Source organism: Pseudomonas prosekii (assembly GCF_900105155.1).
In the GTDB taxonomy this organism is placed as follows: Bacteria; Pseudomonadota; Gammaproteobacteria; order Pseudomonadales; family Pseudomonadaceae; genus Aquipseudomonas; species Aquipseudomonas prosekii.
This window is the reverse complement of record NZ_LT629762.1, coordinates 3,928,870-3,984,449: the sequence shown is the minus strand read 5'-3', so window position 1 is coordinate 3,984,449 and position 55,580 is coordinate 3,928,870. Positions and strand designations below refer to the sequence as shown.

The 55,580-nt window shown below is 59.5% G+C and carries 59 protein-coding genes, 1 tRNA gene and 1 riboswitch (2 of these 61 only partly in view); of the genes, 31 read left to right on the top strand and 29 right to left on the bottom strand.

The window, feature by feature from the left end; genetic code table 11:
- Positions 1-623 carry the 5' portion of an MBL fold metallo-hydrolase gene (locus tag BLU01_RS18215; protein WP_092278149.1) on the bottom strand. Its footprint begins 34 nt before the window's first position, so only the first 623 of its 657 coding nucleotides appear in the window; it begins with the start codon at positions 621-623; its stop codon lies off the left edge, out of view.
- A gap of 141 nt (positions 624-764) precedes the next feature.
- Here BLU01_RS18215 and BLU01_RS18210 point away from each other — a divergent pair, with 141 nt between their 5' ends.
- Positions 765-1,535, top strand: coding sequence for a protein phosphatase 2C domain-containing protein (locus tag BLU01_RS18210; RefSeq protein WP_092278147.1), 771 nt, complete (start codon positions 765-767; stop codon positions 1,533-1,535).
- Between the two features lie 40 nt (positions 1,536-1,575).
- Here BLU01_RS18210 and BLU01_RS18205 read toward each other — a convergent pair whose 3' ends face one another.
- From BLU01_RS18205 to BLU01_RS18185, 5 genes are all read right to left on the bottom strand, one after another.
- A complete protein-coding gene (locus tag BLU01_RS18205; RefSeq protein WP_092278145.1) occupies positions 1,576-4,323 on the bottom strand; it encodes a LuxR C-terminal-related transcriptional regulator in 2,748 nt (915 codons plus the stop codon).
- A 357-nt stretch (positions 4,324-4,680) separates the two neighbouring features.
- Positions 4,681-6,045 carry a DUF1329 domain-containing protein gene (locus tag BLU01_RS18200; protein ID WP_092278143.1) on the bottom strand — a complete coding sequence of 455 codons (1,365 nt, stop codon included), beginning with the start codon at positions 6,043-6,045 and terminating at the stop codon, positions 4,681-4,683.
- Positions 6,046-6,073: 28 nt separating this feature from the next.
- Positions 6,074-7,963, bottom strand: a complete 1,890-nt coding sequence (locus BLU01_RS18195) for a DUF1302 domain-containing protein (RefSeq protein WP_092278141.1) — start codon at positions 7,961-7,963, stop codon at positions 6,074-6,076.
- A 346-nt stretch (positions 7,964-8,309) separates the two neighbouring features.
- Positions 8,310-9,992, bottom strand: a complete 1,683-nt coding sequence (locus BLU01_RS18190) for a fatty acid--CoA ligase (protein WP_092278139.1) — start codon at positions 9,990-9,992, stop codon at positions 8,310-8,312.
- Positions 9,993-10,149: 157 nt separating this feature from the next.
- The gene (locus tag BLU01_RS18185) at positions 10,150-10,779 is read right to left on the bottom strand and encodes a LysE family translocator (protein WP_092278137.1); all 630 of its coding nucleotides are present in this window, start codon (positions 10,777-10,779) and stop codon (positions 10,150-10,152) included.
- A gap of 297 nt (positions 10,780-11,076) precedes the next feature.
- Between BLU01_RS18185 and BLU01_RS18180 the strand changes: the two genes are divergently transcribed.
- The 3 genes from BLU01_RS18180 (at position 11,077) to BLU01_RS18170 (ending at position 13,922) form a co-directional block, all read left to right on the top strand.
- A complete protein-coding gene (locus tag BLU01_RS18180; RefSeq protein ID WP_092278135.1) occupies positions 11,077-12,042 on the top strand; it encodes a 2-hydroxyacid dehydrogenase in 966 nt (321 codons plus the stop codon).
- Positions 12,043-12,075: 33 nt separating this feature from the next.
- A complete protein-coding gene (locus tag BLU01_RS18175) occupies positions 12,076-13,074 on the top strand; it encodes a class I SAM-dependent methyltransferase (RefSeq protein WP_092278133.1) in 999 nt (332 codons plus the stop codon).
- Between the two features lie 50 nt (positions 13,075-13,124).
- Positions 13,125-13,249, top strand: a riboswitch (yybP-ykoY riboswitch).
- 88 nt (positions 13,250-13,337) lie between these two features.
- A complete protein-coding gene (locus tag BLU01_RS18170) occupies positions 13,338-13,922 on the top strand; it encodes a TMEM165/GDT1 family protein (protein WP_092278131.1) in 585 nt (194 codons plus the stop codon).
- Between the two features lie 122 nt (positions 13,923-14,044).
- Here the strand turns inward: BLU01_RS18170 and BLU01_RS18165 are convergent, their stop codons facing one another.
- The 4 genes from BLU01_RS18165 to BLU01_RS18150 form a co-directional block, all read right to left on the bottom strand.
- Positions 14,045-14,863, bottom strand: a complete 819-nt coding sequence (locus tag BLU01_RS18165) for a M48 family metallopeptidase (protein ID WP_092278129.1) — start codon at positions 14,861-14,863, stop codon at positions 14,045-14,047.
- 163 nt (positions 14,864-15,026) lie between these two features.
- The gene (locus BLU01_RS18160) at positions 15,027-15,650 is read right to left on the bottom strand and encodes an SOS response-associated peptidase (protein WP_092278127.1); all 624 of its coding nucleotides are present in this window, start codon (positions 15,648-15,650) and stop codon (positions 15,027-15,029) included.
- Positions 15,651-15,685: 35 nt separating this feature from the next.
- Positions 15,686-15,946, bottom strand: a complete 261-nt coding sequence (locus BLU01_RS18155) for a putative signal transducing protein (protein ID WP_092278125.1) — start codon at positions 15,944-15,946, stop codon at positions 15,686-15,688.
- A gap of 9 nt (positions 15,947-15,955) precedes the next feature.
- Complete coding sequence (locus BLU01_RS18150; RefSeq protein ID WP_092278123.1) at positions 15,956-16,138, bottom strand: CPXCG motif-containing cysteine-rich protein; 183 nt, start codon at positions 16,136-16,138, stop codon at positions 15,956-15,958.
- A 143-nt stretch (positions 16,139-16,281) separates the two neighbouring features.
- On the opposite strand from BLU01_RS18150, the gene BLU01_RS18145 reads away from it, so the two are divergent.
- The gene (locus BLU01_RS18145) at positions 16,282-17,445 is read left to right on the top strand and encodes a 1-acyl-sn-glycerol-3-phosphate acyltransferase (RefSeq protein ID WP_178076506.1); all 1,164 of its coding nucleotides are present in this window, start codon (positions 16,282-16,284) and stop codon (positions 17,443-17,445) included.
- Between the two features lie 345 nt (positions 17,446-17,790).
- Here BLU01_RS18145 and BLU01_RS18140 read toward each other — a convergent pair whose 3' ends face one another.
- A complete protein-coding gene (locus BLU01_RS18140; protein ID WP_092278119.1) occupies positions 17,791-18,075 on the bottom strand; it encodes a hypothetical protein in 285 nt (94 codons plus the stop codon).
- Between the two features lie 174 nt (positions 18,076-18,249).
- On the opposite strand from BLU01_RS18140, the gene BLU01_RS18135 reads away from it, so the two are divergent.
- Complete coding sequence (locus tag BLU01_RS18135) at positions 18,250-18,456, top strand: hypothetical protein (protein WP_092278117.1); 207 nt, start codon at positions 18,250-18,252, stop codon at positions 18,454-18,456.
- A gap of 194 nt (positions 18,457-18,650) precedes the next feature.
- Here the strand turns inward: BLU01_RS18135 and BLU01_RS18130 are convergent, their stop codons facing one another.
- Positions 18,651-19,235, bottom strand: coding sequence for a YajG family lipoprotein (locus tag BLU01_RS18130; protein WP_092278115.1), 585 nt, complete (start codon positions 19,233-19,235; stop codon positions 18,651-18,653).
- 205 nt (positions 19,236-19,440) lie between these two features.
- Between BLU01_RS18130 and BLU01_RS18125 the strand changes: the two genes are divergently transcribed.
- Together BLU01_RS18125 and mqo are read left to right on the top strand one after the other, a co-directional pair.
- Positions 19,441-19,674, top strand: coding sequence for a hypothetical protein (locus BLU01_RS18125; protein WP_092278113.1), 234 nt, complete (start codon positions 19,441-19,443; stop codon positions 19,672-19,674).
- Between the two features lie 737 nt (positions 19,675-20,411).
- Entirely contained in the window at positions 20,412-21,920 is a 1,509-nt protein-coding gene (mqo, locus tag BLU01_RS18120) for a malate dehydrogenase (quinone) (protein ID WP_092278111.1), read from the top strand.
- A gap of 184 nt (positions 21,921-22,104) precedes the next feature.
- On the opposite strand, the gene BLU01_RS18115 is transcribed toward mqo, so the two are convergent.
- The 4 genes from BLU01_RS18115 to BLU01_RS18100 all read right to left on the bottom strand — a co-directional run bounded on the left by BLU01_RS18115 (position 22,105) and on the right by BLU01_RS18100 (position 24,158).
- Positions 22,105-22,392 carry a PA4642 family protein gene (locus BLU01_RS18115; protein ID WP_092278109.1) on the bottom strand — a complete coding sequence of 96 codons (288 nt, stop codon included), beginning with the start codon at positions 22,390-22,392 and terminating at the stop codon, positions 22,105-22,107.
- Between the two features lie 63 nt (positions 22,393-22,455).
- Positions 22,456-22,941 carry a hypothetical protein gene (locus BLU01_RS18110; protein WP_092278107.1) on the bottom strand — a complete coding sequence of 162 codons (486 nt, stop codon included), beginning with the start codon at positions 22,939-22,941 and terminating at the stop codon, positions 22,456-22,458.
- A gap of 182 nt (positions 22,942-23,123) precedes the next feature.
- The gene (locus BLU01_RS18105) at positions 23,124-23,597 is read right to left on the bottom strand and encodes a WbuC family cupin fold metalloprotein (RefSeq protein WP_092278105.1); all 474 of its coding nucleotides are present in this window, start codon (positions 23,595-23,597) and stop codon (positions 23,124-23,126) included.
- A 3-nt stretch (positions 23,598-23,600) separates the two neighbouring features.
- A complete protein-coding gene (locus BLU01_RS18100; RefSeq protein ID WP_054045644.1) occupies positions 23,601-24,158 on the bottom strand; it encodes a hypoxanthine-guanine phosphoribosyltransferase in 558 nt (185 codons plus the stop codon).
- A 165-nt stretch (positions 24,159-24,323) separates the two neighbouring features.
- Between BLU01_RS18100 and upp the strand changes: the two genes are divergently transcribed.
- On the top strand, positions 24,324-24,962 hold the full coding sequence (gene upp, locus BLU01_RS18095) for a uracil phosphoribosyltransferase (protein ID WP_092278103.1): 639 nt from the start codon (positions 24,324-24,326) through the stop codon (positions 24,960-24,962).
- Positions 24,963-24,964: 2 nt separating this feature from the next.
- Positions 24,965-26,239: a uracil-xanthine permease family protein gene (locus BLU01_RS18090; protein ID WP_092278101.1), complete on the top strand. Its 1,275-nt coding sequence runs from the start codon at positions 24,965-24,967 to the stop codon at positions 26,237-26,239.
- 129 nt (positions 26,240-26,368) lie between these two features.
- Here BLU01_RS18090 and hemH read toward each other — a convergent pair whose 3' ends face one another.
- Entirely contained in the window at positions 26,369-27,394 is a 1,026-nt protein-coding gene (gene hemH, locus BLU01_RS18085; protein ID WP_092278099.1) for a ferrochelatase, read from the bottom strand.
- A 13-nt stretch (positions 27,395-27,407) separates the two neighbouring features.
- Entirely contained in the window at positions 27,408-28,310 is a 903-nt protein-coding gene (locus BLU01_RS18080; RefSeq protein ID WP_092278097.1) for a TIGR01777 family oxidoreductase, read from the bottom strand.
- Positions 28,311-28,572: 262 nt separating this feature from the next.
- On the opposite strand from BLU01_RS18080, the gene BLU01_RS18075 reads away from it, so the two are divergent.
- From BLU01_RS18075 to BLU01_RS18020, 12 genes are all read left to right on the top strand, one after another.
- On the top strand, positions 28,573-29,559 hold the full coding sequence (locus BLU01_RS18075; protein WP_092278095.1) for an NAD(P)/FAD-dependent oxidoreductase: 987 nt from the start codon (positions 28,573-28,575) through the stop codon (positions 29,557-29,559).
- Entirely contained in the window at positions 29,556-29,771 is a 216-nt protein-coding gene (locus tag BLU01_RS18070) for a TIGR02450 family Trp-rich protein (protein ID WP_092278093.1), read from the top strand. Before BLU01_RS18075 ends, BLU01_RS18070 begins: the two co-directional genes overlap by 4 nt.
- 149 nt (positions 29,772-29,920) lie before the next feature.
- The gene (locus BLU01_RS18065) at positions 29,921-30,880 is read left to right on the top strand and encodes a YbgA family protein (protein ID WP_092278091.1); all 960 of its coding nucleotides are present in this window, start codon (positions 29,921-29,923) and stop codon (positions 30,878-30,880) included.
- Positions 30,881-31,822: a MerR family transcriptional regulator gene (locus BLU01_RS18060; protein ID WP_092278089.1), complete on the top strand. Its 942-nt coding sequence runs from the start codon at positions 30,881-30,883 to the stop codon at positions 31,820-31,822. It abuts the gene before it with no gap.
- Between the two features lie 20 nt (positions 31,823-31,842).
- Positions 31,843-33,291, top strand: a complete 1,449-nt coding sequence (gene phrB, locus BLU01_RS18055; protein ID WP_092281646.1) for a deoxyribodipyrimidine photo-lyase — start codon at positions 31,843-31,845, stop codon at positions 33,289-33,291.
- Complete coding sequence (locus BLU01_RS18050) at positions 33,284-33,706, top strand: nuclear transport factor 2 family protein (protein WP_092278087.1); 423 nt, start codon at positions 33,284-33,286, stop codon at positions 33,704-33,706. Before phrB ends, BLU01_RS18050 begins: the two co-directional genes overlap by 8 nt.
- The gene (locus tag BLU01_RS18045; protein ID WP_092278085.1) at positions 33,703-34,485 is read left to right on the top strand and encodes an SDR family NAD(P)-dependent oxidoreductase; all 783 of its coding nucleotides are present in this window, start codon (positions 33,703-33,705) and stop codon (positions 34,483-34,485) included. Before BLU01_RS18050 ends, BLU01_RS18045 begins: the two co-directional genes overlap by 4 nt.
- Entirely contained in the window at positions 34,482-35,729 is a 1,248-nt protein-coding gene (locus BLU01_RS18040) for an NAD(P)/FAD-dependent oxidoreductase (RefSeq protein WP_092278083.1), read from the top strand. Before BLU01_RS18045 ends, BLU01_RS18040 begins: the two co-directional genes overlap by 4 nt.
- Complete coding sequence (locus BLU01_RS18035; RefSeq protein ID WP_092278081.1) at positions 35,726-36,541, top strand: DUF1365 domain-containing protein; 816 nt, start codon at positions 35,726-35,728, stop codon at positions 36,539-36,541. Before BLU01_RS18040 ends, BLU01_RS18035 begins: the two co-directional genes overlap by 4 nt.
- On the top strand, positions 36,528-37,799 hold the full coding sequence (locus BLU01_RS18030; protein ID WP_092278079.1) for an SAM-dependent methyltransferase: 1,272 nt from the start codon (positions 36,528-36,530) through the stop codon (positions 37,797-37,799). Before BLU01_RS18035 ends, BLU01_RS18030 begins: the two co-directional genes overlap by 14 nt.
- Complete coding sequence (locus tag BLU01_RS18025) at positions 37,792-38,295, top strand: DUF2878 domain-containing protein (RefSeq protein ID WP_092278077.1); 504 nt, start codon at positions 37,792-37,794, stop codon at positions 38,293-38,295. Before BLU01_RS18030 ends, BLU01_RS18025 begins: the two co-directional genes overlap by 8 nt.
- 53 nt (positions 38,296-38,348) lie before the next feature.
- The gene (locus BLU01_RS18020; RefSeq protein ID WP_092278075.1) at positions 38,349-38,654 is read left to right on the top strand and encodes a YkgJ family cysteine cluster protein; all 306 of its coding nucleotides are present in this window, start codon (positions 38,349-38,351) and stop codon (positions 38,652-38,654) included.
- A 145-nt stretch (positions 38,655-38,799) separates the two neighbouring features.
- Here BLU01_RS18020 and BLU01_RS18015 read toward each other — a convergent pair whose 3' ends face one another.
- The 6 genes from BLU01_RS18015 to hemA form a co-directional block, all read right to left on the bottom strand.
- Entirely contained in the window at positions 38,800-39,318 is a 519-nt protein-coding gene (locus BLU01_RS18015; protein WP_092278073.1) for an acyloxyacyl hydrolase, read from the bottom strand.
- 121 nt (positions 39,319-39,439) lie between these two features.
- On the bottom strand, positions 39,440-40,231 hold the full coding sequence (gene murI, locus BLU01_RS18010) for a glutamate racemase (RefSeq protein ID WP_092278071.1): 792 nt from the start codon (positions 40,229-40,231) through the stop codon (positions 39,440-39,442).
- Positions 40,224-40,979, bottom strand: coding sequence for a molybdopterin-synthase adenylyltransferase MoeB (locus tag BLU01_RS18005; RefSeq protein ID WP_092278069.1), 756 nt, complete (start codon positions 40,977-40,979; stop codon positions 40,224-40,226). The genes murI and BLU01_RS18005 overlap by 8 nt, the downstream gene beginning before the upstream one ends.
- Positions 40,973-41,803: a peptide chain release factor N(5)-glutamine methyltransferase gene (gene prmC / locus BLU01_RS18000; protein ID WP_092278067.1), complete on the bottom strand. Its 831-nt coding sequence runs from the start codon at positions 41,801-41,803 to the stop codon at positions 40,973-40,975. Before prmC ends, BLU01_RS18005 begins: the two co-directional genes overlap by 7 nt.
- The gene (gene prfA, locus BLU01_RS17995; protein ID WP_092278065.1) at positions 41,804-42,886 is read right to left on the bottom strand and encodes a peptide chain release factor 1; all 1,083 of its coding nucleotides are present in this window, start codon (positions 42,884-42,886) and stop codon (positions 41,804-41,806) included.
- Positions 42,883-44,169: a glutamyl-tRNA reductase gene (gene hemA / locus BLU01_RS17990; protein ID WP_092278063.1), complete on the bottom strand. Its 1,287-nt coding sequence runs from the start codon at positions 44,167-44,169 to the stop codon at positions 42,883-42,885. The genes prfA and hemA overlap by 4 nt, the downstream gene beginning before the upstream one ends.
- Before the next feature lie 182 nt (positions 44,170-44,351).
- Between hemA and BLU01_RS17985 the strand changes: the two genes are divergently transcribed.
- The 8 genes from BLU01_RS17985 to ychF all read left to right on the top strand — a co-directional run bounded on the left by BLU01_RS17985 (position 44,352) and on the right by ychF (position 51,281).
- Positions 44,352-46,076, top strand: a complete 1,725-nt coding sequence (locus BLU01_RS17985; protein ID WP_092278061.1) for a tetratricopeptide repeat protein — start codon at positions 44,352-44,354, stop codon at positions 46,074-46,076.
- Positions 46,077-46,080: 4 nt separating this feature from the next.
- Positions 46,081-46,698: a lipoprotein insertase outer membrane protein LolB gene (gene lolB / locus BLU01_RS17980; RefSeq protein ID WP_092278059.1), complete on the top strand. Its 618-nt coding sequence runs from the start codon at positions 46,081-46,083 to the stop codon at positions 46,696-46,698.
- 2 nt (positions 46,699-46,700) lie between these two features.
- Complete coding sequence (gene ispE / locus BLU01_RS17975; protein ID WP_092278057.1) at positions 46,701-47,552, top strand: 4-(cytidine 5'-diphospho)-2-C-methyl-D-erythritol kinase; 852 nt, start codon at positions 46,701-46,703, stop codon at positions 47,550-47,552.
- Positions 47,553-47,588: 36 nt separating this feature from the next.
- Positions 47,589-47,663, top strand: a tRNA-Gln gene (locus tag BLU01_RS17970).
- A 46-nt stretch (positions 47,664-47,709) separates the two neighbouring features.
- On the top strand, positions 47,710-48,651 hold the full coding sequence (locus BLU01_RS17965) for a ribose-phosphate pyrophosphokinase (RefSeq protein WP_003208392.1): 942 nt from the start codon (positions 47,710-47,712) through the stop codon (positions 48,649-48,651).
- Positions 48,652-48,792: 141 nt separating this feature from the next.
- Entirely contained in the window at positions 48,793-49,404 is a 612-nt protein-coding gene (locus tag BLU01_RS17960) for a 50S ribosomal protein L25/general stress protein Ctc (protein ID WP_092278055.1), read from the top strand.
- Between the two features lie 169 nt (positions 49,405-49,573).
- Positions 49,574-50,158 (top strand): aminoacyl-tRNA hydrolase, encoded by a 585-nt coding sequence (gene pth / locus BLU01_RS17955; RefSeq protein WP_092278053.1) that lies wholly within the window; start codon positions 49,574-49,576, stop codon positions 50,156-50,158.
- Between the two features lie 22 nt (positions 50,159-50,180).
- Complete coding sequence (ychF, locus tag BLU01_RS17950; RefSeq protein ID WP_092278051.1) at positions 50,181-51,281, top strand: redox-regulated ATPase YchF; 1,101 nt, start codon at positions 50,181-50,183, stop codon at positions 51,279-51,281.
- A 119-nt stretch (positions 51,282-51,400) separates the two neighbouring features.
- On the opposite strand, the gene BLU01_RS17945 is transcribed toward ychF, so the two are convergent.
- The 5 genes from BLU01_RS17945 to BLU01_RS17925 are packed head-to-tail and all read right to left on the bottom strand — an operon-like array spanning position 51,401 to position 54,957.
- The gene (locus BLU01_RS17945; protein WP_092278049.1) at positions 51,401-51,637 is read right to left on the bottom strand and encodes a Rieske (2Fe-2S) protein; all 237 of its coding nucleotides are present in this window, start codon (positions 51,635-51,637) and stop codon (positions 51,401-51,403) included.
- Positions 51,621-52,478 (bottom strand): iron-containing redox enzyme family protein, encoded by an 858-nt coding sequence (locus BLU01_RS17940; RefSeq protein WP_092278047.1) that lies wholly within the window; start codon positions 52,476-52,478, stop codon positions 51,621-51,623. Before BLU01_RS17940 ends, BLU01_RS17945 begins: the two co-directional genes overlap by 17 nt.
- Positions 52,478-53,278 carry a dihydrodipicolinate synthase family protein gene (locus BLU01_RS17935; protein ID WP_092278045.1) on the bottom strand — a complete coding sequence of 267 codons (801 nt, stop codon included), beginning with the start codon at positions 53,276-53,278 and terminating at the stop codon, positions 52,478-52,480. Before BLU01_RS17935 ends, BLU01_RS17940 begins: the two co-directional genes overlap by 1 nt.
- Positions 53,268-53,786, bottom strand: coding sequence for a DUF6190 family protein (locus tag BLU01_RS17930; protein WP_092278043.1), 519 nt, complete (start codon positions 53,784-53,786; stop codon positions 53,268-53,270). The genes BLU01_RS17935 and BLU01_RS17930 overlap by 11 nt, the downstream gene beginning before the upstream one ends.
- A complete protein-coding gene (locus tag BLU01_RS17925; RefSeq protein WP_092278041.1) occupies positions 53,779-54,957 on the bottom strand; it encodes a pyridoxal phosphate-dependent aminotransferase in 1,179 nt (392 codons plus the stop codon). The genes BLU01_RS17930 and BLU01_RS17925 overlap by 8 nt, the downstream gene beginning before the upstream one ends.
- A gap of 253 nt (positions 54,958-55,210) precedes the next feature.
- On the opposite strand from BLU01_RS17925, the gene BLU01_RS17920 reads away from it, so the two are divergent.
- Positions 55,211-55,580: the 5' portion of an acyl-homoserine-lactone synthase gene (locus BLU01_RS17920; protein WP_092278039.1), read on the top strand. The gene runs 278 nt beyond the window's last position; only the first 370 of its 648 coding nucleotides appear in the window; its start codon is at positions 55,211-55,213; its stop codon lies off the right edge, out of view.

Here is a 55,580-nt window from a genome sequence, read left to right as displayed (position 1 = left end):
TCGCCCAGACGCGTGTCCGGTCCATGCCCGGTCACCACGGTCGCGTCCTCGTCCAGCGTGTACAAACGCTGCTTGATCGAACGAACGATAGTCGCCTGATCGCCGCCCCACAAATCCGTGCGCCCTACTCCGCGGCGAAACAGCGTGTCCCCGGCAATCAACAATTTAGCCTCGGAAAACCAGAAGCTCATCGACCCAGGCGTATGCCCCGGCGTGTGAATCGCCACGCCACAACCGCACGCCAGTTCCTCATCGTCGTCCAGCCAGCGATCCGGCGACGGCACAGGCACGTAAGGCACGCGAAACATCTGGCATTGCATTTCCAGGTTGTCCCAGAGGAATTGATCTTCCTTGTGCAAGTGCAGAGTCGCGCCGGTTTTCTCCTTCAACTGCCCGGAGGCGAGAAAGTGGTCCAGGTGCGCGTGGGTGTGGATGATGCTCACCACCCGCAAACCCAGGGCATCAAGGCGTGCGAGGATCAGTTCGTGATTGCCGCCCGGATCGACCACGATGGCTTTTTTACTGATCGGGTCGCCAATGATCGTGCAGTTGCACTGCAACGGACCGACGGGGAAAGTTTCGCGGATAAGCGCGGTATTCGGGGTTTGATGGGTGGCCTGCATGGGTTTGATCCTGGTGCCTGAGCGCGGTGCTGCGGTTGTGATCCGCAAAATTGATAGGGTATCCTCGCGCCCCGCCTGTTTTGATACAAGACGGCAGCAAGCACGCGCGTTGTTTTGCCCCGCGCTGGAAACGATCCGACCATGTCCGAGCTCACGATGAACTTCAGTACCAAAACCGCCTGTGCATTTGTTGCAGGTCGCGCGCAGCTTCAGACTGACACGCCTGGCCGGGCCTATGCCGCCGCCCGCGAATCCAACGACGTGACGTGCATTGCCGCGGCCGACGGCGCGAGCTTCAGGGCTCACTCCGCCATCGGCGCGCAGGTTGCGGTCACCGCAGGGCTGGGTTTTGTCTGCAAGAACTTCGAAAGCCTCTGGCAAAACATGGACAAGCACAACGCCAAAGCCGCCCAACGTCTGATCAATCGTTGCCTCGATGCATTTCGACGCAAATCGACCAAGCTCGGCTGCGATAGCAGCGAACTGGCCTGCAGTTTGTCGTTTGTTGCTTACTCGGGCGGACGTTATCTGGCCGGCCATTTGAGCGACGGCTTGATCGCAAGCGTTGACGCTGCGGGACAACTGCAAACCCTGTGCGCCGCGGAAACCGCCGAGCCAGCCACTGCCAAGCCATTGCTGACCGAGCCGAAAGCGGCGTCACGGCTCAAGTTATTCCGTGGGCCAATCGAAACCCTGACCGGTTTCGCGCTGATCAGCGAAGGCCGCGTGCAAAGCCTTTGTGACGATGGCGTTCCGGCCGCGGCGATCCTGCAATTGCTGGAGTCGAATGCGACGTTGCCGCGCAAGAACCTCAAATCCGCGCTCGCCGACAACCTGCAGCAACACGCCCCCGACCACGACAGCGCCATCGGTCTGTTGTCGCTGCGCCCGCGCGAAGCGCTGCCTCAATAAGTGAAAGCCTCTGACTCAAGGTTTCGCCCGGTCAGAGGCTTCACTGCAACACGCCCAGTTCTTTCGCCCGCGCCACCGCTTGCGTGCGCCGTTCCACGCCGAGTTTGCTGTTGATATGGCTGGCGTGGGTTTTCACCGTGTGCAGGGAAATAAACAGTTGATCGCTGATTTCCTGATTCGAGCAGCCTCGGGCGATCAGGCGCAGAACCGCCAGTTCACGAGTGCTGAGGTGATCCGCGCCTGGGGATAACTCCACGGCCGGCCGCGCGACAACGGCAGGCAATTGCTCGATGAGGGTTTGCGTAACAGCGGTTGGCGCAGTGAGTTGAAGTTGCCCGCGCAGCCAGTCCGGGTGTTCGGCCAGCAAGCCTTCGAATGGTTGCAGCACGCCGCCCGCCGCCGCTTCCAGCGCTTGCGCCAACGCCCTGCGCGCCTCGGGCTCACGCCCACCCGTCAGCAACAGACTGATTTTCTGCGTCAGCGCCATCACGCTGAGCATCTGCCGGCCGGTTTGCTGCCCATGCTCCAGCAGCGCATTCAGCCGCCCTTCCGCCAACATCGGCTGACCTTTGATCACGTCGAGCAAGGCTTGCTGCAATTCGATGTGCAGCGGCAGCTGTGGATGAAATTCCGGTGGCGCGGCGGCACGTTCGCCGTTGTAGGTTTGGCCCAGTCGCGCGAGCCAGGCTTCAGCCAGATCGGTGCGGCCCTGCGCCAGCCACAATTCGCATTTGACCAAGGTAATCATCGCCAAGTAGTAAATCGGCGGGACGTCCCAGATGTGCATCAGCCGTTCGGCTTCGGCGAGTTCGGCGAAGGCTTTGGCGAATTCGCCGCTGTTGCCTTCGAGCCGGGCGATAACGCAATGGCCGATCAACACGCTGATGTCGCGACAGGCCCGCGCCTCGCTCAATCCGGCTTGCAGACGCAACCGCGCGGCTTGCGGTTGCAGGCGCAGCGCCAACAGAAAACCTTCGTACAGAATCAGCCGCGCGCGCACCGCATACAGGCGCTGCGGCGACAAACCGTGCAGGCGTTGCAGGCCTTGGCGGACTTCATCCAGCGACCGCAATATCTCGCCCCGCGCCTGCAACACGCGGGCGCGGTCGTAATGCGCCAGCGCTTCGAACAGCGGATTGCCGACGCGTTGCGCCAACTCCAGCGATTCGCGATTCAACCCGCGCGCGCGCCACAAATCGCCATCGGCAATCGCCAGGTTGGACAAGGTCGACAGGCACATCAGGCGTTGGCCGTAACGTTTCGCCGGCAGGCTTTCCAGCGCCTCGCTGCAATAGAGCAAGGTCAATTCGCGATGGCCGCGACCTCGGGCAATGATCCCGCTGAGCGCCAGCCATTGCGCCAGCATCGATTTTTGCGCAGTGGCCGAGGGTGCAGGGAGAAACCGGCTCAAGTGATTGGCCAATTCTTCGGCGGCGTCCAATTGGCAAGCGAGCCCCAACGCCCAGCTGTAGAGCACGATCAGGCGCGGTGTGCTGATCAGCAGGCTGTCGGGCAAATCCATTTTCCAGCGCAGCAGCATGCCGACGTTTTGCTCGGCCAGCAGTTGTTCTTCGGAAAGGTTTTGCACCAGGTTTGCCGCGACGTCCAGATGCCCGGCGCGCAAGGCTTGCTCCACCGCTTCATCGAGCAAGCCTTGCGCGTTGAACCAGCGGCACGCGCGCAAATGCAGGCTCGCGGCCGGGACCAACGCCTGCGTGGTCGGGCGGGTGCGCAGCAGATCGGAAAACAAATGGTGATAGCGATACCAGTGGCCGTGTTCGTCCAGCGGTACGAGGAAAACTTGATGAGCGAGCAGGAAGCGCAGGATTTCCGCACTGTCATGGGCCTCGCGCACGGCGTCGCACAGTTCGCTGCAAAAACGCTCTTGCGGCGCGGTGTCGTAGAGAAACGCCTGCACTTCGGCGGGCAGGCAATCGATGACTTCTTCGAGCAGATAATCGCGGATCAGCCCTTCCCCGCCGTGCAGCGACTGCGGCAGTGCGCTGTTGTTGCCATTGCTGCCGGCCTCAGACGCCGCGAGCAGCCAGAACCGCAGCCCGGCGACCCAACCCTCGCTGCGCTGGATCAGGTTCTCCAGCGCCTCGCCACGCAGTGAGCTGCTGTGGCGATCAAGCAAGGTCAGGGCTTCGTCGTGGGTCAGGCGCAGGTCTTGTTCATGCAGTTCGAGCAATTGCCGCGACAGGCGCAACCGCGCCAGGTGCCAGTCCGGGCGCTGCCGGCTGGTGACCATGACCAGCAGGCCTTCGGGCAGATGATTGAGGAAGAATTGCAGACAGCGATCGAGCACCGGCCCCTGGGCCAGGTGATAGTCGTCGAGGACCAGTAACAGCGGCGACTTCGGGGACAGGTGCACGGCCAGTTCATCGAGCAAGCCGTCGAGCCATTCTTCGAACGCAAAGGGTTGATGGCGCTGGCGCATTTTCAGCAGGCCAAGTGCCTTGCTGCCCAGTTGCGGAAAATAGTCTTGCAGGCCTTCGAGCAGACGCTCGAGGAAACGCCCCGGATCGTTGTCGCGCGGGCTCAAGCCCAGCCACAGACTCTGCCAATGTGCCGGCAGGCTCTGACAGAACTCCACCGCCAACGAACTCTTGCCGAAGCCGGCCGGGGCGCTGACCAACAGCAATCGACCGTTCAACCCCTGGCTCAGGCGCTCGCAAAGACGCGGTCGCAGCACATGGCCGTCAGGCAGCGGTGGCCGGAAGAAACGGCCATCCAGTGCCGCGACGGCAACGCTTGCAGGACCCGCGAGTGGGGACAGATCAGTCATGGCCGGCTCTTGTTTGAAAGGCTGATGGCGGCGTTGCAGATGTCCGCAGACTAGCGGTAAACGCAGAGGTATTGAAGGTTGTTGCTACAAATGGCTACAAAAAGACTACAACCCGATAACCCAGCTTGAATTCCCTGTAGCAGCTGCCGAAGGCTGCGTCCGGCTGCGAAGCAGTCGTGAAATCAGGCAGCGCGGTGTTTCAGGAAGACCGCGCGCTCCGGTTTTACGACTGCTACGCAGCCGAACGCAGCCTCGCGCTGCTCGGCAGCTGCTACGGAAGGCCTTTATGGACTTCCAAAAAAACGCCCCGAACCAGTCGGGGCGTTTGTCGAGGGTGCGGCCTCTCGGGTGGCGCGCTTAGCGAACACCATCCTGGCGCAGTGCGGCCGGGGTGAAGTCGCTGGTGGTGGCGGTGAAGCCGAAGTCATAAGCCGACTTCTCTTCGTTCTTCATGCCTAGCGCCAGGTAACGACCCGATTGCAGGTCATACAAGGTTTCCAGGGCGTACCACGGCACTTGCTTGTCGTAGTAGTTCTCGGCATGCGCTTCTGCAACACGCCACAACTGGTTACGACCGTCGTAGTGGTCGATCACCGCTGCTTGCCAGGTGTCTTCGTCGATGTAGAAGTCACGTTTGGCATAAATGTGGCGCTGGCCTTCCTTCAAGGTTGCAACCACGTGCCAGACGCGGCGCAGCTCGTAGCGTGCCAGGTCCTGGTTGATGTGGCCGGCCTTGATGATGTCGGAATACTTCAGCTTCGGATCGTCGAGCTTGTAGCTGTCGGAGGCGATGTACATCTCTTTCTTGCCTTCGAGTTTCCAGTCGTAGCGGTCCGGTGCACCGTTGTACATGTCGAGGTTGTCGGAAGTACGCAGGCCGTCAGCCGCAGTACCCGGGCCGTCATACGACACTTGCGGGGCGCGGCGCACACGACGCTGACCGGCGTTGTAAACCCACGCCGAACGCGGTTCCTTAACCTGGTCGAGGGTTTCGTGCACCAGCAGCACACCACCGGCCAGACGTGCCGGCGCGGTCACTTTCTGCTTGAAGTAAAACAGAATGTTGCCCGGGTTGGCCGGATCGTAATCCTTCATCTTGTCGCGGAACACGAACTGATCCTGGAAGTACACCAGGCTGTACGAGCCGTTCGGCTGCGGGGTCGCCTGGGTCACCAGACGGGTCACGCTGCCGCCGCGATAGCGGGTGATGTGGTTCCAGATAACTTCGACGCCGGTTTTCGGGATCGGGAACGGCACGGCCGTTTCGAAGTTTTCCAGGCCGTTGCCGCCAGACACCAGATTGGTGTTGGTGGCGTTTTTCTTGATGGCGGCAAACACGTCATCCGGCACGGTAGCGCCGCGATGCGACGGGTAAACCGGCATCTTGAAGGTTTCCGGGTAGCGCTTGAACATCGCGTACTGACCCGGCGCAAGCTTGGCTTTGTACTGGTCGACGTTCTGCGCGGTGATGGTGAACAGCGGTTTTTCACTGGCGTACGGGTCAGACAGGAAACCCTTGCTGTCGACGGTGCCGGCATTCTTCGCCAGCGGTTTCCACGCAGGGATCGAACCGTCGGCGTTGCCGGCCATCTCGGCGCCCATTGGCGTCAGGCTTTTGCCCAGCTTGTCGGCTTCGGCGGCAGGCACCGCAGCCATGACACTTGTCGCCAGCAGCGAAAGCCCCAGAACACCGGCGTGGAACAGACTCTTTGTTATTTTCATATGTGTGTTCGTCCTGAAAAAACAGTGCTTAGAAGTTCACGCCGAAGCTGAGTGCGAGGAAGTCGCGGTCATCCACGGTGGTGTACTTGCCATCAAAGAAGTTGGTGTAGGCCAGGCTCGCGGTGTAGGTGTTCTGGTATTCGGCGTCGACACCCAGGCTGACCGCTTTGCGACCTTCTTCGAAGTTGCCGCCAGGGCCAGGCGAGTAACCGCTGACGTCGTGCGACCAGGCCACGTTCGGCTTGAGGTTGACCCCGGCGAATACGTCGTTGTATTCCCAGATGGCGCGACCACGGTAGCCCCACGAAGTGGACGTGGTGAAACCTTCGTCGTTGCAATTGCGGCTGCGGTTGTTCTGTGGCGAACCGGCGCCCGCGCCGTTGATGGTGCTGGCGTTGAGGATGTTGGCGCAGGTATTGGCGGTGCCGGTGGCTGGCAATTCACCCGGACCGTAGACCGGATCGCGGCCATAACGGATATCGGAAGTGCTTTCCAGGCCGCCGACGTGGGTCACGCCCACTTCACCGACGACGGTCAGACGGCTGGCGCCCATGACCTGGTCGAAGAAGTGCGTCAGGGTGGTCTGGAACTGGGTGATTTCCTTGCGACGATAACCGTGCAGGTCCTGACCCGGTACGCCGTTGAGCAGCGAAGCGTTGGACAGCGCGCCGCCCAGCGGACGCACGCCGGCAAACAGGATGTCGGTGGAGTTGAGTTGTACCGGCGCATTCGGACGGTAGCTCAGTTCACCGCTCCACGCCGTACCGGTAGGCAGGGTGGTGGAGAAGCTCAAGCCGTACAGACGGATGTCTTCCGGGTATTCGATGAAGTATTTCGAGTTACCCGCGACCAGCAGCGGCGCGAGCGCAGCAAACGGTCCTGGCAGCGCGCCAGCGGTGTTGTAGACCGACTGTGGCGCACCGGTGGCGCTGAAGATCGGCGCGCGGCTGTGGTAGTTCATGAAGTAGGCACCGAACTCGGTGTCCAGCGGGTCGAACATGTACTTCAACGACGCGCCCCACTGGCCGCTGTCGCGCGCATCGCGATCGGCGCCACGACGTACCAGCACGCCTTCCTCGTTGACGTTGACGCCCGCGCCGGCCAATGGCCCCAAGGCAATCGCCGGGATCTGCGAACGCTTGTTCAGCACGCGCAGGTTGTCGGTGCAACCGTCGGCAACGATGTCTGGCTGCGAGAAGAAGGTGCCGCAGTTATCGACAACGGTCTGGTCCCATTCGAGCTGGTAGAACGCTTCACCGGAGAGGTTCTCGGTCAGGCTCTGCGAGACGTAGAACATGTTGACCGGGATCAGGCCTTCCTTGATCTCGGCGCCCGGACGACGGAACGCAGACACGTCAATCGGGTTGATCGAGTTGATGCCGCCGCCGATGAAGGTACTTTCACCCCAACTGACTACTTGCTTGCCCAGACGCACAGAGCCCGGCTGATCGGCAATCGAGTAGTTGTGGTAGACGAAGGCGTCGAGGATCTGCCCGCCGGAGGACTTGGCGCCTTCCTTGCGGTTGCTGTCGCTGATGTCTTTGAACTGGCGGCTTTCGTCCTTCAGTTCAAAGTCGTACCAGTATTTGCCACGGACGAACACGCCGGTGTCGCCGTACTTCAGTTCGAGGTCGTGAATACCCTTGAAGATCTTCGAGAAGGTTTCGCCGCTCTTGAAGTTGTTGTGCCCGTCATCGGAGGTCTGCGACAGGCCGCGGCCGCCGTTGTTGACGCCGATGAGGTTCTTGTTCGGACTCTCAGTAGACCAACTGGCACCGATCGACAGGGATGAGTCGAACTGACCTTCGATTTCACCGACGTTGAAACTGACGCCGAATGCAGGCCCGGCGAGCGAAGAGGCGAGACTGACCGCCAGGGGCAGTTTTGCCCGGCGCCAGAACTGGTTTACTGATGTCATCGACGCTACTCCATGTGCATTATTGTTATGGCAGTGAGTACTTTTAAAAACGTTGTGGATGACCGGAAGCCAACGCATCCCGAATTCAATCCCAATGTGCATCGCCCCGTTAGTGCGTTTGCTCCGTTCTTAAAAATCCTTGAGCGGACTATAGCCAGCAGGTAGTACTGCTTGATCCCTCTAAAGTGTGATTTGCAGCTGCCGGCCACTCTGGAACAGTCCTTTCGCCAGTCCGACAGGTGTCGGCACGGCAAGGATGGCTGAAAATTCGGATTTCACAAGCCAAGCGCTTGCTTGGTGGGGCTGACGTGCCGTTTTCGGCACGCCAGCGGGGCATAAAACGCGCTTAAAGCGTCGAGAGGAAGGTGCTGTTGTTGGCCTGCCATTCAGTGATGTCGAGGCGGATACGCTTCTTGTCGAGCTTGCCGACACTGGTCTTGGGAATTTCCGTAACAAGGGCTATCTGGCTCGGGATCGCCCACTTGCTCAGGTGGCCCAACTCGACGAACGGCTTGAGGTGTTCCTTGAGTTCTTTCGCCCCGATCTCGTGGCCCTCGCGGATCACCAGCAGCGCGAACGGGCGCTCACCCCACTGCGGATCGGCGATGCCCACCACTGCTACTTCGCGTACCGCTGCGTGACGGCTGATCAGGTCTTCGAGGTCCAGCGAGGAAATCCATTCGCCGCCGGTCTTGATCACGTCCTTGATCCGGTCGCGAATATCGATCACGCCCATGCTGTCGAGCGTCGCGACGTCGCCGGTGTGCAGCCAGCCGCCGGCCCAGAGTTCGGCGCCCTTTTGCGGTTCGTTGAAATAACCTTCGGACAGCCACGGCGCGCGCAGTACCAGCTCGCCTTGGGTTTCGCCGTCGGCGGGAAGGAAGTTGCCTTCGCTGTCGACAATCGCCGCTTCCACCAATGGCCCCGGCACGCCGGCCTTGATCCGGTAAGTGGTGCGTTCGTCTTCGGTGCCGGCCATCAATTCGTCGTTAAGGTGCGCGCAGGACACCAGCGGCCCGGTTTCCGACATGCCATACGCGGCGGTCAGTTGAATGCCTTTAGACTTCGCCGCTTCGTACAACGAGCGGTTCAGCGCACTGCCGCCGATGACGATTTTCCAGCCAGCGAAATCAGTGTTCTGCGCGGCTTTGGCGTTGAGGACCATTTGCAGAATGGTCGGCACGCAATGCGAGAAGGTGACCTTCTCTTTGCGCCACAACTCGACGAGGTATTCCGGGTCGTACCGGCCCGGATAAACCTGCTTCAACCCAAGCATCGTCGCCACGTACGGCAGGCCCCAAGCGTGAACGTGGAACATCGGCGTGATCGGCATGTACACGTCGTTGGTGCCGAGCAGGCGCACGCTGTCGATCGACCCCATGATCGTCGACACGCCCATGGTGTGCAGCACCAGTTGCCGATGGGTGAAATACACACCTTTGGGGTTGCCGGTGGTGCCGGTGGTGTAGAACGTGGTCGCGACCGAGTTTTCGTCGAAGTCCTGGAAGTCGTAATGCGGGCTCGCGGCCGCCAGCAGTTGCTCGTATTCGCCAACGAGGTTCGGCAGGTCGGCGGTTTTTTCCGGCAAGTCAGTCAGCAGCAGGGTTTTATCGACCGTGGTCAGGTGCCCGGCGATGGCTTGATAGAGGCCCACGAACTCGCTGTTGACCAGCACAAAGCGGTCCTCGGCATGGTTCATGGTGTAGAGGATCTGTTCCGGAGACAGGCGCACGTTGATGGTGTGGATGACCGCGCCGATCATCGGGATGGCGAACATGCATTCCAGATAGCGATGGCTGTCCCAGTCCATCACCGCCACGGTATCCCCGGCCTTGACGCCCGCCGCCGTCAGCACATTGGCCAGCCGCGCAACGCGCTCGATCAGCGTCGGGTAGCTGTAGCGCAACTGGTCGCGGTAGATGATCTCGCGGGTTTTCTCGTAACGAGCGCCGGACATCAGCAGTCGTTTGATCAGCAGCGGATACTGGTAAGCGCCTTCGGCTGGCGGGATAACGCGAGTCTGCAACATAAGAATCCCTTTTCTGACTGCTCGGTCTTGGCTTGGAAAGATGAGCACTCTAAAGCCGTTGGATTGCCGCCAAATCAGCCAAAGGAATGATTTGCAGAGCCGTACAAATGCTAGCTCTGCGCCAGCATTTGCAGGATTTGTCACCGCTGGTGGGCGATCAATGCATTTCGGTGAACGCGAGTTTGACGCCGATGGCGATCAGCACCGCGCCCATGGCCCGGTCGAACCAGTGGCCCATGCGCGCGAACCCGGCGCGCACCCGTTGCTGGCTGAACAGCATGGCCACCAGGCAAAACCAGATGCCCGTCGCCACTGCCAGATAAAGCCCGTAACCGGCCTGCACTGCCAACGGTGTGTGCGGGTTGATGACCACGGTGAACAGCGAGAGGAAAAACAGCGTGGCTTTCGGGTTCAGGCCGTTGGTGACGAAGCCTGAGGTGAAGGCGCCACGCGCGGTGCGTTCGCCGATTTCCTTGTGCAAATCGTCCGCCAGCGGTTTCGCCGGTTGCGCGCGCAGGGCTTTGAAGCCGATGTACAAAAGGTACGCGGCGGCGGCCCATTTCAAGGCGTTGAACAGCACGATCGATTGCGACACGATCAGGCCGATGCCGAGCAGCGAATAGCCGACGTGGAGGAAAATCGCGCTGCCGACACCCAGCGCGGTCCAGGTCCCGGCGCGCCGCCCGTGGGTCACGCTTTCGCGCACCACCACAGCAAAGTCCGGTCCGGGACTGGCCACGGCCAGTAAGTGAATCAGCGCGACGGTCAAGAATTCTGTCCAGTACATGGCGGGTCCTTTGGGGCAAGCAATCAACATTAGTTCGGAAAAACTTCGCACCTGTGGCGAGGGGGCTTGCCCCCGTTCGGCTGCGCAGCAGTCGTAAATGGGTTCACTCGGTACTTTGATGAAACCTGATGACTCATAAACGCGGGACGCTTCGCATCCCAACGGGGGCAAGCCCCCTCGCCACAAAAGACCGCCTGCTTCAAAATCGGGGTCCAGCGCAGCTATGAGTAACCATATGTTTCATCTGGTAGGCTCGGCAGATTACGCCTTCAGTTCATTGCACAAAAGGTACAGTTGATGACGAACTCTCGCCGCGCCGTTTTCCTCGACCACCCGTCCCTGGACCTCGGTGACCTTGACCTGACGCCTTTGCGCGACTGCTTCAGCGACTTGCAACTGTTCGCCCAGACCACGCCGGACCAGGTAATCGAGCGCCTCAAGGGCGCTACCGTCGCGATCAGCAACAAGATCCTCATCGACGCCGCCGCCATCGCCGCCAGCCCCGATCTGAAGCTGATCCTGATCACCGCCACCGGCACCAACAACGTCGACCTCGCCGCCGCGCGTGCCCACGGCATCACCGTTTGCAACTGCCAGGGCTACGGCACGCCATCGGTGGCGCAGCACACGATCATGCTGTTACTGAACCTCGCCACACGCTTGGCCGATTACCAGAAAGCCGTCGGCGAAGGTCGTTGGCAGCAGGCCAAACAGTTCTGTCTGCTGGATTACCCGATCGTTGAACTGCAAGGCAAAACCCTCGGTTTGCTCGGCCACGGCGAACTCGGCGGCGCCGTCGCGCGGCTGGCCGAAGCGTTTGGCATGCGCGTGTTGCTCGGGCAGATTCCCGGCCGCCCGACGCGCCCGGATCGTTTGCCGCTGGAGCAATTGCTGCCGCAAATCGACGCCCTGACCCTGCACTGCCCGCTCAACGAACACACCCGCCACTTCATCGGCGCCCGCGAACTGGCCTCGATGAAACCCGGCGCTTTCGTGGTCAATACTGCGCGCGGTGGTTTGATCGACGAGCAGGCGCTGGCCGATGCCTTGCGCAATGGTCACCTGGGCGGCGCGGCCACGGACGTCTTGAGCGTCGAGCCGCCGGTCAACGGCAATCCGCTGCTGGCGGCAGACATCCCGCGGTTGATCGTCACCCCGCACAACGCCTGGGGCAGTCGCGAAGCGCGGCAGCGGATCGTTGGCCAGTTGACCGAAAACACCCAAGCCTTCTTCAGCGGTACAGCGCTGCGGGTCGTCAGTTGATAAACTGCCGCACTTTTTTTCAAGGAGCAGAGTATGGATCCGCGCAGTGAAGTACTGCTTCGTCAGGCCGAGTTGTTTCAAGGTTCGCTGTTGCTCGCCGGTTTGCCCGCCGACGATTTGCTCGGCCGCCTGCCCGATGCTCACGGCTGGTGCTGGCATGCCGGCGATCAAGCGGCACTGGACGCACGTTTCGCCGAGCGCAGCCACTTTGGCGTGAACGCGCCGGAGCGCGAGTTCGACGCGGCGGTGGTGTTTCTGCCCAAGTCCAAAGAACTGACCGATTACATTCTCAACGCCCTCGCCTCGCGGCTGGCCGGACGCGAGCTGTACCTGGTCGGGGAAAAACGCAGCGGCATCGAAGGCGCCGCCAAGCAACTCAACCCGTTCGGCAAACCGCGCAAACTCGACAGCGCACGCCATTGCCAACTGTGGCTGGTCACCGTGGCCAACGCTCCGGTAGCCAAATCGCTGGAAAGTCTGGCGCAGGAATACGAATTGCCACTGGCCGAAGGTCCGCTGAAAGTCGTCAGCCTGCCGGGCGTATTCAGTCACGGTCGCCTCGATCGCGGCAGCGCATTGTTGCTGGAACACTTGGATAAATTGCCCAGCGGCCACTTGCTCGACTTCGGTTGCGGCGCCGGGGTTTTGGGCGCAGTGGTCAAACGGCGTTATCCACACAATCAGGTGACGTTGCTCGATGTCGACGCGTTTGCCACCGCCAGCAGTCGCCTGACGTTGGCCGCCAACGGCCTGGAAGCCGAGGTGATTACCGGTGACGGAATTGATGCGGCGCCGATGGATTTGAGCGCGATTCTGAGCAATCCGCCGTTCCATGTCGGGGTGCACACCGATTATTTCGCCACCGAGAACTTGTTGCGAAAAGCAGCCAAACATCTGAAAAAAGGTGGCGAACTGCGGTTAGTCGCCAACAGCTTTTTGAAGTATCAACCGCTGATCGAGGAGCACCTCGGGGTCTGCGCGATCAAGGCTGAAGGTCAGGGTTTCCGAATCTACCGGGCCAAACGCAGCTAAAAACTCTTTTAAAAAAGAGGCTTGCCCAAACGGATTTGCCTAGGCAGAATCCGCTCCGTCCTAGGGGAGTAGTCTCCCACGAGCGCCATGCTCGTCCGGCATACGTCAACATACTTGGTCAACAGACCATGGCGTATGCGACCCAAGCGTCCGCACAGACGGATCGCCAGGGTTTGACAAGACCTATGACACGAACACCTTACCCGGGGCGGGGAGGTCGTACGTGTCATAGCCGTGTCGACCCGCCCCTTAGGAAAACCCTGATGCTGGATTCTCTTCTCGTTCCCACTGCGATCGTTGCCTTGGCCGAAATCGGCGACAAGACGCAATTGCTCGCGCTGATTCTCGCAGCGCGCTTCCGCAAACCCTGGCCGATCATTGCCGGCATCGTTGCCGCCACCCTGGCCAACCATGCAGCCGCCGGTGCGGTAGGTGCCTGGTTTGGCAGTTTCTTCTCGAATGCGACGCTGCACTGGATTCTCGCTGCGAGTTTCACCGCGACGGCCTTATGGACCCTGGTGCCGGACAAAATGGACGATGACGAAGCGAGTACCGCGCGCAAGTTCGGGCCGTTCCTGACCACGTTGATTGCGTTTTTCCTCGCCGAAATGGGCGACAAGACGCAAGTCGCGACGGTGATGCTCGCGGCGCAATATCCGGATTTGTGGCTGGTGATTATCGGCACCACGGCGGGCATGTTGATTGCCAACGTGCCGGTGGTATTGGCGGGTAATTTTGCGGCGGACAAATTGCCGTTGACGTTGATTCGCCGGTTGGCGGCATCGGCATTCCTGGTGCTGGCGGTTGTCGCGGTGTACAAGGCGATGCAGAGCAGTGGGTGGGTGTGACGGGGTAAGTCGGTAGACCGCGTTATCGTTCATCGCGAGCAAGCTCTCTCCCACAGGGTCTGTGTACACCAGAGATCCAATGTGGGAGCGAGCTTGCTCGCGATGGCGGCAGTCGCTACAACTCAGGACTTAGGCGCTTTCTCGTACAGCGGCATGACCTTCGGAATAGCCGCCTGCAACGAAGCAATGCGGCTGGTCGACGCCGGGTGAGTGCTCATGAACTCCGGTGGCGAACCTTCCGAAGCCTTGCTCATCTTGTTCCACAAGGTGATTGCGGCGTTCGGGTTGTAGCCGGCGCGTGCTGCGAGTTCCAGGCCGATCAGGTCGGCTTCGTTCTCGTTGGAACGGCTGTTGGGCAACGTCATGCCATAGTTGGCGACGGTATCGGCCAGCGCCAGTCTGTCCTTGCCCAGACCGAACAAAGCACCCGCGCCCTGCTTGGCCATTTCCATTCCATAAGCTTTCGACATCGCTTCACGACCGTGCTCGCGCAGGGCGTGGGCGATTTCATGGCCCATTACCGCGGCGATTTCATCGTCGGTGAGTTTCAGGCTGTCGATCAAACCGGTGTAGAAAATGATCTTGCCGCCAGGACCGCAGTTGGCGTTGAGCTCATCGCTCTTGATCAGGTTGACTTCCCACTTCCACTGCGCCGAATCCGGACGGAAGTTCGGTGCCTGGGCAATCAGCCGGTTGGCAATCGCCTGAATGCGTTTGGCATCGGTGCTGGTCTTATCGAGCACGCCAGCGGTGGTCGCTTCGCCGACAGTCTTTTGATAAGACTGCGCGTACATCTGGTCGACTTCCTGGCTCGACAGCATGCTGAACATGTACTGCTTGCGCTCAACCCCGACGGCGCCGCCGCTGGTGGTGTTGACCGACTGACAACCGGCGAGCAGCAACGCTGCGCTGAGTGCGCTTACAACCAAAGTCTTGTTCATCAAAAATCTCCCTGAAAGATGCCGCGTATCGTAGGGGTTGAATTGTATCGGCGCCAGATACAACAGACGTGTAACACGCACTTTCAGAAAAGGCGTTGCGCCCGACAGGAAATCTCAGACGTGCGCACCCCACCGATCGTTCCCACGCGGCAACGATCAATGGCTAACCGGGAGTCAGACACTCCGGGCCGTTGAGTTTCGGATCATTCACCAGATTCGCCAGCACGCGTTCGCGCAGCGCCGCCGGTTCACCCGCGAGCAAGCCTTGCAGCACGTGCAACGGGGTTTCAGGATCGAGCCACGCGGCTTGTCCTGCCTCGTCCAGAATCAACGGTCGCCGCTGACTGGCTGCCGCTTGAGTGATGACCGCCGTGCTCAGCCACACTTGTTCCTGCACCGGATAGGCTTCCCAGATCGCCGCAAAAAACAGCGCCGAGCCCTCCCCCGGCGTCAGCCAGTACGGGCGTTTGCGCTGGTTGCCGCGCCATTCGTAGAAACCATTCGCCGGCAGCAGGCAACGGCGTTCGCGCAGCGCCTGGCGAAACATCGGTTGCTCCGCCACGGTTTCGGCGCGGGCATGCGCCGGGGTACGCGACAGGTCGGTCAGCCACGGCGGCGTCAGGCCCCAGCGCGCGCGGGCCAATTCGCGCTGGCCGTCGGCGCCGGCGCGCAGCATCAACACCGAATCGTTGGGGGAAATATTCCACTGGGCCTGCTGATCGGCGGGGAAGCCAGGCAGGGCCGCGAAGGCGGGGTTCCAGCGAAACAGGGCATAACGTCCACACATGGGGCAACACGACTCTCAATAAAACGAACGCCAGCCTAACAGACCAGCGTGCCGGGAAAACTTTCCGGTTCATCACCGGGCATCGGCAGCGCGGCATTGTACGCGGCGATCAACTCGCGGGCGTAGTCGGCCTGGTCGTTATCCACCGACAAACCGAGCAAGCCGAAAACCGGCAATTCCCCGGTACCGCCAAGCAAATCGCGCCCCACCAGATGCGCTTCAACCCCCTCGCTGGCGAGCATGCCTTGCAGCAGCTCGCCTTCCATCAGGTTTTCCGGTTCGTAGATTCGCTGCATGGGCGCCCCTTATTCGTTTTCGCTGAACACTTCGAGGTGCCACTCCTCGCCATGAACCTGCAGCACAAAGGTTATCGGCCGGCAGCACACCTGACAGTCCTCGATATAGGTCTGATCACCTGCGGACAAATCCACCGTTGTCTCTACCGCTTCCCCACAATACGGACATTCATACTCAGCGCTTTCCAGCATCGCGGTCTCCCAGGTGACTTGTGCGTATAATCGCCGGTCTATTTGCAGGGCTATTTTTGTCCAGTTACTTTTTTCAGACCTTGCCCTGTTGGTTTTCGATCAAAACCTTTACTTACCCTAGCCGTTTCTAACAAGAGAGCATGATGGGCGAATTCGATGCCATCCGACCTTACGACGACAGCGAAGTCCCAGCGGTGCTAGCGCGGCTGCTCGGCGACAAGGCGCTTCTAGATATCCTCATTCACTTCCGTTTCCCGCGTTACGCCGGTGCTTTCGGCTGGATGCTCAAACCTCTTATAGCTCATCGACTGCGCCGTGAGTTCGCCGGCGTCAATTCGGTGGCCTCTTTGCAAGACAAAGTCGAAGTCTACGTCGACCACACCATCGAGCGCGCCACCGACGGCGTGACGTACACCGGGGTCGAGCAATTCAAGTCCGGCAGCGCCTATCTGTTTATCGCCAACCACCGCGATATCGTCATGGACCCGGCCTTCGTCAACTATGCGGTGTACCACGCCGGCCTGCCGACGCCGCGCATTGCCATCGGCGACAACTTGCTGCAAAAGCCTTTTGTCAGCGACCTGATGCGCTTGAACAAGAGTTTTATCGTGCACCGCTCGATAACCGGGCGCCGCGAGAAAATGGCCGCGTACCAGTTGCTGTCGGCTTACATCAATCACTCGATCCGCAACGATTGCGCGTCGATCTGGATCGCTCAGGCCGAAGGTCGGGCCAAGGACGGCGACGACCGTACCGAGTCGGCGATCCTCAAGATGTTCCACATGAGCCGCAAGGACGAGCCGTTCGGCGAAGTCATTCAGTCGCTGAACCTGACCCCGGTGTCGATCAGCTATGAATACGACCCGTGCGATCAGGCCAAGGCCCGCGAATTGTTCATCCGCGCCACCACCGGCACGTACAACAAGGCGCCGGGCGAAGATGACGTCAGCATTGCCAAGGGCATTACCGGCTACAAGGGCCGGGTCCACGTGAACTTTGCCGCGCCGATTACCGAGCTGTTCGACGACACCAAGCAATTGGCGGTCGAAATGGACAAGCAGATTCTCGGCGGCTACCGGTTGTTCCCGGTGCATTACCTGGCTTACGCGCAATGGCAGGACGCCGACCCGCAACTGCAAGTGCCGACAGCCGCCGAGGTGTTTGCGGCGGACGAACTGGCCAAGGCTCAGGAAGAATGGCAAAGCCGGTTGCAGGCCTGCCCTGAAGAGCATCGCCCGTACTTGGTGCTGCAATATGCGACACCGGTGAGAAATCAATATCGGGTGAAGGCCGGGTTGCCGCTGTAATAAGTGGCCAAGCACCACACCTGCGGCGAGGGGCTTCTGTGGCAGGTGGAGCTTCTGTGGAAGGCAACTTCTGTGGCAAATGGAGCTTTTGAGGCAGCGGAGCTTCTGTGGCAAATGGAGCTTCTGTGGCAGGGAGCTTCTGCGGCGAGGGGGCTTGCCCCCGTTGGGTTGCGCAGCGACCCCAAAATCTTGCGACTGCTTCGCAGCCGAACGGGGGCAAGCCCCCTCGCCACAGGAAAGCCCACTCCCCACAGAAAAGCCCCACTCTCCACAGGCAAGCCCCCTTGCCATGAGCAAGACTCTCACCACAAATGAATGGGTGTTGCTGAATTTGTTACCGGCGATTCAGAACTGTGTGCTGACCCACGAGATGATCAGCGCCACGCCCAGGCAGGCGAAGCCGAATCGGTAGAAAAACCGGTTCATGCGCTGGGTCGCGCCATCGTGCATCAGTGTCGCGTCATCCACGCGACGGTTCTGTGCAGCGGCTTCAAGCACTGCCTGGGCGCGCTGTTCGCGGCGGCGCGTGGCGTGCAGCAGCCAACTGCCGGGGAACGCCAGCAGCAAGGCCAGCAGGTTGATCAACTTGGCGGGATGGTTGGTGAACAACGAAATCAAATGCAACGACATCACGGACCTCGGCAGAACTTGAGATGACAGGCGCCGGACCGACGACCGCGTCGCGGATTCTACCGAAAGCCTGCGACAAATAACGAACCACTTGGCCGATTCCTGATCGGTGTCACGTCATCGTCATCTGCATGCGCCAGTCTGTCGCCCCTCGAAACCGACACTGAGCCCGCCATGCTGCACGCCGAAAACCAGGACCGCCTCTACCTCATCGCCCAAAGCGAAGAACAGCAAAACCTCGTCGGCAGCCTCGCCTTCAATGTTCAGGATCGCCACTGGCTGGTGTATTGCGCGCTGGGCGGACACCAACATGCGGACTTGCCCGAGATGGATTTGCTGACCGGGGTGAGTGTGCTGGATTTCTACTCCCAAGCCGCCTGAGCCCTTTTTAGGACTGTAGGAGCGAGGCTTGCCCGCGAAGACGGCGGAACATTCAACATTGATGTTGGCTGACACACCGCTTTCGCGGGCAAGCCTCGCTCCCACAAGGGATCGGGGGTATTCGCGAAAACCAGCAAACACAAAAAAGCCCGGAACCATCACTGGCACCGGGCTTTTTCACATCGGCGGAAAAGTTACTCGCCGAGGATCTGGCTGACGGTCGGGTCTTTGAACAAGCGCGTCAGTGCGTCGCTCAACACGTCGCTGACCAGCTTGGTGTTGGTTTCCTGGTTCGGCGCCATGCCGAAACGCTGGTCCAGGGAAGCGCCGTAACGACCGCTGTAGCGGCGGTTGGCGTTCTGCACGTCGGAGCGGAAGGTGGCGCCGATAGTCGCTTCGGTCACGTACATGCCTTCTTTAGGCGACTGGTATTTCAGCTCGGCCAAGGTCACGGTCAACTGCGGCGCGTTCATGCCGTTGGACACTGGGGTGAAACCGAGCAAACGCACGGCCGCTTCGGCCTGAGCCTGCAATTTCGGCAGGATCTGCGCGCCTTGCACGGTGATTGCGCTGGTCTCCGGGTACAAACCGCCACGGGTGCCGAGGGTTGGCGATGGACGACCGTCGACCACCCGCACCACCACTTGCTGGCCATGGCCAACCGGTGCCAGCTGAGTGGTCAGCTTCGGCTCCGGGTTCAGTTGTTGCGGGCTGTGGGCGCAGCCAACCAGGGTCAAACTGGTCACAGTGATCAAACCGAACAACAGGCGTTGCAACATGCTCTTCTCTCCAGAATCAGGCACAAACAGGCCCGCAGTATAGCGGTGGGCCACTGCAGCGAACTAGGGGACTTCAACGAATAACCCAAACTCTGACCAACCCTGCGCAAAGCGGTTCCTGTCACACATCTGTCACCGCCCATACACGCTGACGTCATCGCGCACTGGCAACCTTCACAGCAGTCACCCCACAAGGTACTTCGCCATGCGTTATCTGATCTCGCTGTTCGCGCCACGCCCGCTGCACCGCAGCTTTGCCCTGCTCGATCGCAACGGTCATTGCCAGGCATTCAAGCAATGCAGCCTGCAGCCGATGGGCGATGGCTGGGTCGAAATCGAAGAAATCCGCCTCAACTGGTTACACCATCCCCTGCCCCCAAGCGCCCGTGTGCGCCAGCGTCAGCCTCGTTCACGGGTGCACGCATTGTTGTCCATCTGACCGGACGCCTAATAAAAGTCATTAATCGCGACCATTTCCCTGCGTTTCTTAGATACAATCTCCCCCCGATTATAAGGACGTCTCCTGATCGGGCCTCGCAGCATCGTCAATGCCCAGGCATTGGCCCCCCGAATCGCCCACAGAGAGCCGCCCACACAGATCGAGTGAAGCTGGCGTGCTTGCTGTTCCCTGAGCAAAACCCCCACTTTTCGCGCATCTGCAGAGCTGTCATTACGCTCGGTCACTGAGCTGTTTGCCCGTTTTGCCTGTCATGTACTTCATGGCGGCAATCCATCCGGGCACGGTGCCAGGCTGGGACAGCCCTTTTTGAGGTTCACGTCTTCAAAAGAGCGTGAAAAAAACGGGTTTTCACAACTTCACAAGAGTGTGGCGAGCAAATGAATAGTTTTGCGTCTGAACATGCACCATTAGCGTCTGAAACAGCCCAACGACACAGGACCGGGTACGCCTCGAATACCGGAGCCTGAAGCCTGTCCGCTACGGATTTGGTTGCACAAACGGATGTCTCGACCATAAGTCGAATTGCCAGTCGCGCGTTGAAGTGAGTTCATAGACCTCATTGACCCGGCCGGTAGCGTCCGTCGAAGTTGCGAAAAATTGCGAAGATTCGGACATGGCGATTCTGGCCATGAGTACCTGGGGCACACATGACACGCCCCGGCACGCCTGGCAGCTATGCCGACAATTTGGTGCTGCAGATTTTGGAGACGCGTTAAATGGCGCATAACGAAGCAGTCGACGTAGTACTCGTTGGGGCCGGCATCATGAGTGCCACCCTCGCTGTACTGCTCAAAGAGCTCGACCCCGCGATCAAGCTGGAAGTCGTCGAGCTGATGGATTCCGGTGCTGCGGAGAGTTCCAACCCGTGGAACAACGCCGGTACCGGTCACGCCGGGCTGTGTGAGTTGAACTACACGCCGCAGGCCGCCGACGGCTCCGTCGACATCAAGAAAGCCGTGCACATCAATACGCAGTTCGAGGTGTCGAAACAGTTTTGGTCGTACCTGACCAAAAAAGGCACGTTCGGCTCGTGCAAATCGTTCATCAGCCCGGTGCCGCACCTCAGCTTCGTGCAGGGCGACAGCGGTGTGTCTTTCCTCAAGTCGCGCTTTGAGGTGCTGAGCAAGCACCACGCTTTCGCTGACATGGAATACACCGAAGACAAAGCCAAAATGGCCGAGTGGATGCCGCTGATGATGCCGGGCCGTCCGGCCGACGAAGTCCTCGCCGCGACCCGCGTGATGAACGGCACCGACGTCAATTTCGGCGCGCTGACCAATCAATTGCTCAAGCACCTGACCAGCGCACCCGATGCGCAGGTCAAGTACTGCAAGCGCGTCACCGGCCTGAAACGTAACGCCAACGGCTGGACCGTCAGCATCAAGGACGTCAACAGCGGCAACAGCCGTGAAGTCGACGCCAAGTTCGTTTTCCTCGGCGCGGGCGGCGCGGCATTGCCGCTGTTGCAGGCGTCGGGCATCGAAGAAAGCAAAGGCTTCGGCGGCTTCCCGATCAGCGGCCAGTGGCTGCGTTGCGATAACCCGGAAGTGGTCAAGCATCACCAGGCCAAGGTGTACAGCCAGGCAGCGGTCGGTTCGCCACCGATGTCGGTGCCGCACCTGGACACCCGAGTGGTCGATGGCAAGAAGTCGCTGCTGTTCGGGCCATACGCCGGTTTCACCACCAAGTTCCTCAAGCACGGCTCCTTCATGGACCTGCCGCTGTCGGTGCGCGCCGGCAACATCGGCCCGATGCTGGCCGTGGCGAAAAACAACATGGACCTGACCAAGTACCTGGTCAGCGAAGTGATGCAGTCGATGGAGCAACGCCTGGAATCGCTGCGTCGTTTCTACCCGCAAGCGAAGGCTGAAGACTGGCGCCTGGAAGTGGCCGGCCAACGGGTGCAGATCATCAAGAAGGACCCGAAAAAGGGTGGCGTTCTGCAGTTTGGTACCGAACTGGTGGCGGCCAAGGATGGTTCTCTGGCAGCACTGCTCGGCGCTTCGCCAGGCGCTTCGGTGACGGTTTCGATCATGCTTGAGCTGATCGAGAAGTGCTTCCCGAACAAGGCGTCCGGTGAATGGGCGGCGAAACTGGCGGAAATCTTCCCGGCCCGTGAAAAAGTCCTGGAAAGCGACGCAGCGCTGTATCACAAGATCAACGCGCACAACAACGTCGCGCTGGAACTGGTTGAAGCCAGTACCGAGACCGAAAGCTACGCTTGATTCGGCTCCACAAAAAACGCCCCGCTCTGGTTGAGAGCGGGGCGTTTTTTTTATGCGCCTACCTGTAGGAGCATGGCTTGCCCGCGATGGCGTCCTTCAGAGCGCTATCGCGAGCAAGCTTTGCTCCTACAACGCGTGCACCTGTAGGAGCTGTCGAGTGAAACGAGGCTGCGATCTTTTGATCTTAGCCGCGCGCCTTGGCGATCAGCTCGATGTACTCGGCCGCATTGCGCTGGTCCTTGATCACCGCGACGAAGTCATTGCCGTGCTCATCCTTGCCGTCCAGGTCAAAACCGGCCTCGACGAAAAACGTCAGGAAGCGCTCGAAATCGTCGATGCGCAGACCGCGGTAGGCTTTGATCAGTTTGTGCAGCGACGGTGAAGTGGCGTCGACCGGTTCAAAATCGAGGAACAGTTTGATCTGCTCATCGCCGATCTCGTCACCAATCACTTGCTTCTTATCTTTACGCATTGCCGACTCCAGCTCGCAGACATTTCACGGGGCGGGCAGTTTACCCCTCACTGGCCGCCGGGCTCAACGCGGACGCACACTGCCGGTGTGCAGATCGGCCCAGACATGGCCATTGGCGTAGCTGAGGAACTGGCAATACACCGTGTCGTTGCGCAGCAGGTCAATCACCACGCGGTATTGCGCCAGCGGGTAATACATCGTCAGGGTTTTGCTTTTTTCGTCGTAGATCGGCTTTTTCAGGCTTTTGCTTTCGCCATCAAAATTGACCAGCACCTGGTTGATGGTCGCGCCTTTGTTCAGGGATTTGCCCTTGAGGCGGATCAGCAATGGCGACGTCACCGGGATCGGCTGTTGCGAGGATTGACGCTGGCTGCCGACCACTACCGAATAGTCGGTGACCTGCAACAGTTGTTGCTGCTCAGGCTCGGCGTCGCGCAGGGTCAAGTCGTCCGGCGGCAGAAACTGCGCGTGCATCGGCGCCGGCGCGGCGGCCAGCGGCAGGCTTGCGGACAGTAACAGGACGGCGCAGCAGCGGGTCAAAAGGCTCATGACAGGCTCCGGGGGACGGGGCCGAGCACTCTAACATGGCAAAAGAATGGGCAAACCCCGATCCCCGTAGGAGCGAGGCTTGCCCGCGAAGAGGCCGGCACATCCAACATATTTGTCGGCTGACACAGCGCTTTCGCGGGCAAGCCTCGCTCCTACAGAAGATTAATTACAGAGATTACCGATCAATCAAACTGCGCGTGCATCCACGCCTGGTATTCGGCGACACCCGGCTCGCCTTCACGCGGCGCCCAGTGGGCAAGCTCACCCTCGCCGACCGGGCGATAAGGGCCGGCCTTGCACTCGAACATCAAACTGTCGGCTTCCAGCACCACCAGACCGTGGAACACCCCGGTCGGCAGATCGACGCCGACACAGTCGCCGCCCGCCTGCAGAACTTGCTTGCGCAGCACTGCGCCCGACTCGTCAAAAATCAACAACCCGAGGCGGCCCTTGAGCACCAACAGGGTTTCAGCCTTGTTGTCGCCCAAGTGTCGATGCGGCGGAATGTAAGTGCTCGGCTGCAAGCCCACCGCCATGCGGTGGCAGGCGTCTTCCATTTGATGGAAGTTGTGATGCTGGCGCCCACGAGGATTAGCCGCAGCCTTCTCGGCCAATTCCGCGAACAGGGTTTGATCAAGAAAGCTCGGCGTGGTCATTGCTTACATTCCTTTAACGGCAAAAATGCCATTGGCGTTACGCCAGTAACCTTTGTAATCCATGCCGTAGCCGAAGATGTAGCGGTCGATGCATGGCAGGCCGACGAAATCGGCTTTGAGGTCCGGACGCGCTTTGCGGTCGTGGTCCTTGTCGATCAGCACGGCAGTGTGCACAGCGCGGGCGCCGGCGTGTTTGCAGTAGTCGATAATCGCGCCGAGGGTGTGACCTTCGTCGAGGATGTCGTCGATGATCAGCACGTCGCGATCGAGGAACGACACTTCAGGCTTGGCTTTCCAGAACAGGTCGCCGCCGCTGGTTTCGTTGCGATAGCGGGTAGCGTGCAGGTAAGACGCTTCCAGCGGGAAGTGCAGATGGGTGAGCAACTTGCCGGCGAAAATCAGCCCGCCGTTCATCACACAGAAAACCACCGGGTTAGTGTCAGCCAGTTGTTCGTTGATGTGTGCACCGACGCGGGCGATAGCCGCCTCGACTTCAGCTTCGGTGTACAGGCAGTCAGCCTCTCGCATGATTTGACGGATATGCTCGAGATCAGCGGACATGGCGCTCTCCAAGGGGTGGCTTATGCAGGAAAAGCGGGCAAAGGTACGCATCCAGCGAGGCCGAATCAAGCGTTTGTGGACTAACGTACTGTATGTCTATAGGACAACACCCTCGGATAGATTAATCTAGGCCGGTTTTTTTGCCCGCCGCCGGAGCCTTTCCCCATGCCCATCCAAGAGATCCGCCATCCGCTGATCCGTCATAAACTTGGCCTTATGCGCCGCGCAGACATTAGCACGAAGAATTTCCGTGAGCTCGCTCAGGAAGTCGGTGCCCTGCTGACCTATGAAGCTACCAAAGATTTGCCGCTCGAAACCTACGACATCGAAGGTTGGTGCGGCACTGTGTCGGTCGAGAAAATCGCCGGCAAGAAGATTACCGTGGTGCCGATCCTGCGCGCCGGTATCGGCATGCTCGAAGGCGTGCTGAGCCTGATACCGGGCGCCAAAGTCAGCGCCGTCGGCGTGGCCCGCAATGAAGAAACACTGCAGGCGCACACCTATCTGGAAAAACTGGTGCCGGAAATCAACGAACGCCTGGCCATGATCATCGACCCGATGCTCGCCACCGGCAGTTCGATGGTCGCCACTATCGACCTGCTGAAAAAAGCCGGTTGCCGTGACATCCGCGCGATGGTCCTGGTCGCGGCCCCCGAAGGCATCGCCGCCGTCGAGAAGGCGCACCCGGACGTGATCATCTACACCGCCTCCATTGATGAAAAACTCAATGAGCACGGCTACATCATCCCGGGCCTGGGCGATGCCGGCGACAAGATCTTCGGCACCAAGCAGAAGGACGCTTGAGCATGCAGGAAGAGTTCAACGATCCGCTCTGGCGCACGGTGCTGTCCGGCGCCCAGATGCTGTTCGTGGCGTTCGGCGCCCTGGTGTTGATGCCACTGATTACCGGCCTCGACCCGAACGTGGCGCTGTTCACCGCTGGTCTGGGGACGATCCTGTTCCAGATCGTCACCGGGCGTCAGGTGCCGGTGTTCCTGGCGTCGAGCTTTGCCTTCATCACCCCGATCATTCTCGCCAAGGGCCAGTTCGGCCTCGCAGCGACCATGGGCGGGGTAATGGCGGCCGGTTTCGTCTACACCTTCCTCGGCCTCGCGGTGAAGATCAAAGGCACCGGTTTCATTGATCGGCTGCTGCCACCGGTGGTGATTGGTCCGGTGATCATCTCCATCGGCCTGGCCATGGCGCCGATTGCCGCCAACATGGCGATGGGCAAGGCTGGCGACGGCTCGGAGCTGATTCACTATCAGACTGCGATGCTGATCTCGATGCCGGCGCTGCTGACCACGCTGATTGTCGCGGTGTTCGGCAAAGGGATTTTTCGCCTGGTGCCGATCATCTCCGGCGTACTGGTCGGTTTTGCCATGGCGTTCTATTTCGGCGTGGTCGATACGGCGAAGATTGCCGCCGCGCCTTGGTTTGCGATTCCGCACTTCACCGCGCCGGAGTTCAACTGGCAGGCGATTCTGTTTATCGTCCCGGTGGCGCTGGCCCCGGCCATCGAGCACATCGGCGGGGTGATTGCCGTGGGTAGCGTGACCGGTCGCGATTACCTGAAGAAACCCGGTCTGCACCGCACGTTGCTGGGCGATGGCATTGCGACGACGGCGGCGGGTCTGTTTGGCGGCCCGCCTAACACCACGTATGCCGAAGTGACTGGCGCGGTGATGTTGACCAAGAACTACAACCCGAAAATCATGACCTGGGCGGCGATTTTCGCCATCAGCCTGGCGTTCGTCGGCAAGTTCGGCGCGCTGCTGCAGAGCATTCCGGTGCCGGTGATGGGCGGGATTCTGTGTCTGTTGTTCGGTTCGATTGCGGCGGTGGGCATGAACACGCTGATCCGCCACAAGATCGATCTGGGCGAGGCGCGCAATCTGGTGATTGTCTCGGTGACCCTGGTGTTCGGGATTGGGGGTGTGCTGGTCGGCACCGGCACCGGTCCGGACGACTTCGGCCTCAAAGGCATCGCGCTGTGCGCGGTGGTGGCGATTGCGCTAAACCTGTTGCTGCCGGGCAATGACAGCTGGAAGCACAAGAAGGCGGATGACCCGTTGCTGTAAGGGCTCAAGGTCTTTGTTGCCAGTTAGATAGCCATCGCGAGCAAGCTCGCTCCCACAGTGGATCTTCTGTGAACACAGAATATGTGATCACCAATGATCAATGTGGGAGCGAGCTTGCTCGCGATGCTTTTAGAGTGCCAACGGCGCTCGCTCGCACAATACGCTCAACGCCTTGGCCCATTGCGGGTCGTCATTGAGGCACGGCACCAGCACCAACTCCTCGCCGCCGGCTTCGCGGAACTGTTCCAGACCGCGATCGCCAATTTCTTCCAGGGTCTCGATGCAATCGGCAACAAACGCCGGGCACATCACCAGGATCTTCTTCACGCCGCTTTTGCCCAACTCATCAAGCCGCGCTTCGGTGTAGGGTTCGATCCATTTCGCTCGGCCCAGACGCGACTGAAACGACACCGACCACTTGCCGTCCGGCAACCCCATGCGCTTGGCAAATTGCTCGGCGGTGCGCAGGCATTGCGCGCGGTAACACGTCGCCATTACTGCCGGAGAAGCGTTCTTGCAGCAGTCCTGATTCTTGAAACAGTGCTGGCCCGTCGGGTCGAGTTTGGTCAGGTGCCGTTCCGGCAAACCGTGAAAACTCAGCAGCAGATGATCGTAGCTTTGCTCCAGATAAGGCTTGGCGCTGGCGACCAGCGCATCGAGGTATTCCGGCTGATCGTAGAACGGCTGGAGAATCGACAACTGCACATCAAGTTTGCGCTCGCGGATCACCCGTTTGGCCTCCTCGATCACCGTGGTCACGGTGCTGTCGGCAAACTGCGGATACAGCGGCGCGAGAGTGATTTTGCGGTGGCCCTGCTTGACCAGTTGCAGCAACTTCGTCTCGATCGACGGCTCGCCGTAACGCATCGCCAATTCCACCGGGCCCTGGGTCCACTGCGTGGTCATCGCTTGTTGCAGGCGCTGGCTGAGCACCACCAGCGGCGAGCCCTCCTCCCACCAGATCGAGGCGTAGGCGTGGGCCGACTGCTCCGGGCGTTTGAACAGGATCAGCGACACCAGCAAGCGCCGCACCGGCCACGGCAGGTCGATCACATACGGGTCCATCAAAAACTGGTTGAGGTAACTGCGCACATCCGCCACCGAAGTGGAGGCAGGTGAGCCCAGGTTGACCAGAAGCAACGCGTGATCGGTCATGCAACGTCCTATTTCAGAGGCGGCTGGACACGTCGTCCAGAGCCGCGCGCAAATCAGTGAACTGGAAGGTGTAACCCGCTTCCAGCAAGCGCGCCGGAACAGCCTTCTGGCCGCCCAGCAAGAGCAATGACATTTCGCCCAGCGCGACCTTCAACACCAGCGTCGGCAGCGGCATGAACGCCGGGCGGTGGAGCACGCTGCCCAGCGTCTTGGCAAACTCGCGATTGCGCACCGGTTGCGGCGCGCAGGCATTATATGGACCGCTGGCGTCGATGCGCTGCAGAAGAAAATCAATCGCGCCGATTTGGTCCTTGATATGAATCCACGGCATCCACTGCCGGCCGGTGCCAATCGGCCCGCCCAGGCCCATTTTGAACGGCAGCAACAGCCGCGACAAAAAGCCGCCCTCGGCCGACACCACCAACCCGGTGCGCACCAGCACCACGCGAATGCCCATGGCTTCGGCGCGTTGCGCGGTTTCCTCCCAGGCGATGCACAACTGACTGGCGAAATCATCGATGACCGGCGGCGAATCCTCGCTCAACTCGCGCTCGCCGCCATCGCCGTACCAGCCCACTGCCGAGCCGGAAATCAACACCACGGGTTTCTGCTCGCGGCTTTCCAGCCACGCCAGCAGGGTTTCGGTCAAGGTGATGCGACTGCTCCAGAGCAACGCCTTGCGTTTATGTGTCCACAGACGATCACCAATCGGCGCGCCGGCCAGGTTGACCACCGCGTCCAGCGGTTCTTGCCCGAAGTCTTCGAGACGGGCAATGCCGCGCACCTCTGGACCACAAATCCCGGCGACTTTCTCCGGTGAACGACTCCAGACCGTCAGGTGATGCCCTTGGCTCGCCCAGTGTCGGCAGAGCTGACGTCCTATCAAACCAGTACCGCCGGTCAGCAATATGCGCATGACTTCTTCCTCGCGTGGCGTTTTACCCGGATCACTAGTCTATTTTTATAAGCAGGGATCTTTGGTATCGGGCAGGCTCTTGGTTTAGCACGCTAATGTTTAACAACGCTGCGTGTTTAACAAAGCTCTGTGTTTAACAACGCTATGCGCTTAACAATAGGCCAACCTGTCAGAACGAGAACGCTGAAAGTTATACCAAAAAACAATATTGTACAGCTTTAAACCACGGCGTAGTCTGTACAGAAAGGTAAACGAGGCCCCTATGACTGTACCTATCGCAATCATCGGCACCGGCATCGCCGGACTCTCCGCCGCCCAGGCCCTGACGCAGGCCGGGCATGTCGTTCAACTATTCGATAAAAGCCGTGGCAGCGGCGGACGCATGTCGAGCAAACGCAGCGATGCCGGTGCTCTGGACATGGGTGCGCAGTATTTCACCGCTCGCGACCGCCGCTTCGTCACCGAAGTACAGCGCTGGCAAGCCAATGGCTGGGTGGCCGAATGGACGCCGCAGCTTTATACCTATCAGGGCGGCCAACTCAATCTGTCGCCGGACGAGCAGACGCGCTGGGTCGGCACGCCACGCATGAGCGCGATCACCCGCGCCCTGCTCGGCGACCTCGAAGTGCAGTTCGCTTGCCGCATCACTGAAGTTTTTCGTGGTGAAGAACACTGGCATTTGCAGGACGCCGAAGGCTTCACTCACGGCCCGTTCAGCCACGTCGTAATCGCCACGCCGGCGCCGCAAGCCACTGCGCTGTTGGCTGCCGCGCCGAAACTCGCCGGCGCCGCTGCCGGGGTGAAAATGGAACCGACCTGGGCGATCGCGCTGGCCTTCGACACGCCGCTGGATACGCCGATGGAAGGCTGTTTTGTGCAAGACAGCCCGCTCGACTGGCTGGCCCGCAACCGCAGCAAACCGGGACGCGACAACACCCTGGACACTTGGGTGTTGCACGCGACCAGCGCCTGGAGCCGGCAACACATCGACCTGTCCAAAGAAGCCGTGATCGAGCAATTGCACGGCGCGTTCGCCGAACTGCTGCACAGCGCCATGCCCGCGCCGACGTTCAGCCTCGCCCACCGCTGGCTCTATGCACGCCCTGCCGCCAGCCATGAATGGGGCGTGCTGGCCGATGCCGATCTGGGCTTGTACGTGTGCGGCGACTGGTGTTTGTCCGGTCGCGTCGAAGGTGCCTGGCTCAGCGGCCAGGAAGCCGCCCGTCGTTTGCATGAGCACCTGCAATGAACCGCATTAATCCGGGTAAATTGCTGCTGTCGAAGTGGACAGCAGCCCTGCCGAAAAACCGCGAAAAGCATTTTCTGGTGACCGAGGTTTTCCGCGACGAGGAAGGCACGGTGCTGCAGGTTGAATTGCAAGCAGTGCTGACCCAGCGCAGCGAGCGGCTGGATTGGCAGGTGCTGAAAAACAGCGACAGTTGGTTATTGGGCTGGAAATAGGTCTTCCTGCAGCAGCCGCTCCTACTTAATTCTCAGGCACTTCGCTAAAACTTATACAAACAATTTGACTTGTACAGCTTTGAATCTATGATGAACTACATGTTGTACAGGGCCCATGCTCTGTACAGGTTTAGATTCGAGGTGCTCCGATGTCCAATGCCACCGCCAAACCGAAAATCGCAATCAGCGCCTGCCTGATGGGAGCCGAGGTGCGTTTCAATGGTGGGCACAAGGAGTCGCGGCTGTGCAGTCGCACCCTCACCGACTATTTCGATTTTGTGCCAGTGTGCCCGGAAGTCGCGATCGGCCTCGGCATCCCGCGCGAGCCGATTCGCCTGGTCGGCGACCCCGATCATCCGCAAGCCATCGGCACCGTCCACCCCGCGATCAACGTCACCCAACCCCTCGCCGAGTACGGTCAACAAATGGCCGCCGAACTGCACGACATCTGCGGCTATATCTTCATGCAGAAGTCGCCGTCATGCGGCTTGTTGCGGGTCAAGGTCTACCACGCCAACGGCGCGCCGGTTGACGGTGGCGGGCGCGGCGTCTATGCCCAGGCGTTCTGCGCCGAGCATCCGGACCTGCCGGTCGAAGAAGATGGCCGCCTCAACGATCCGGTGCTGCGCGAGAACTTCCTCACCCGCGTATTCGCCTACAGTGACTGGCAGCAACTGCGCCGCGAAGGCCTGACCCGGCGCGCGCTGATTGACTTTCACTCGCGCTACAAATACCTGCTGATGGCGCACAACCCGGTGCAATACAAAGCCCTCGGCAACCTGCTCGGCAACATGGGCCAGACCGATCCGGAAGAACTCGGTCCGCGTTATTTCAGCGAGCTGATGGAGGCACTGAAAAAATGCGCCACGCGCCGCACGCACACCAATGTCTTGCAGCACATTTTCGGTTACCTGAAACAGGTGATCAGCGCTGAAGACAAACAGGAAGTGCTGCACGTCATCGGCCAATATCGCCTCGGTATCGTGCCGTTGGTGGTGCCGCTGACGCTGCTCAAACATTATTTCCGCCAATACCCTGATCCGTACATTGCGCAGCAGGTTTACCTGCAGCCGCACCCGGAAAATCTCAGTCTGCGAAATGCGATTTAAATGAATACGATCCCCGACACCAGCGCCCAGGAAGACCTCGGCGCCGATTTCAAGAAAGCCTTGGACGAAGGCTGGCTGCCGATTCGCGAAGTCGCGCGGCAGACCGGCGTCAACGCCATCACCCTGCGCGCCTGGGAACGGCGTTACGGGCTGATCGTGCCGCAACGCACGCCCAAGGGCCATCGGCTGTTCTCGGCCGAACACGTGCAGCGGATTTTGACCATCCTCACCTGGCTCAACCGTGGCGTTGCCGTCAGCCAGGTCAAGCAACTGCTCGACACCCCGCAAGCCTTTACCGACTCGGTCGAAAACGATTGGCAACTGCTGCGCCAGACCTTGCTGCAAGCCGTCACCGAACTGGCTGAGCGCACCCTCGACGACACCGTCAATCAAGCCATGGCGCTGTACCCGCCACGGACCTTGTGCGAACAACTGCTGATGCCGTTGCTGAGCGAACTGGAACAGCGCTGGCAAGGCCAGTTCGGCGCGCAGATGGAACGGGTGTTCTTTTACTCGTGGCTGCGCAGCAAGTTCGGCGCGCGGATTTATCACAACAATCGCCAGTTACGCAGCGCCCCGCTGCTGCTGATCAACCATTCGGACCTGGCGCTGGAACCGCATCTGTGGCTGACCGCGTGGCTGATCAGCAGCGCCGATTGCCCGGTGGAAGTGTTCGACTGGCCGTTGCCGGTCGGCGAACTGGCGTTGGCGGTCGAACACCTGCAAGCCCGCGGCGTGTTGCTGTATTCAAGCAAAGCGATGAACCTGGCGCAGTTGCCGAAACTGTTGAATGGCGTCAGTTGCGCAAAAATCATCGTCGGGCCAACGGTGGTCATTCACCACGCCGAGCTGTCGGCGAAAACCACTGAAATCGCTGAACTGTTCATCGCCGAAGATCCGCTGGCGGCGCATCAGGAGCTGGTCCAGCGAGGACTTATCTAATGTCGGGCACGGACCATCCCATGCAACTGATCTGGCTGCGCAGCGACTTGCGCCTGCATGACAACACCGCCCTTTCGGCCGCCGCCGCGCGTGGCCCGACCGTTGCGGTGTATCTGCTGAGCCCGCAGCAATGGCAGGAACATGATGACGCGCCGTGCAAAGTCGATTTCTGGCTGCGCAACCTCAGCGAACTGAGCTCGGCGCTGGGCCAGTTGAATATTCCGTTGCTGATCCGCAGCGCGGTGCATTGGGACCAGGCACCGAAAGTCCTGCTCGAGCTGTGTGAGGAACTGCAGATAGGCGCGGTGCACGTCAACGAGGAATACGGCATCAACGAGACGCGGCGCGATCAAGCGGTGGCGCAAGCGTTGGATGCGGTGGGCGTGACGTTCCACAGTTATCTCGATCAGCTGTTTTTCGCCCCCGGCACCGTGCTGACCAAGACCGGCACCTACTTTCAGGTGTTCAGCCAGTTCCGCAAAGTCTGCTACGAGCGACTGCGCCACTCGCTGCCCGGGATCGTCGCCGCGCCCGGCAAGCAGGCGAAAATGACCATCAGCAGCGACAAAATCCCCGCCAGCGTCGACGGTTTTGCCACGCCGCCAGACAGCTTGCGCGCGCTGTGGCCGGCGGGTGAAGCCGAAGCGCGGCGGCGTCTCGAGACGTTCGCCGATGCGCAAATCGACTATTACCTCAGCGAGCGCGACTTCCCGGCCAAACCCGGCACCAGCCAACTTTCGGCGTATCTGGCCGCCGGGGTGATTTCCCCGCGCCAGTGCCTGCACGCGGCGCTGCAAAGCAATCAGGGCGAATTCGACAGCGGCAAGGTCGGCGCGGTGACTTGGGTCAACGAGCTGCTCTGGCGCGAATTCTACAAACACATTCTGGTCGGCTATCCACGGGTTTCGCGGCACCGCGCCTTTCGCCCGGAAACCGAAGCGCTGGCGTGGCGCGACGCTCCGGAAGAACTCAAGGCGTGGCAAGAAGCGCGCACCGGCCTGCCGATCATCGACGCGGCGATGCGCCAATTGCTCGAAACCGGCTGGATGCACAACCGCCTGCGCATGATCGTGGCGATGTTCCTGACGAAAAACCTGCTGATCGACTGGCGTGAAGGCGAGCGCTTTTTCATGCGCCACTTGATCGACGGCGACCTGGCGGCGAACAACGGTGGCTGGCAGTGGAGCTCATCCACCGGCACCGATTCGGCGCCGTACTTCCGCATTTTCAACCCGCTGAGCCAATCGGAAAAATTCGACGAGCAGGGCCTGTTCATCAAGCAGTGGCTGCCGGAACTGGCCGCGCTGAACAAAAAAGAAGTGCACAACCCGGCAAATGTAGGCGGCTTGTTTGGCGTCGCCGATTACCCATCGCCGATCGTCAACCTGAGCAATTCGCGCGCTCGGGCACTGGCGGCGTTCAAGAATCTGCCGTCACGCCAAGCGGTTGCCGGAGGTCGCGATGAGTGAGTTCCTCGAACATTTCGCCCGGCAATTCGCCGGGCTGAACAAGGACAATTTGCAGCGCCTCGGCGAGTTGTACAGCGACGACGTGCACTTCACCGATCCGCTGCATGACGTGCACGGGCTCAGCGACCTGCACGCCTATTTCGCCAAGCTCTACGCTAACGTCAGCGAACTGAGTTTCGACTTTCGCGGCTTCGACCAAGTCCGCGAGGGCGAAGGTTATCTGCGTTGGGTGATGAGCTACCGCCATCCGCGCCTCGACGGCGGACGGCTGATCACAGTCGACGGCTGCTCGCATTTGCTCTGGCGCGACAAGGTTTATCGGCACCGCGATTATTTCGATGCCGGCGCACTGCTTTATGAACATCTACCTGTATTGGGCCGGGTCATTGCCTGGCTGAAAAGGAGCATGGGATGAGCCTTACACCGCCACGGCGTTATTGGTTGACGGGCGCGAGCAGCGGCATTGGCGCCGCTTTGGCCGAAGAAATACTGAGGACCGGCGCGCACCTGGCCGTGAGTTCACGTTCGCTGGCGCCGCTCAAAGTCCTCGCCCAGCGTTATCCGGGACAAGTGCTGGTGGTCCCCGGCGACCTGACCAACAGCCAGACCGTGCGCGAAATCGGCGAACAGATTACCGAAGACTGGGGTTCGCTGGACACGGTGATTCTCAACGCCGGGACGTGCGAATACATCGATGCCAAGCAATTCGACGCCTCGATCATCGAACACGTGGTGCGCACTAATCTGCTCGCCAGCAGTTATTGCATCGAAGCCGCCCTGCCCTTGTTGCGCGCCGGCACTGCGCCGCATCTGGTCGGCGTCGCCAGTTCGGTGACCTACCTGCCGCTGCCACGCGCCGAAGCCTATGGCGCGTCGAAAGCCGGGCTGCGTTATCTGTTCGAGTCGTTGCGTATCGACCTGGCCGACGAAGGCATTGAAGTCACCGTGGTCAGCCCCGGTTTTGTCGATACGCCGCTGACCGAGAAAAACGATTTCCCGATGCCGCTCAGCTGGCCTGTGGATAAAGCCGCGCGGCACATTTTCAACAAACTGCAGAACCGGCCGCTGGAAATCGCCTTTCCGGCGTTGTTCATGGCCGCGCTGTGGCCGCTGTCGAAAATGCCTAACCGGGTAAAACTGGCGATCGGCAAACGCATGGTTCGCAGCAGTCCGCCGATCAAGGATCAACCGTGAACATCGCCATTATCGGTAGCGGCATTTCCGGGCTGACCAGCGCCTATCTGCTCAATCGCCGTCACGACATCACCGTGTTCGAGGCCAGCGACTGGGTCGGCGGGCATACCCACACCGTCGACGTTACGGTTGATGGCCAGACGCACGCGGTGGATACCGGGTTTATCGTGTTCAACGATTGGACGTACCCGAATTTCATCCGCCTGCTCGGGCAGCTCGGCGTCAGGTTCAAACCGACCGAAATGAGTTTTTCGGTCAACGACCCGGACAGCGGCCTGGAGTACAACGGCAACAACCTCAACAGCCTGTTCGCCCAGCGCAGCAATTTGCTGTCGCCGGGGTTCTGGAAGATGTTGCGCGACATCCTGCGCTTCAACAAAGAAGCCTTGCGCGACCTTGAGCAACAACGCATCGCCACCGACACCACGCTCAATGATTACTTGCAGGCCAATGGTTACAGCGAGCGTTTTATCCTGCATTACATCGTGCCGATGGGAGCGGCGATCTGGTCGATGTCGATGGCCGACATGCTCGGTTTTCCGCTGCAACTGTTCGTGCGGTTTTTCAAGAATCATGGCTTGTTGTCGGTCAACGACCGGCCGCAATGGTGCGTGATCGAGGGCGGTTCCAGCGCCTACATCGCGCCGCTGACGGCTTCTTTCAAAGAGCGGATTCGCCTCAATTGCCCGGTAACCCGCGTCGAGCGCGACCTTGACGGCGTGGTTATCCACAGCGCTGCCGGCAGCGAACGTTTCGACAAAGTGATTTTCGCCTGTCACAGCGATCAGGCGCTGAAGCTGCTGGCCGAACCGAGTTCGGCCGAGCAATCGATCCTCGGCGCCCTGCCCTACGCCGACAACGAAGTGGTGTTGCACACCGATATCGGTCTGCTGCCGAAACGCAAACTCGCCTGGGCCAGTTGGAATTACCGTCTCAATGGCGCCGGCAACACCCACGCCGCCGTCACCTACGACATGAACATCCTGCAAGGCTTGCAGAGCGACACCACGTTCTGCGTCAGCCTCAACCAAAGCGCCGGCATCGACCCGAGCAAGGTCCTCGCCAAGTTCACTTACGCCCATCCGCAATACAGCTTGAAAGCCGTGGCGGCGCAGCAGCGCTGGGAAGAATTGGACGGCGCGCAGCACACCTATTACTGCGGCGCGTATTGGGCCAACGGTTTTCATGAAGACGGGGTGGTCAGCGCATTGCGCGTGGCCCGGTCGTTGGGTGAGGTGCTATGAACAGCGCCCTCTACAGCGGCTGGATCGGCCATCGGCGTTTTGCGCCCAGAGCGCATGCGTTCCGTTACCGGATCGGGCTGCTGTACCTGGACCTCGACGAGCAGGATGCGGTGCTCGGGTTGTCGCCGTTTGCCGGTGCCAGCCGGTTCGCGCCGTTCTCGTTTCGCGAGCGCGATTACCTGAAGGCGTTTACCGGCAGCGGCATGCGCCTGATCGATGCGGTGCGCCAACAGGTCGGCGAAGCCATCGGCCATCAGCCGCAAGGCTCGATCTGTTTGCTGACCCAGGCGCGCAGTTGGGGTTTGTCGTTCAACCCGGTGAGTTTTTTCTACTGTCACGAGGCGGACGGGCAACTGGCGGCGATTCTCTGCGAAGTGACCAACACGCCGTGGCGCGAGCGCTATCACTACGTGCTGCCGGCGCAAGCGGCCGAATCGCTGCACGGCCAGCATCAGCACTTTGCGGTGGCCAAGGCGTTTCATGTGTCGCCGTTTCTACCGCGCGATCTCGAATACCGCATGAGCTTCAGCCCCGCTGCACAACGGCTTGGCGTGCACATGGCGGACTGGCAAGGCGAACTGAAGCTGTTCGATGCCACGCTCAACCTGCAACGCGAAGCCCTCGATCGCGCCAGCCTGCACCGTTACCTGCGGCGCTTTCCGTGGATGACCGCGAAAACCGGCCTGGCGATCTATTGGCAGGCACTGCGACTGTTATTCAAACGAGCTCCGATTTTTGCCCATCAGGCTGCCGATGGCAGCTTTCAAACCGCAACCGTTGCACCACAGGATCGCCATCATGAAATCCTCTAGCGTTTCGGCCAAAGCCAATTTACTCAGCAGCAATGGCTGGTCCGGCTCGCTGCTGCGCCGGGGCGTTCTGCGGCAATTGGCGCACCTCAAACACGGCCAACTGGTGGTGATCGAGGACGGCGAACGGCACGTCTTCGGCACCGCCGGCGATCATCTGCTCGGAGAAATCCAAATTCTCGACGCGGCCGCCTGGGGCATGGTTGCGAGCAACGGTTCGATTGGCGCAGGCGAGGCTTTTATCCACGGTTACTGGACGTCGCCGGACCTGACGGCGGTGGTCCGGGTGTTTGTCAGCAACCTCGAAGTGCTGGATGCGATGGAGGGCGGTCTGGCCAAACTCGGCCGGCCCTTCGTGCAAGGCCTGCATTGGTTCAATCGCAATACGCGCAAGGGCTCGCAGAAAAACATCGCCGCGCATTACGACCTTGGCAATGACCTGTTCGAACAGTTTCTCGACCCGACGATGATGTATTCGGCAGCGCAGTTCCTGCGTCCTGAAGACACCCTGGAACAGGCGCAACTGAACAAACTGGAAAGAATCTGCCAGAAGCTCGATCTGAAACCGGCCGACCATTTGCTGGAGATCGGCACTGGCTGGGGCAGCATGGCGCTTTACGCGGCGCAGCATTACGGTTGTCGGGTAACCACTACCACGCTGTCCAAAGAGCAATACGCCTACACCGCGCAACGCATCGAAACCCTTGGCTTGCAGAAGCAAGTGACCTTGCTGCTCTCGGACTACCGCGACCTCACCGGGCAGTACGACAAACTGGTTTCGATCGAGATGATCGAAGCGGTCGGCCATCGTTTCCTGCCGACCTATTTCAAGCAATGTGCGCAGTTGCTCAAGAGCAACGGTTTGATGCTGTTGCAGGCGATCACCATCCGCGACCAACGCTACGAACAGGCGCGGACCAACGTCGATTTCATTCAGCGTTACATCTTCCCCGGCGGCGCGTTGCCGTGCATGCACAAGATGCTCGAAATCGTCAGCCGCGACACCGACATGAACCTGCTGCACATGGAAGATTTCGGCCTGCACTACGCGCGGACGCTGCGGCTGTGGCACGAGAACTTTCGCCACGCCCACGGGCGTTTGACCGAATTGGGCTACGACGATTATTTCCTGCGTTTGTGGGAGTTTTACCTGTGCTACTGCGAAGGTGGTTTCCTCGAACGGACCATCGGCACCGCGCAGTTGTTGCTGGCAAAACCGGCGGCAATCACCGCGCCATTGCTGGGGCGTTTTGATGCTTGAACGCCTGGTCAATGCGGCGCTGTTTCAGCTCGGTTGGTTCGCCTGCGTGCTCGGCGGCGACAGCCTGTGGTTATGGGTGGCAGTGGCGGCGCTGGTGATTCATCTGCTGTGGATAAGTCGCTGGGTCGATGAAGGCCGGTTGATTCTGAGCGTGGTGCTGCTTGGGACCACGGTCGACAGTACGTTGCGTTGGCTGGGCGTGTTCGAGTTCACCGACGTCGCGCCGCTGATTCCGCTGTGGCTGATGTTGCTCTGGGCGCTGCTGGCGACGACGTTGCGCCATTGCCTGCAATGGAGCGCCAAGCCGTGGTGGCTCGCCAGCCTGCTCGGCGCCATCGGCGGGCCGCTGTCGTATTACGCCGGCAGCCAATTGGCCGGCGTGCAGTTTCCCTACGGCCAAGTCGTGACGTTGCTGGGGCTCGGGGTGCTCTGGGCGCTGCTGTTTCCGGCGCTGCACTTCATGGCGCAACGCTTGGCGGCAGACGCTCACGACTGAGCGTCCGTCAGGCCTTTCACACAGCCGCGGCGCACTGCCTTACACTGCGCGCCATGAAAACCATCCCACACACGCAAATCGCCGAACCGGCGATCACTTGCTCGACCTGCTCAGCGTGCTGCTGTCAGCTCGAAGTCATGCTGATCACCGAAACAGGCGTGCCCGAACGGTTTATCGATGTCGATGATTGGGGCGGCGAAGTGATGTTGCGTCTGGACGACGGCTGGTGTGCAGCGCTGGATCGCAACACGATGATGTGCACGATTTACGAAAAGCGTCCGCTGATTTGCCGGGAGTTCGAAACGGGCTCACCGGAATGCATTGAAGAGCGGCAGGGGATTGTGTCGGTTTATCGTTGATTAACGCGCAGCCCGCTTAGAAGTGAGGCTGTGGGAGCGAGGCTGTGGGAGCAAGGCTTGCCCGCGAAAGCGATCAATCAGTCAACATCTCTGTTGAATTTGAGACAGCTATCGCGGGCAAGCCATGCTCCCACGGCTTTTGACCTTACAGCGGCATCGTGTAGTGCAGCGCGTAGCTTTCTACACCATCGTTGTCGCTGCTGATCCCGGCGTTGGAATAATGCGTCGCGCGAATCCCGACTTCATGTCCACCGGCGAAGCGCAGGCCGAAACCGATGCGGTCTTCAAACTGAAAAGACTGGCCGATGTTGTTGTCTTCCATTTGCGTATTGGAAAACAACGCAACACCGATGCCTGCCTCGACATACGGCTTGACGTTTTGACCGGCGAATTCGTAAACGAATACCGGCGAAAACGACAGGCTGGAAGTGCCCGAGGTCTTGTCGCCATCCCAATAGGTGTAAGCGCCGCTCCAGTAACCGGTGACGCGACCGACGTCGCTCTGCAACCAGCTCTGATCCCAATCAAATTGCATGCCCAGCCGGTAAGTCATGGTTGAGTCGCTGGTAGCGCCCACCCCAAACTCAACACCTGCCGCCTGTGCAGTCAAACTTTGCCCCATAAGTGCGGCCGCAATCGCAGCCAAGCAGAACAGTCGTTTCATTTAGAAACATCCTTTCCCATAACAATTTCGTGTGGATTTTTTTTACAGCTCAACAGACAAGCTATAGAAGCCGTCGGTTACTCAGAAGTTCAGCCCTTTTTAGGCTTATTTCACATTTTTTTTACAAATCGAAGCTTCGCACATTCCCGGCGTTATTCCAGAGGATTGGCAAGATATTTCTGAAATGTTCTGAATCAGAGCTGGTCCAGAACTGCGCCGTGCGCGACGGGCCTGCGGCGAGCAGGTTTTTTTCGGCCAAAAGCCGCTGCAATTGCCGCGCGACGGCGGCGCCGGTGTCGATCAGGCTGATATCGTCCGCGATCATCTGCTTGAGCAATGGCTTGAGGAAGGGGTAATGCGTGCAGCCGAGAATGATCGTGTCACAACCGGCCGCCAGCAATGGCTCGACATAACCTCGCAACAACTGGCGCAACGCCGGGCTGTGCAGATCGCCGTTCTCGATCAGCTCGACCAGGCCCGGACACGGCTGGGTGATGACCCGCACATCGGTGGCAAAACGGTCGAGCAACGCGGCGAACTTGGCGCTCTGCAAGGTGCCGGTGGTGGCCAACACGCCGACCACACCACTGCGCGTGGCCGCCGCTGCCGGTTTCACTGCCGGTTCCATGCCCACGATTGGCCATTGCGGATAATCGCGGCGCAAATCGGCGACGCCAGCGACGGTCGCCGTGTTGCAGGCAACCACCAGGGCCTTGGCGCCCTGCTGCTGAAGAAACCCGGCGATGGTGCTGCAACGTTGCTGGATGAATTGCGCAGTTTTCTCGCCGTAGGGAATGTTGCCGCAATCAGCGACGTACAACAGCGACTCGTTCGGCAGCAGGCGCTGGATCTCGGCCAGCACCGAAAGCCCACCGACGCCGGAATCGAACACGCCAACCGGCGCTTCACGCATGTTTGGGCCCACAGACGCTGCAACCCGGATCACGCTTGACGCGCAGCTCGCGAAAACGCGTGCCCAAGGCATCGATCAGCAACAAGCGCCCCACCAGCGGCTCGCCGAAACCGGCCAGCAACTTCAGCGCTTCGAGCGCTTGCAGGCTGCCGACCAGGCCGACCAACGGGCCGATGACCCCGGCTTCGCTGCAGGTCAGTTCGGCTTCGCTGCCGTGCCCGTATAAACAGTGGTAACACGGGCTCTCGGGGCGGCGCGGGTCGAATACCGACAACTGCCCTTCGAGGCGAATCGCAGCGCCGCTGACCAGCGGTTTGCCGGCAGCGACACACGCGGCGTTGACCGCCTCGCGGGTGGAGAAATTGTCCGAGCAGTCGAGCACCAGATCCACCGCGGCAATGGCGGCGGCCAGCGAGTCTTCGTCGAGCGCCGCACGATGGGCGATCAATTGAATCTGCGGATTGATCGCGCTCAAGCGGCGGATCGCCGAATCAACCTTGCTCACGCCGACGCTGTCGGTGTCGTGGATGATCTGGCGTTGCAGGTTGGTCAGATCGACTGTGTCGAAGTCCGCCAAATGCAACTCGCCAACTCCGGCAGCCGCGAGGTACAGCGCCACCGGCGAGCCGAGTCCGCCGAGGCCGACGATCAATACACGGCTTTGCTTGAGCCGCAATTGGCCCTCGATGTCGACGTGTTGCAGCAGAATCTGGCGGCTGTAGCGCAGCAATTCCTGATCATTCAGCACGGCAGGCGTCCCAGGCTGATTCGTTGGTGGCCGCCCAGATCGCTGCGGCTGTGGACTTCTGCAAAACCTCGGCTCAGCAGCAGATCACGCACCGCTTCGGCTTGATCGTAACCATGCTCGAGCATCAACCAGCCGCCCGCTTCGAGGTAATCCGGCGCCTGGGCGACGATCAGACGCAGATCGTCGAGCCCGTCGACACCGGCGACCAACGCACTGGCAGGTTCGAAACGCACGTCACCCTCGACCAGATGCGGGTCGGCGGCAGCGATGTAGGGCGGGTTGCTGATGATCAATTCAAACCGTTGACCGTCCAGCGCGCTGAACCAGTGACTGCTCAGCACCGTGGCGTTTTTCAGGTGCAGGCGCTGACGGTTGCGTTCGGCCAGCGCCACGGCTTCGATCACCCGATCGACTGCGGTGACCTTCCACGCCGGACGCTCGCTGGCCAGCGCCAAGGCAATCGCGCCGCTGCCGGTGCCGAGGTCGAGAACCCTGGCTGGCGTCGCGGCCAATAATTCCAGCGCGGTTTCAACCAGCAGTTCGGTGTCGGGACGCGGGATCAGCGTGTGCGGCGCGACTTCCAGATCAAGTTTCCAGAAACCTTGCTGGCCGAGAATATAGGCCACCGGCTCACCGCCACGTCGGCGTTGCAGATAACTGGCGAACGTCAGCGCCGCTTCACTCGGCACGATGCGCTCAGGCCAGGTGTGCAGAAAACTGCGGTTCTTGCCCAACGCGGCGGCCAGCAACAGCTCGGCATCGAGGCGCGCCGACGGCGAATCGGGCAGATCGGCAGCCCGCAACAAACTGGCAATGATCGTCATTTACTCACCTATCGCCGCCAATTGGTCAGCCTGGAATTCGGCCAACAACGGCTCGATCACCGCTTCCACGCCGCCGGCAAGAATTTCGTCGAGCGAATACAGCGTCAGGTTGACCCGGTGATCGGTGACCCGGCCCTGGGCAAAGTTGTAGGTACGGATGCGCTCAGAGCGATCACCCGAACCGACCAGCAACTTGCGTTCGCTGGCGATGGCGTTCGCGGCGGCGCTGGTCTGCTGGTCATTGAGTTTGGCCGACAACCAGGCCATCGCGCGGGCGCGGTTCTTGTGCTGCGAACGCTCTTCCTGGCACTCGACGACGATGCCGGACGGCAAGTGCGTGATGCGGATCGCCGAGTCGGTCTTGTTGACGTGCTGGCCGCCGGCGCCGGACGACTTGTAGGTGTCGATGCGCAAGTCGGACGGGTTGATCTCGATGGCTTCCTGCTCATCCGGCTCGGGCAACACCGCGACGGTGCACGCGGAGGTGTGGATGCGGCCTTGGGATTCAGTCGCCGGAACCCGCTGCACGCGGTGCACGCCGGATTCGAACTTGAGCTTGGCGTAGACATTCTCGCCTTCGACGCGGGCGATGACTTCCTTGAAGCCGCCGTGCTCGCCGATGTTTTCCGAGAGGATTTCCACGCGCCAGCCACGTCGCTCGGCGTAACGCGAATACATCCGAAACAAGTCACCGGAGAAGATCGCCGCCTCGTCGCCGCCAGTGCCGGCACGGATTTCGAGGAAGACGTTGCGCCCGTCGTTCGGATCCTTGGGCAGCAGCATGCGTTGCAGCTGCGCTTCGAGTTCGATCAGTTGCTCTTTGGCTTCGCGCACTTCTTCCACGGCCATTTCGCGCATGTCCGGGTCGCTGTCCTTGAGCAGTGCCTGCGCACCTTCGAGGTCGCCTTGCACTTTGAGCAACTGTTTATAGGTTTCGACAATCGGCTCGACCTCCGCGTATTCCTTGGAATAAGCGCGGAATTTGCTCTGATCGGAAATGACTTCGCTATCGCCAAGCAGAGCGGTCAATTCCTCGAAACGGTCCTGGAGGATGTCCAGCTTATTGAGCAGTGACGCTTTCATTGCAGTTTTTTATCCGAGCTATCCGACGAGCCCTCACCGAGGGCAAAGAGTTCCTGGGCCATGGCCAACGCATCGAGGCGGCCTTCGGCAGTCAACTTTTTCAACTGTACGCTAGGTGCGTGCAGCAATTTGTTGGTCAAGCCACGCGCCAGTTGCACCAGCACGTCTTCGGCGCTGCTGCCGTTGGCCAGCATGCGCTGGGCCTTTTGCAATTCTTCGTCGCGCAGGCGTTCGCTTTGTTGACGATAAGCCTTGAGCACATCGACCGCCGCCAGTTCGCGCAGGCGCACCATGAAGTCGTCGGCGCCAATCGACACCATTTCTTCGGCCGCTTGCGCAGCGCCCTGGCGACTCTTGAGGTTTTCCGCGACCACTTCGTGCAGATCGTCGACGCTGTACAGGTACACGTCGTCGAGCTCGCCGACTTCCGGCTCGATGTCGCGCGGCACGGCGATGTCGACCATGAAGATCGGCTTGTGCTTGCGCAGTTTCAGCGCACTTTCCACCGCGCCTTTACCGAGGATCGGCAACTGGCTGGCGGTGGAACTGATGACGATGTCGCTGCGCACCAGTTCGGCGGGAATGTCGGAGAGCAATACGGCGTGGGCGCCGAACTGTTCGGCGAGAATGCTCGCGCGTTCGAGGGTGCGGTTGGCGACGACGATGCGTTTCACGCCCAACTCGTGCAGATGGCGGGCGACCAGGGTGATGGTCTCGCCGGCGCCGATGAGCAGGGCCTGGCTGCGTTGCAAGTCGCTAAAAATCTGTTTCGCCAGGCTGACGGCGGCAAACGCCACGGACACGGGGTTTTCGCCGATGGCGGTGTCGGTGCGCACTTGTTTGGCGGCATTGAACGTTGCCTGGAACAGTCGGCCGAGCAGCGGGCCGATGGTCCCGGCCTCGCGCGCCACGGCGTAAGCCGATTTCATCTGGCCGAGAATCTGCGGTTCGCCCAACACCAGCGAATCAAGTCCGGAGGCGACGCGCATCATGTGACGAACTGCCGCATCATCTTCATGCACATAAGCGCTGGCACGCAGCTCATCGAGGCTCAAATGATGATAATCGGCCAGCCAGCGCAGGATGATGTCCGCCGAAAGGTGGTCCTGTTCTATGTACAGCTCACTGCGATTGCAGGTGGAAAGGATCGCAGCTTCGCGGCTGTCGGTCAGTCGGCAGAGCTGCTGCAACGCCTCCACCAGTTGCTCAGGGGTAAAGGCCACGCGCTCGCGGACGTCTACTGAAGCAGTCTTGTGGTTGATACCGAGTGCAAGGAAGGCCATTCAAGGTCGCTGATGGTGACGTGAAGCCGGCAATTGTCCTACTTCGACACAGCCAGAACAACTACCGCTGACTATTGTCCCAATGTCTTGCCTCTATAAAGGCATCAATTGAGACTCGGTTATGTTTGGCCGAAGGCTTGTGTCATGATGCTCCGACCGCAGGTTAGTCGTCCTTCTCTTATATGAATAGATCTTCCGCGTTGCTCCTTGCCCTTGTGTTCCTCAGCGGCTGCCAGGCCATGGCACCCGTTTCGTCGGACGGTACGCCGCCGGTCGAAGACAGCACTCCGGCCCCTGAAAAGCCCAAGGTCTACGGTTCCTTCAGTGAAGAAACCGTGTTCAGCCTGTTGAGCGCCGAACTGGCAGGCCAGCGCAATCGTTTCGACATTGCGCTGGACAACTACGTGACCCAGGCCATCAACACGCAGGATCCGGGCATTTCCGAGCGGGCCTTCCGGATCGCCGAGTACCTGGGCGCCGATCAGGCTGCTCTGGATACCGCACTGATCTGGGCCAAAAACGCCCCGGACGACCTCGAAGCGCAACGCGCCGCCGCCGTGCAACTGGCGCGTGCCGGGCGTTATGACGACTCCATGGTGTATATGGAGAAAGTCCTGCTGGGCAAGGGCGACACCCATTTCGACTTCCTCGCCTTGTCTGCGGCCGATACCGACCAGGACACGCGCAACGGTTTGATGAAAAGTTTTGACCGTTTGCTGCAGCGTCATCCGAAGAACAGCCAACTGATTTTCGGCAAGGCTTTGCTCATGCAACAGGACGGCGACGCCAAAGGCGCGCTGGCCCTGCTCGAAGACAACCCGCCGGACGACGGCGAAATTGCCCCGATCCTGCTGCGCGCGCGTTTGCTGCAAACGCTCAATCGTGGCGACGAAGCACTGCCGCTGCTGCAAAAAAGCATCAAGAAGTACCCGGACGACAAACGCCTGCGCCTGACTTACGCGCGCATGCTGGTCGAGCAGGACCGCATGGACGACGCCAAAGTCGAGTTCTCCAGCCTGGTTCAGCAATACCCGGAAGACGACGAGTTGCGTTATTCACTGGCGCTGGTGTGCCTGGAAGCCAAGGCCTGGGAAGAGGCCAAAGGCTACCTCGAAGATTTGATCGCTCGCGAAAGCCACGTCGATTCGGCGCATTTGAACCTCGGCCGCATCGCTGAAGAGCGCAACGACCCGCAAGGCGCACTGCTCGAGTACGCCCAGGTCGGCCCCGGCAACGATTATCTGCCGGCGCAATTGCGTCAGGCCGATATCCTGATGAACAACGGCAAGACCGCCGAAGCGCAGAAAAAACTCGCCACCGAACGCGATGAGCAGCCCGATTACGCGATTCAGCTGTACCTGATCGAAGCCGAAACCCTGTCCGCCAACAAACAGGGCGACCGAGCCTGGGGCGTGTTGCAGAAAGCCTTGCAGCAATACCCGGACGATCTGAATCTGCTTTACACCCGCGCGATGCTTGCGGAAAAACGCAATGATCTCGGGCAAATGGAAAAAGACCTGCGCCTGATCATCAAGCGCGATCCAGACAATGCGATGGCGCTGAACGCCCTCGGCTACACCTTGTCCGACCGCACTACCCGTTACGAAGAAGCCAAAGTGCTGATCGAACAGGCGCACCAGATCAATCCGGAAGACCCGGCGGTCCTCGACAGTCTTGGCTGGGTGAATTTCCGCCTCGGCAATCTCGACGAAGCCGAACGTTTGCTGCGCCAGGCGCTGGAGCGCTTCCCCGATCAGGAAGTCGCTGCTCACCTCGGCGAAGTCCTGTGGGCCAACGGCAAACAACGCGAAGCCAAACAGATCTGGGGCAAGTTCCTCAAGGATCAACCCGACAGCCCTACCCTGCGCGGCACCATCAAGCGCTTGACCGGATCAGAGACTCTTTAAGATTATGTTTTTGCGCCACGTTATTGTTTTCAGTTTTATTGCCCTGCTCGCCGGTTGCGCGGGTTTCGGCGCTCGTGAATCCGTCCAGGGCCACGGCAACCCGGCCCAATGGAACGTTTACAAACAGCAGATGACCAGCCTCGACGGCTGGCAAATCAACGGCAAGATCGGCATTCGCGCACCGAAGGATTCGGGCAGCGGCACGTTGTTCTGGCTGCAGCGTCAGGATTACTACGACATTCGACTGTCCGGCCCGCTGGGTCGCGGCGCCGCTCGCCTGACCGGTCGCCCGGGCAAGGTATCGCTGGAAGTCGCCAATCAGGGTCGCTACGAAGCGCCGACCCCGGAAGCCTTGCTCGAAGAGCAACTGGGCTGGAAATTGCCGGTGTCCAACCTGGCCTGGTGGGTTCGCGGGCTCCCGGCGCCGGACACCAAAAGCCGCCTGACGCTGGACACTGACAGCCGCCTGGCCAACCTCGAACAGGATGGCTGGAAAGTCGAATACCTCAGTTACGCCGAGCAAAACGGCTACTGGTTGCCCGAGCGGATCAAACTGCACGGCACCGACCTTGATGTCACGCTGGTGATCAAGGAATGGCAACCACGCAAACTGGGGCAGTGAACATGACTGCTGCGCGTTTGACCTTGCCCTCCCCGGCCAAACTCAACTTGATGCTGCACATTCTCGGGCGCCGTGAAGACGGTTATCACGAGTTGCAGACGATTTTTCAGTTTCTCGATTACGGCGATGAAATCACTTTTGCCGTGCGCGATGACGGCGTGATCCGTTTGCACACTGAATTCGACGGCGTTCCTCACGACAGCAACCTGATCGTGCGCGCCGCGAAACAACTTCAGGCGCAGTCCGCTTGTACGCTCGGCATCGACATCTGGATCGACAAAGTCTTGCCGATGGGTGGCGGGATCGGCGGCGGCAGTTCCAACGCGGCGACCACTTTGCTCGGGCTTAATCACCTGTGGCAACTGGGCTGGGATGAAGATCGCCTGGCCACGCTGGGTTTGACCCTGGGCGCCGACGTGCCGGTTTTCGTCCGTGGGCACGCAGCTTTTGCCGAGGGCGTCGGCGAGAAACTCACCCCCGTAGAGCCCGAAGAACCTTGGTATCTCGTGCTGGTGCCGCAAGTATCTGTAAGTACAGCAGAAATTTTTTCCGATCCGTTGTTGACACGTAACTCTTCTGCCATTAAAGTGCGCCCCGTTCCCAAGGGAAACAGTCGAAATGACTGCTTGCCGGTAGTAGCAAGGCGTTATCCAGAGGTACGTAACGCATTGAATTTGTTAGGTAAATTTACCGAAGCAAAACTTACCGGAACTGGAAGTTGTGTGTTTGGGGGCTTCCCAAGCAAAGCTGAAGCTGATAAAGTCTCGGCCCTTCTGACAGAGACCCTTACAGGGTTTGTAGCAAAGGGAAGCAACATTTCGATGTTGCATCGCAAGCTTCAAAGTCTGCTCTAAAAGAACCGATTACTGGGTAATCGTTGCAACAGATACAGGGGCGTCGCCAAGCGGTAAGGCAGCAGGTTTTGATCCTGCCATGCGTTGGTTCGAATCCAGCCGCCCCTGCCATTTTCCTATACTCATCCAGGTTACCCTCAGCCTTCAGGTACTGCGCGTGTCCAAGATGATGGTCTTTACGGGGAACGCTAACCCCGATCTGGCTCGGCGTGTTGTACGTCAGCTGCATATCCCTCTCGGTGACATCTCTGTCGGCAAGTTTTCCGACGGCGAAATTACTGCCGAGATCAATGAAAACGTCCGCGGTAAAGATGTCTTCATTATTCAGCCGACTTGCGCTCCGACCAACGATAACCTGATGGAACTGGTAGTGATGGCTGACGCCTTCCGCCGCTCCTCGGCTACTCGTATCACTGCTGTTATTCCTTACTTTGGTTATGCCCGTCAGGATCGCCGTCCGCGTTCCGCACGTGTGGCTATCAGCGCGAAAGTCGTCGCTGACATGCTTACCGTAGTCGGCATCGATCGTGTGCTCACGGTTGATTTGCATGCTGACCAAATCCAGGGTTTCTTCGATATTCCGGTAGATAACATCTACGGCTCCCCGGTATTGGTGGATGACATTGAAGATCAGCGCTTCGAAAACCTGATGATCGTCTCTCCGGACATTGGTGGCGTCGTGCGTGCACGTGCCGTTGCCAAATCCCTGGGCGTGGATCTCGGGATCATCGACAAACGCCGTGAGAAAGCCAATCACTCTGAAGTGATGCATATCATCGGTGATGTCGAAGGGCGTACCTGTATTCTGGTCGATGACATGGTCGATACCGCCGGCACTCTGTGCCACGCGGCCAAGGCCCTGAAAGAGCATGGCGCTGCCAAGGTTTTCGCTTACTGCACGCACCCTGTGCTGTCCGGTCGGGCGATCGAAAACATCGAAAATTCCATGCTGGACGAACTGGTGGTGACTAACACCATCCCGTTGTCCGCTGCTGCTCAAGCCTGCTCGCGTATCCGTCAACTGGATATCGCGCCGGTAGTTGCCGAGGCGGTTCGCCGCATCAGCAATGAAGAATCGATCAGCGCGATGTTCCGTTAAGGGCCCTGCCCTTCTCGAATGTCTCGTTGACGAAAAGCGCCCCGCCCCGGCATTCCTGTCGGGGCGGGGCTTTTTTGCCCATATCGCCTTTAGCGCTGGTCGCAACCGCTGGGGCGAATGTGGTTATTTTGGAGATACAACATGAACGATTTTACTCTGAATGCTGAAGTGCGTTCCGACCTGGGGAAAGGTGCGAGCCGCCGCCTGCGTCGTCTCGCAAGCCTGGTACCTGCTGTAGTTTACGGTGGCGAAAAAGCCCCTGAATCCATCAGCATGCTGGCTAAAGAAGTTGCCAAACTGCTCGAAAACGACGCGGCTTACAGCCACATCATCGAGCTGAACATCGGCGGCAAAAAGCAGAACGTCATCATCAAGGCTCTGCAGCGTCACCCGGCTAAAGGCCACGTACTGCACGCTGACTTCGTACGCGTTGTAGCTGGTCAGAAGCTGACCGCTATCGTGCCTGTACACTTCATCGGCGAAGAAGCTCCGATCAAGAAAGGCGGCGAAGTTTCGCACGTGACTTCGGAAATCGAAGTTAGCTGCCTGCCGAAGGACCTGCCTGAGTTCATCGAAGTCGACCTGTCCAAGGCCGAAATCGGCGACATCATCCACATGTCCGACCTCAAAGCCCCTAAAGGCGTTGAGTTTGTTGCTCTGGCACACGGTGACGACAAGGCAGTAGCCAACGTTCACGCTCCACGTGTTGCTCCAGAAGAAGACGAAGCAGCAGAAGAAGGCGCAGCAGAGTAATTTCACTCTGTTCGCCGGAGTGACCGGTAACATCGCGGACTAGTACGTAGCGAGAAAGCGGGCGAAAACGCGGAGTTTACATAATGGTAAATGAGCACTTGTCGTCCACTTTCGCCGCACTCCCTGATTGCGGCGATGTTATCCACCACTCCAAGGAAGGGCCCCTATCGTGACTGCCATAAAACTGATCGTTGGCCTGGGAAATCCAGGCGCTGAATACGAACAGACCCGGCATAACGCAGGGGCCCTTTTTGTTGAGCGCATCGCGAACGCGCAAGGCGTAAACCTTGTGGCGGATCGTAAATATTTCGGCCTGACCGGGCGCTACTCGCATCAGGGTCAGGATGTTCGTCTGCTGATTCCCACCACGTACATGAACCGCAGCGGCCAGGCCGTCGCGGCACTCGCTAATTTCTTCCGCATTACGCCTGAAGAAATCCTCGTGGCGCATGACGAACTCGACTTGCCTCCGGGCGTTGCCAAGCTCAAACAGGGCGGCGGCCATGGCGGTCACAACGGGTTGCGCGACATCATTGCGCAACTGGGCAATCAGAATACCTTTCACCGCTTGCGGCTTGGCATTGGCCACCCGGGCGTTGCCAGTATGGTTTCAAATTTCGTCCTGGGTCGAGCGCCACGCGCCGAACAGGAAAAACTCGATGCCAGCATCGACTTTGCCCTCGGCGTGCTGCCGGATATCCTCGCCGGGGAATGGAACCGCGCGATGAAAAACCTGCACAGCCAGAAGGCCTGACTCTAATCCGAGGGGATACACCATGGGATTCAATTGCGGCATCGTCGGCCTGCCTAACGTCGGCAAGTCCACTCTGTTCAACGCCCTGACCAAATCCGGGATCGCGGCCGAGAACTTCCCCTTCTGCACCATCGAGCCGAACACCGGGATCGTGCCGATGCCGGATGCGCGTCTGGAAGCTTTGGCAGCCATCGTCAATCCAAAGCGCATCCTGCCGACCACCATGGAATTCGTCGACATCGCCGGCCTCGTTGCTGGCGCCTCGAAAGGTGAAGGCCTGGGCAACAAGTTCCTCGCCAACATCCGCGAAACCGATGCCATCGCCCACGTGGTCCGCTGCTTCGAAGACGAGAACGTGATTCACGTCTCCAACAGCGTCGACCCGAAACGCGACATCGAAATCATCGACCTGGAATTGATCTTCGCCGACCTCGACAGCTGCGAGAAGCAACTGCAGAAAGTCGCGCGCAACGCCAAGGGTGGTGACAAGGACGCCGTAGTCCAGAAAGCCCTGCTCGAGCAACTGATCGCGCACTTCACCCTCGGCAAACCAGCGCGCACGCTGATGAAAACCATGGGCGCCGACGACAAAGCGGTGATTCGCGGTTTCCACCTGCTGACCACCAAGCCGGTCATGTACATCGCCAACGTCGCTGAAGACGGTTTCGAGAACAACCCGCTGCTGGACATCGTCAAAGCCATCGCCGAAGAAGAAGGCGCCATGGTGGTTCCGGTCTGCAACAAGATCGAAGCCGAAATCGCCGAACTGGAAGACGGCGAAGAGAAAGACATGTTCCTCGAAGCCCTGGGCCTCGAAGAACCTGGCCTGAACCGCGTGATCCGCGCCGGCTACGAGATGCTGCACTTGCAGACCTACTTCACCGCCGGCGTCGAAGAAGTCCGCGCCTGGACCGTCCGCGTCGGTGCCACCGCACCACAAGCCGCTGGCGTGATCCACACCGACTTCGAAAAAGGCTTCATCCGCGCTGAAGTCATCGCCTACGACGACTTCATCCAGTACAAGGGCGAAGCCGGTGCCAAAGAAGCAGGCAAATGGCGTCTGGAAGGCAAGGATTACATCGTCAAGGACGGCGACGTGATGCACTTCCGCTTCAACGTTTAAAGCAGGACGTGGTTTTCCACGAATCGCGATAAACCAAAAAAATCCCCGTGATCATTAATTGATACGGGGATTTTTTATGGGCGCAGATAAGTGCCGTCAAGCAGCCGCAATGAAGAGCCTTAAGCCATGCGCTTCACATCGAGACGGCCGCACGGCGGGCCGCTTAGTTGCTCACCGGTTTCCAGACTGAACACCGAGAAGTGCAACGGGCAGGTAATGCTTTTGCGCTGCTCATTGATCGTGCCGTGGACTAACCAGCCATCCCGGTGCGGACAGGCGTGCGGCACTTGGTATTGCTGATTGTCGACGGTGACGGTGAAAGTGCCGGAATGATCAAATTCAGAAGGCTCGTTCAATCATTCGCTCCTTATCGAAGTGCTTTTGACGTTGCGCCTTTGCCACGGCGGCATCAAATGCAGCGTTAGTGATATCGCGCCCCATACAAATGCCGTTCCAGGCTTTTACCGGATCCAGATCACCGGTGACGTCCATCGCTTTGAGCAAGCGCTGGCCTTCTATCGCGTGGAATACATCGATGTGTACGTGCTCCGAATAATAGGTGTGCGCCTTGATCTGCAATCGCTCGCAAATCGCGGTGTAACACTCGAAGAAGAACGGCACGACCGTCTCGAAGTACGTAATCACCCCGGCGAAGTACGACGGATCATCGGCGCGCATCGCCAACCAGCAAAACATGTTGGGAAACGAGTAACCCGCCGAGGAGTTGGCGTCGATGTAAAACTCCAGGTCGACCGGCATTTCCAGTTCTTTGAGCAAGTCGACATACAGCGTGGTGTGCGAGCGCTTGAGATTGCCGGAGCCGAACTCGTCGATCATCATCCGCAACACCGGCATTTGCGCCGCCAGGCTAAGTCGGGGCATCAAGTGATAAAACACCTGCGCCTCGGTCAGTCCGTCCAGGGCAAACTCCTGAACGAGAATCTTGAACTCGTCCCGCGTCATCTGCTCAGCCACATACACTGCGCTCGGCGGAACTTCGCTGCGATCTTCTTCAACCAGCGCGGCCAGGCGCTGACGTAATCCGGCAAGATCGGTTGGTGCATCCGCCGTGCGCGTCTTTTCGATAGTGGAATAGATCCAGTCATGTTCGAACGCAGCAATCCGGCTATTCAGCGGTTCAAGTTTCTTGATGCAGGCGCGATTGGCCAGGAACAGTTCTTTCTGCAGATCGCTCATTATGCCGACCCCTTTTCTGCGAACACTTTGTCTGTGCTGATCACACCTCGGGCCTTGAGTTCTTTCTTGACTTGGGCGTACCAGTCATCGGCGCCCAAGTCGAAATAGCCATTGAGTGTCTCGATCATTTCGCCCACCGACTGTTGCCGCGCACTGATCGCCAACCGGCACAGCGCCGGCTCCAGATTGGCCAACGAAACAACATTGCCGTCAGACTCCAAATCCCGCGCCAGGAGCATTTCCCAACCAATGAAGTAATCCAGACCTTCAGCGCGCAGCCGCTCGATTTCTCTTTGCGTGCGCGGCTCGGAAGGCGAATCCTTGATCCCGATCACCCGTGGCAGTTCGCCAATGGCAAGTAAGGTCTCGAAGGTTTTTTCATTACCGGACAGCGCCGACTCGTTATAGATGTAGAGGTCGAGCGAAGTCGAATCATGAACTTCACGATAGTGCTCGATGATCTGCTCTTGGGTGGTGCCCGGCGCAAACGGCGAGGTAAACATGATGGCGTGCGCCCCCGCCTCTTGCGCCAACAGTGCGTATTCAAGAACTTCGGCGGTAGTGGCGCGCTCGATCCCGGCGATCACCGTTTTGTCCTGGGCATGCGCCAGCGTAAGTTCGAGCATGCGCAACCAGTCCCGCCGCTCCAGTCGCCAGCCTTCACCGGAAGTCAGGCACGGAATGTAGCCGTCCACGTACGGATGTGAACACTGCAACAACTGGCGCACGCTCGACTCACAGATGCGCGAGTGCTCATCGAGTGGTGTGATAAGCGGAACGAAAATACTCTTAGCTGACATTTCGGAAGTCCTCTTGCTCGATCAGCATGTCCCGAGATTGCTCGAAGAGTGCCTGCAACGAGGGTGGGAATGCCGCGCCGGAAGTCCATTGCGGGAAAGACTGCAGGAATGGCTTCAGCGCAGTCAGTTGATGCAACGCCTGGTCGTGGGTATACAGCGGCTGGCGATGTTCGACGACTTGCGCGGCGAGCAGTTTTTGCTCGACGTTCAAATGCGCCCAATCCGCTTCCAGGCAGGCGCGGCGCAGCACCTTATTGCAGTAACCCTGACGCTGGATGTTCATTTCCGTGTGCAGAACATCCATGAACGGGTAATACAGATCCTGCAACTCGCGGCTCTTTTTCCAGATGATCGCGTCACAGATACCAATCTGGCCGAAGCTCATCAGCGCCTGGCGTTGGTAAAACTGCTTGAAGAAACCCAGTGATTTCGCATGAATGTCTGGATCACTGTGATGCATGCCCATGAAAACCGTGGCATCGATAATCGGCACACTGGCCTCACTCATGATAATTCTCCAGCGCCACGGCAATGGTCTCGACTGCCAACTTGAACTCTTCGGGTTTGCGCGCCAGCGCCAGGCGAATGTACTTCTGCCCGGTCTGCGGTTTGCTCCAGAAGAAGTACTTGCCGGGCAGGACGTAGACGTCGTAGTTCATCAGATAGGCTTGCAGATCGTCGGCCGATACACCGTCACGCAGGATTTCAAACCACGCCACGCTGGTCTCGATCATGGGCGTCAGGTACTTGAGAAAGTTGCCGTGCAGGTGCTTTTGCGCAGCCTCGCGATTGATATCGAGGACCGAGCGCACAGACTCGAAGTCGTCGTCGCTGCTGTCGTTGATGTACTGCGTCACGACATTGAGGATGAACGGCGACACATTCAGCAGGACGCTGGTGACGATGCTGTAAATGTCCGCATTAAGCGCGCGGCTGGACATGATCGTGGCGCACTTGGTGTCTTGCAGCGGCCAGGTTTTACCGGTGTCTTCCATGATGATGTATTGGGTGCCGATCTCATCGAGAATGGCATACGCGTCAATGCGGTTACCGCCCGCAGTCTTGATGAACGCGGCAAAGCAGAAATCCAGAATCAGCAACTTGCCATGGTCCCGGCAGTAACGCGCCACTTCCATGAACGTCTGCGCGCCATTGGCGAACATGCTCGAACCGGTCGGGTTGTTGGGATCAACGAGGAATATCGCATCGACCTTGGCCGCCGCCGTTTGCAGGTTGGCATAGACATCGCGGGGTGACTGAAAGAGCGATTCGTCCAGTGGCGACAACGGCACTTCCATGTGCTTGAGCAAGTCATGCAGGTTATCGAAACACGGTTCGATCAGGCCGACGCTCATGTCGCGCTTGCGCAGGTAAGTCGCGGTGATGTGCATGGCCACCGACGCGGCGTACACCAGGTAAATCTCGTCATGGCGCTTGAGCGCATGTTCCTGGCCGTGAAAGGTAAAGAAGGCCTTGATGAATTCCTGTTCGCTCTTGTACTGAGTCTGCCCCTGAGCGCGATACCACAACTCAGGCAGGCTATCGACGATCTTTTGTTGGGTGAGGCTCTGATCCTGGTGCGTATGGGCATCTGCAAGATTGAACCGGGTCTTCAAGGCAGATATTTCGTGTTGCGTGATGTCTTCTTTGGTTTTCAGACGCGTGCTCACGACACTCATATTGTTATTCCTGTAAGAGTTGAATGACCAGCCGTTGGATATCGCCCGCCTATACTTGACGCTGCCAATACAACCGACAACTGTACCTTGGTGCGAATCAACAACGATTGAGCATTTAACCGAGCAACTGACCAATGAACCTTGGTAACTGTATCTAGGTACAGTTGATTTTCCCGGCACTTCACTTCATCCTCCCCGCGCGCGGGATAAAAATCGCGACCGCCTTTTCTTCCAGGGATGGACAATAACAATTATGAATAAAGTAAGTTTTTATAACGTCGAGCACTCGCAAGCTTCCCCGGAGTTATTGGGAAACTTGTATGGATTAAGAAAAGAAGTATTCGCCGACCGGCTTAACTGGCGAGTCAATATTTGCGGCGGGCATGAAGTCGATGAATACGATAATGCGCATTCGACTTATCTTGTCGGCACCTGCTCAGGCGTTTCACTCGCCAGCCTGCGCCTGATCAACACCGTTTACCCGTATATGGTCGAAGGCCCGTTCCGCAGTTTCTTCGGGCACAACTTGCCGAAGAATTGCCGGATCGCCGAGTCCAGCCGATTTTTCGTCGACAAGACGCGCTCCCGTGCATTGGGACTGGGGCAACTGGGCCTGACTGAAA

Coding starts and splice junctions, on each gene's coding strand:
- hemH (WP_092278099.1), bottom strand. CDS start 27,394: ATGACCGATCACGCGTTGCTTCTGGTCAACCTGGGCTCACCTGCCTCC.
- BLU01_RS18190 (WP_092278139.1), bottom strand. CDS start 9,992: ATGTTGCAGACTCGCGTTATCCCGCCAGCCGAAGGCGCTTACCAGTAT.
- BLU01_RS18100 (WP_054045644.1), bottom strand. CDS start 24,158: ATGTCCGCTGATCTCGAGCATATCCGTCAAATCATGCGAGAGGCTGAC.
- BLU01_RS18060 (WP_092278089.1), top strand. CDS start 30,881: ATGAATACGATCCCCGACACCAGCGCCCAGGAAGACCTCGGCGCCGAT.
- BLU01_RS18035 (WP_092278081.1), top strand. CDS start 35,726: ATGAACAGCGCCCTCTACAGCGGCTGGATCGGCCATCGGCGTTTTGCG.
- BLU01_RS18180 (WP_092278135.1), top strand. CDS start 11,077: ATGACGAACTCTCGCCGCGCCGTTTTCCTCGACCACCCGTCCCTGGAC.
- BLU01_RS18110 (WP_092278107.1), bottom strand. CDS start 22,941: ATGAGCCTTTTGACCCGCTGCTGCGCCGTCCTGTTACTGTCCGCAAGC.
- BLU01_RS17930 (WP_092278043.1), bottom strand. CDS start 53,786: ATGAGTGAGGCCAGTGTGCCGATTATCGATGCCACGGTTTTCATGGGC.
- BLU01_RS18155 (WP_092278125.1), bottom strand. CDS start 15,946: ATGCAGCGAATCTACGAACCGGAAAACCTGATGGAAGGCGAGCTGCTG.
- BLU01_RS18105 (WP_092278105.1), bottom strand. CDS start 23,597: ATGACCACGCCGAGCTTTCTTGATCAAACCCTGTTCGCGGAATTGGCC.
- BLU01_RS18015 (WP_092278073.1), bottom strand. CDS start 39,318: ATGAAACGACTGTTCTGCTTGGCTGCGATTGCGGCCGCACTTATGGGG.
- BLU01_RS18175 (WP_092278133.1), top strand. CDS start 12,076: ATGGATCCGCGCAGTGAAGTACTGCTTCGTCAGGCCGAGTTGTTTCAA.
- BLU01_RS17940 (WP_092278047.1), bottom strand. CDS start 52,478: ATGAGCGATCTGCAGAAAGAACTGTTCCTGGCCAATCGCGCCTGCATC.
- BLU01_RS18050 (WP_092278087.1), top strand. CDS start 33,284: ATGAGTGAGTTCCTCGAACATTTCGCCCGGCAATTCGCCGGGCTGAAC.
- BLU01_RS18140 (WP_092278119.1), bottom strand. CDS start 18,075: ATGTCGTTGCATTTGATTTCGTTGTTCACCAACCATCCCGCCAAGTTG.
- BLU01_RS18145 (WP_178076506.1), top strand. CDS start 16,282: ATGGGCGAATTCGATGCCATCCGACCTTACGACGACAGCGAAGTCCCA.
- BLU01_RS18020 (WP_092278075.1), top strand. CDS start 38,349: ATGAAAACCATCCCACACACGCAAATCGCCGAACCGGCGATCACTTGC.
- BLU01_RS18170 (WP_092278131.1), top strand. CDS start 13,338: ATGCTGGATTCTCTTCTCGTTCCCACTGCGATCGTTGCCTTGGCCGAA.
- BLU01_RS17925 (WP_092278041.1), bottom strand. CDS start 54,957: ATGAGTGTCGTGAGCACGCGTCTGAAAACCAAAGAAGACATCACGCAA.
- BLU01_RS18160 (WP_092278127.1), bottom strand. CDS start 15,650: ATGTGTGGACGTTATGCCCTGTTTCGCTGGAACCCCGCCTTCGCGGCC.
- phrB (WP_092281646.1), top strand. CDS start 31,843: ATGCAACTGATCTGGCTGCGCAGCGACTTGCGCCTGCATGACAACACC.
- BLU01_RS18210 (WP_092278147.1), top strand. CDS start 765: ATGTCCGAGCTCACGATGAACTTCAGTACCAAAACCGCCTGTGCATTT.
- BLU01_RS18150 (WP_092278123.1), bottom strand. CDS start 16,138: ATGCTGGAAAGCGCTGAGTATGAATGTCCGTATTGTGGGGAAGCGGTA.
- upp (WP_092278103.1), top strand. CDS start 24,324: ATGCCCATCCAAGAGATCCGCCATCCGCTGATCCGTCATAAACTTGGC.
- lolB (WP_092278059.1), top strand. CDS start 46,081: ATGTTTTTGCGCCACGTTATTGTTTTCAGTTTTATTGCCCTGCTCGCC.
- BLU01_RS18030 (WP_092278079.1), top strand. CDS start 36,528: ATGAAATCCTCTAGCGTTTCGGCCAAAGCCAATTTACTCAGCAGCAAT.
- BLU01_RS18115 (WP_092278109.1), bottom strand. CDS start 22,392: ATGCGTAAAGATAAGAAGCAAGTGATTGGTGACGAGATCGGCGATGAG.
- ispE (WP_092278057.1), top strand. CDS start 46,701: ATGACTGCTGCGCGTTTGACCTTGCCCTCCCCGGCCAAACTCAACTTG.
- BLU01_RS18080 (WP_092278097.1), bottom strand. CDS start 28,310: ATGCGCATATTGCTGACCGGCGGTACTGGTTTGATAGGACGTCAGCTC.
- BLU01_RS18125 (WP_092278113.1), top strand. CDS start 19,441: ATGCGTTATCTGATCTCGCTGTTCGCGCCACGCCCGCTGCACCGCAGC.
- BLU01_RS18185 (WP_092278137.1), bottom strand. CDS start 10,779: ATGTACTGGACAGAATTCTTGACCGTCGCGCTGATTCACTTACTGGCC.
- BLU01_RS18075 (WP_092278095.1), top strand. CDS start 28,573: ATGACTGTACCTATCGCAATCATCGGCACCGGCATCGCCGGACTCTCC.
- murI (WP_092278071.1), bottom strand. CDS start 40,231: ATGCGTGAAGCGCCGGTTGGCGTGTTCGATTCCGGCGTCGGTGGGCTT.
- hemA (WP_092278063.1), bottom strand. CDS start 44,169: ATGGCCTTCCTTGCACTCGGTATCAACCACAAGACTGCTTCAGTAGAC.
- mqo (WP_092278111.1), top strand. CDS start 20,412: ATGGCGCATAACGAAGCAGTCGACGTAGTACTCGTTGGGGCCGGCATC.
- BLU01_RS18025 (WP_092278077.1), top strand. CDS start 37,792: ATGCTTGAACGCCTGGTCAATGCGGCGCTGTTTCAGCTCGGTTGGTTC.
- prfA (WP_092278065.1), bottom strand. CDS start 42,886: ATGAAAGCGTCACTGCTCAATAAGCTGGACATCCTCCAGGACCGTTTC.
- BLU01_RS17960 (WP_092278055.1), top strand. CDS start 48,793: ATGAACGATTTTACTCTGAATGCTGAAGTGCGTTCCGACCTGGGGAAA.
- BLU01_RS18135 (WP_092278117.1), top strand. CDS start 18,250: ATGCTGCACGCCGAAAACCAGGACCGCCTCTACCTCATCGCCCAAAGC.
- BLU01_RS18090 (WP_092278101.1), top strand. CDS start 24,965: ATGCAGGAAGAGTTCAACGATCCGCTCTGGCGCACGGTGCTGTCCGGC.
- BLU01_RS18200 (WP_092278143.1), bottom strand. CDS start 6,045: ATGAAAATAACAAAGAGTCTGTTCCACGCCGGTGTTCTGGGGCTTTCG.
- BLU01_RS18205 (WP_092278145.1), bottom strand. CDS start 4,323: ATGACTGATCTGTCCCCACTCGCGGGTCCTGCAAGCGTTGCCGTCGCG.
- BLU01_RS18070 (WP_092278093.1), top strand. CDS start 29,556: ATGAACCGCATTAATCCGGGTAAATTGCTGCTGTCGAAGTGGACAGCA.
- BLU01_RS18165 (WP_092278129.1), bottom strand. CDS start 14,863: ATGAACAAGACTTTGGTTGTAAGCGCACTCAGCGCAGCGTTGCTGCTC.
- BLU01_RS18130 (WP_092278115.1), bottom strand. CDS start 19,235: ATGTTGCAACGCCTGTTGTTCGGTTTGATCACTGTGACCAGTTTGACC.
- BLU01_RS17935 (WP_092278045.1), bottom strand. CDS start 53,278: ATGTCAGCTAAGAGTATTTTCGTTCCGCTTATCACACCACTCGATGAG.
- BLU01_RS18065 (WP_092278091.1), top strand. CDS start 29,921: ATGTCCAATGCCACCGCCAAACCGAAAATCGCAATCAGCGCCTGCCTG.
- BLU01_RS17985 (WP_092278061.1), top strand. CDS start 44,352: ATGAATAGATCTTCCGCGTTGCTCCTTGCCCTTGTGTTCCTCAGCGGC.
- prmC (WP_092278067.1), bottom strand. CDS start 41,803: ATGACGATCATTGCCAGTTTGTTGCGGGCTGCCGATCTGCCCGATTCG.
- ychF (WP_092278051.1), top strand. CDS start 50,181: ATGGGATTCAATTGCGGCATCGTCGGCCTGCCTAACGTCGGCAAGTCC.
- BLU01_RS18045 (WP_092278085.1), top strand. CDS start 33,703: ATGAGCCTTACACCGCCACGGCGTTATTGGTTGACGGGCGCGAGCAGC.
- BLU01_RS18195 (WP_092278141.1), bottom strand. CDS start 7,963: ATGACATCAGTAAACCAGTTCTGGCGCCGGGCAAAACTGCCCCTGGCG.